Annotated in this window: 48 protein-coding genes and 6 pseudogenes (2 of these 54 only partly in view); 41 read left to right on the forward strand and 13 right to left on the reverse strand. The window is 60.7% G+C overall.

Translation table 11 applies throughout. The annotated features are described in order from the left end of the window. Together hcaB and V6U71_RS03655 are read right to left on the reverse strand one after the other, a co-directional pair. A protein-coding gene (gene hcaB / locus V6U71_RS03650; protein WP_411341014.1) for a 3-(cis-5,6-dihydroxycyclohexa-1,3-dien-1-yl)propanoate dehydrogenase crosses the window boundary here: on the reverse strand, window positions 1–317 show its beginning. It extends 466 nt beyond the left edge of the window; the window shows 317 of its 783 coding nt (coding positions 1–317); the start codon lies at window positions 315–317; its stop codon lies beyond the left edge, outside the window. 53 nt (window positions 318–370) lie between these two features. Then, window positions 371–1,084, reverse strand: a complete 714-nt coding sequence (locus V6U71_RS03655; protein WP_411341015.1) for a GntR family transcriptional regulator — start codon at window positions 1,082–1,084, stop codon at window positions 371–373. Window positions 1,085–1,300: 216 nt separating this feature from the next. Here V6U71_RS03655 and V6U71_RS03660 point away from each other — a divergent pair, with 216 nt between their 5' ends. The 15 genes from V6U71_RS03660 (at window position 1,301) to V6U71_RS03730 (ending at window position 17,465) form a co-directional block, all read left to right on the forward strand. Continuing rightward, window positions 1,301–2,575: an aromatic ring-hydroxylating oxygenase subunit alpha gene (locus V6U71_RS03660; protein ID WP_411341016.1), complete on the forward strand. Its 1,275-nt coding sequence runs from the start codon at window positions 1,301–1,303 to the stop codon at window positions 2,573–2,575. Further along, window positions 2,572–3,117 carry an aromatic-ring-hydroxylating dioxygenase subunit beta gene (locus V6U71_RS03665; protein WP_411341017.1) on the forward strand — a complete coding sequence of 182 codons (546 nt, stop codon included), beginning with the start codon at window positions 2,572–2,574 and terminating at the stop codon, window positions 3,115–3,117. Before V6U71_RS03660 ends, V6U71_RS03665 begins: the two co-directional genes overlap by 4 nt. Before the next feature lie 50 nt (window positions 3,118–3,167). Further along, complete coding sequence (locus V6U71_RS03670; protein ID WP_411341018.1) at window positions 3,168–5,447, forward strand: TonB-dependent receptor; 2,280 nt, start codon at window positions 3,168–3,170, stop codon at window positions 5,445–5,447. A gap of 36 nt (window positions 5,448–5,483) precedes the next feature. Beyond that, the gene (locus V6U71_RS03675) at window positions 5,484–5,900 is read left to right on the forward strand and encodes a RidA family protein (RefSeq protein ID WP_411341019.1); all 417 of its coding nucleotides are present in this window, start codon (window positions 5,484–5,486) and stop codon (window positions 5,898–5,900) included. Window positions 5,901–5,911: 11 nt separating this feature from the next. Further along, on the forward strand, window positions 5,912–6,895 hold the full coding sequence (locus V6U71_RS03680) for a hypothetical protein (protein WP_411341020.1): 984 nt from the start codon (window positions 5,912–5,914) through the stop codon (window positions 6,893–6,895). A 39-nt stretch (window positions 6,896–6,934) separates the two neighbouring features. Beyond that, the gene (locus V6U71_RS03685; RefSeq protein ID WP_411341021.1) at window positions 6,935–7,777 is read left to right on the forward strand and encodes a fumarylacetoacetate hydrolase family protein; all 843 of its coding nucleotides are present in this window, start codon (window positions 6,935–6,937) and stop codon (window positions 7,775–7,777) included. Window positions 7,778–7,885: 108 nt separating this feature from the next. Then, window positions 7,886–9,316, forward strand: coding sequence for an aldehyde dehydrogenase family protein (locus tag V6U71_RS03690; RefSeq protein WP_411341022.1), 1,431 nt, complete (start codon window positions 7,886–7,888; stop codon window positions 9,314–9,316). Between the two features lie 5 nt (window positions 9,317–9,321). Then, window positions 9,322–10,179, forward strand: a complete 858-nt coding sequence (locus V6U71_RS03695) for a ferredoxin--NADP reductase (protein WP_411341023.1) — start codon at window positions 9,322–9,324, stop codon at window positions 10,177–10,179. Window positions 10,180–10,304: 125 nt separating this feature from the next. After that, window positions 10,305–11,783 carry a hypothetical protein gene (locus V6U71_RS03700; RefSeq protein WP_411341024.1) on the forward strand — a complete coding sequence of 493 codons (1,479 nt, stop codon included), beginning with the start codon at window positions 10,305–10,307 and terminating at the stop codon, window positions 11,781–11,783. After that, entirely contained in the window at window positions 11,783–12,673 is an 891-nt protein-coding gene (locus V6U71_RS03705) for a UPF0280 family protein (protein WP_411341025.1), read from the forward strand. Before V6U71_RS03700 ends, V6U71_RS03705 begins: the two co-directional genes overlap by 1 nt. Before the next feature lie 10 nt (window positions 12,674–12,683). Then, window positions 12,684–13,271 (forward strand): amino acid synthesis family protein, encoded by a 588-nt coding sequence (locus V6U71_RS03710; protein WP_411341026.1) that lies wholly within the window; start codon window positions 12,684–12,686, stop codon window positions 13,269–13,271. Between the two features lie 5 nt (window positions 13,272–13,276). Further along, the gene (locus V6U71_RS03715) at window positions 13,277–13,861 is read left to right on the forward strand and encodes an amino acid synthesis family protein (protein ID WP_411341027.1); all 585 of its coding nucleotides are present in this window, start codon (window positions 13,277–13,279) and stop codon (window positions 13,859–13,861) included. Between the two features lie 20 nt (window positions 13,862–13,881). Then, on the forward strand, window positions 13,882–15,072 hold the full coding sequence (locus tag V6U71_RS03720; RefSeq protein ID WP_411341028.1) for an amidohydrolase family protein: 1,191 nt from the start codon (window positions 13,882–13,884) through the stop codon (window positions 15,070–15,072). A gap of 16 nt (window positions 15,073–15,088) precedes the next feature. Further along, the gene (locus V6U71_RS03725; RefSeq protein ID WP_411341029.1) at window positions 15,089–16,264 is read left to right on the forward strand and encodes an acyl-CoA dehydrogenase; all 1,176 of its coding nucleotides are present in this window, start codon (window positions 15,089–15,091) and stop codon (window positions 16,262–16,264) included. A 4-nt stretch (window positions 16,265–16,268) separates the two neighbouring features. After that, window positions 16,269–17,465 carry a CaiB/BaiF CoA transferase family protein gene (locus V6U71_RS03730; protein ID WP_411341030.1) on the forward strand — a complete coding sequence of 399 codons (1,197 nt, stop codon included), beginning with the start codon at window positions 16,269–16,271 and terminating at the stop codon, window positions 17,463–17,465. Here V6U71_RS03730 and V6U71_RS03735 read toward each other — a convergent pair. After that, window positions 17,458–17,922, reverse strand: coding sequence for a MarR family winged helix-turn-helix transcriptional regulator (locus V6U71_RS03735; protein WP_411341031.1), 465 nt, complete (start codon window positions 17,920–17,922; stop codon window positions 17,458–17,460). The genes V6U71_RS03730 and V6U71_RS03735 overlap by 8 nt on opposite strands. Before the next feature lie 234 nt (window positions 17,923–18,156). On the opposite strand from V6U71_RS03735, the gene V6U71_RS03740 reads away from it, so the two are divergent. The 6 genes and pseudogenes from V6U71_RS03740 to V6U71_RS03765 all read left to right on the forward strand — a co-directional run bounded on the left by V6U71_RS03740 (window position 18,157) and on the right by V6U71_RS03765 (window position 21,889). Next, a complete protein-coding gene (locus V6U71_RS03740; protein WP_411341032.1) occupies window positions 18,157–18,819 on the forward strand; it encodes a glycoside hydrolase family 68 protein in 663 nt (220 codons plus the stop codon). Between the two features lie 11 nt (window positions 18,820–18,830). Then, window positions 18,831–19,256 (forward strand): ROK family protein, encoded by a 426-nt coding sequence (locus V6U71_RS03745; RefSeq protein WP_411341033.1) that lies wholly within the window; start codon window positions 18,831–18,833, stop codon window positions 19,254–19,256. A 342-nt stretch (window positions 19,257–19,598) separates the two neighbouring features. Further along, window positions 19,599–19,703: pseudogene (locus V6U71_RS03750) on the forward strand (2-deoxy-D-gluconate 3-dehydrogenase); the annotation flags it as partial. 58 nt (window positions 19,704–19,761) lie between these two features. Beyond that, a pseudogene (locus V6U71_RS03755) lies at window positions 19,762–20,082 on the forward strand (ATP-binding protein); the annotation flags it as partial. Between the two features lie 211 nt (window positions 20,083–20,293). Next, window positions 20,294–20,614: pseudogene (locus V6U71_RS03760) on the forward strand (ATP-binding protein); the annotation flags it as partial. Between the two features lie 249 nt (window positions 20,615–20,863). Next, the gene (locus V6U71_RS03765) at window positions 20,864–21,889 is read left to right on the forward strand and encodes an IS110 family transposase (protein ID WP_058537102.1); all 1,026 of its coding nucleotides are present in this window, start codon (window positions 20,864–20,866) and stop codon (window positions 21,887–21,889) included. Window positions 21,890–22,158: 269 nt separating this feature from the next. Here V6U71_RS03765 and V6U71_RS03770 read toward each other — a convergent pair. Further along, window positions 22,159–22,375 (reverse strand): annotated as a pseudogene (locus tag V6U71_RS03770) (ATP-binding protein); the annotation flags it as partial. Between the two features lie 487 nt (window positions 22,376–22,862). Here V6U71_RS03770 and V6U71_RS03775 point away from each other — a divergent pair. Continuing rightward, the gene (locus V6U71_RS03775; RefSeq protein ID WP_411341034.1) at window positions 22,863–25,058 is read left to right on the forward strand and encodes a TonB-dependent receptor; all 2,196 of its coding nucleotides are present in this window, start codon (window positions 22,863–22,865) and stop codon (window positions 25,056–25,058) included. A gap of 67 nt (window positions 25,059–25,125) precedes the next feature. Continuing rightward, window positions 25,126–26,223, forward strand: a complete 1,098-nt coding sequence (locus V6U71_RS03780) for a phosphotransferase family protein (RefSeq protein ID WP_105998676.1) — start codon at window positions 25,126–25,128, stop codon at window positions 26,221–26,223. Window positions 26,224–26,419: 196 nt separating this feature from the next. On the opposite strand, the gene V6U71_RS03785 is transcribed toward V6U71_RS03780, so the two are convergent. From V6U71_RS03785 to V6U71_RS03795, 3 genes are read right to left on the reverse strand one after another with little or no spacing between them, the layout of a single operon-like run. Continuing rightward, complete coding sequence (locus V6U71_RS03785) at window positions 26,420–27,421, reverse strand: DUF7064 domain-containing protein (protein ID WP_411341035.1); 1,002 nt, start codon at window positions 27,419–27,421, stop codon at window positions 26,420–26,422. A 39-nt stretch (window positions 27,422–27,460) separates the two neighbouring features. After that, complete coding sequence (locus tag V6U71_RS03790; RefSeq protein WP_411341036.1) at window positions 27,461–28,591, reverse strand: phosphotransferase family protein; 1,131 nt, start codon at window positions 28,589–28,591, stop codon at window positions 27,461–27,463. Further along, window positions 28,588–29,595, reverse strand: coding sequence for a DUF7064 domain-containing protein (locus V6U71_RS03795; RefSeq protein WP_242446151.1), 1,008 nt, complete (start codon window positions 29,593–29,595; stop codon window positions 28,588–28,590). The genes V6U71_RS03790 and V6U71_RS03795 overlap by 4 nt, the downstream gene beginning before the upstream one ends. A 383-nt stretch (window positions 29,596–29,978) precedes the next feature. Here V6U71_RS03795 and V6U71_RS03800 point away from each other — a divergent pair, with 383 nt between their 5' ends. Beyond that, complete coding sequence (locus tag V6U71_RS03800) at window positions 29,979–31,115, forward strand: phosphotransferase family protein (protein WP_054586672.1); 1,137 nt, start codon at window positions 29,979–29,981, stop codon at window positions 31,113–31,115. Window positions 31,116–31,237: 122 nt separating this feature from the next. Here V6U71_RS03800 and V6U71_RS03805 read toward each other — a convergent pair whose 3' ends face one another. Next, window positions 31,238–32,245 (reverse strand): DUF7064 domain-containing protein, encoded by a 1,008-nt coding sequence (locus V6U71_RS03805; RefSeq protein WP_058801215.1) that lies wholly within the window; start codon window positions 32,243–32,245, stop codon window positions 31,238–31,240. A gap of 452 nt (window positions 32,246–32,697) precedes the next feature. Here V6U71_RS03805 and V6U71_RS03810 point away from each other — a divergent pair, with 452 nt between their 5' ends. From V6U71_RS03810 to V6U71_RS03830, 5 genes are all read left to right on the forward strand, one after another. After that, a complete protein-coding gene (locus V6U71_RS03810; protein WP_158213701.1) occupies window positions 32,698–33,339 on the forward strand; it encodes a TetR family transcriptional regulator in 642 nt (213 codons plus the stop codon). 284 nt (window positions 33,340–33,623) lie between these two features. Next, a complete protein-coding gene (locus V6U71_RS03815) occupies window positions 33,624–36,233 on the forward strand; it encodes a TonB-dependent receptor (protein ID WP_082639778.1) in 2,610 nt (869 codons plus the stop codon). Window positions 36,234–36,241: 8 nt separating this feature from the next. Then, entirely contained in the window at window positions 36,242–37,321 is a 1,080-nt protein-coding gene (locus V6U71_RS03820) for a phosphotransferase family protein (protein ID WP_058537095.1), read from the forward strand. 135 nt (window positions 37,322–37,456) lie between these two features. Further along, on the forward strand, window positions 37,457–37,924 hold the full coding sequence (locus V6U71_RS03825; protein ID WP_054586677.1) for an Lrp/AsnC family transcriptional regulator: 468 nt from the start codon (window positions 37,457–37,459) through the stop codon (window positions 37,922–37,924). After that, a complete protein-coding gene (locus V6U71_RS03830; RefSeq protein WP_197411573.1) occupies window positions 37,924–38,385 on the forward strand; it encodes an Lrp/AsnC family transcriptional regulator in 462 nt (153 codons plus the stop codon). Before V6U71_RS03825 ends, V6U71_RS03830 begins: the two co-directional genes overlap by 1 nt. Before the next feature lie 97 nt (window positions 38,386–38,482). Here the strand turns inward: V6U71_RS03830 and V6U71_RS03835 are convergent, their stop codons facing one another. Beyond that, window positions 38,483–40,246 (reverse strand): N-acyl-D-amino-acid deacylase family protein, encoded by a 1,764-nt coding sequence (locus V6U71_RS03835; protein WP_058537093.1) that lies wholly within the window; start codon window positions 40,244–40,246, stop codon window positions 38,483–38,485. A 209-nt stretch (window positions 40,247–40,455) separates the two neighbouring features. Then, window positions 40,456–41,304, reverse strand: coding sequence for an SDR family NAD(P)-dependent oxidoreductase (locus V6U71_RS03840; RefSeq protein WP_411341037.1), 849 nt, complete (start codon window positions 41,302–41,304; stop codon window positions 40,456–40,458). A gap of 112 nt (window positions 41,305–41,416) precedes the next feature. Between V6U71_RS03840 and V6U71_RS03845 the strand changes: the two genes are divergently transcribed. The 10 genes and pseudogenes from V6U71_RS03845 to V6U71_RS03890 all read left to right on the forward strand — a co-directional run bounded on the left by V6U71_RS03845 (window position 41,417) and on the right by V6U71_RS03890 (window position 52,408). Continuing rightward, entirely contained in the window at window positions 41,417–42,442 is a 1,026-nt protein-coding gene (locus V6U71_RS03845) for a phosphotransferase family protein (RefSeq protein ID WP_231732605.1), read from the forward strand. A gap of 12 nt (window positions 42,443–42,454) precedes the next feature. Continuing rightward, window positions 42,455–43,192 (forward strand): SDR family NAD(P)-dependent oxidoreductase, encoded by a 738-nt coding sequence (locus V6U71_RS03850; protein WP_054590045.1) that lies wholly within the window; start codon window positions 42,455–42,457, stop codon window positions 43,190–43,192. Window positions 43,193–43,217: 25 nt separating this feature from the next. Then, a pseudogene (locus tag V6U71_RS03855) lies at window positions 43,218–44,441 on the forward strand (acyl-CoA dehydrogenase family protein). A 9-nt stretch (window positions 44,442–44,450) separates the two neighbouring features. Further along, complete coding sequence (locus tag V6U71_RS03860; RefSeq protein ID WP_411341038.1) at window positions 44,451–45,488, forward strand: alcohol dehydrogenase family protein; 1,038 nt, start codon at window positions 44,451–44,453, stop codon at window positions 45,486–45,488. Between the two features lie 225 nt (window positions 45,489–45,713). Further along, window positions 45,714–46,466, forward strand: coding sequence for an enoyl-CoA hydratase/isomerase family protein (locus V6U71_RS03865; protein WP_411341039.1), 753 nt, complete (start codon window positions 45,714–45,716; stop codon window positions 46,464–46,466). 350 nt (window positions 46,467–46,816) lie between these two features. Further along, complete coding sequence (locus V6U71_RS03870; protein ID WP_411341040.1) at window positions 46,817–47,800, forward strand: cytochrome P450; 984 nt, start codon at window positions 46,817–46,819, stop codon at window positions 47,798–47,800. 66 nt (window positions 47,801–47,866) lie between these two features. Further along, window positions 47,867–48,561: pseudogene (locus tag V6U71_RS03875) on the forward strand (NAD(P)H-dependent flavin oxidoreductase). Continuing rightward, window positions 48,558–49,769, forward strand: coding sequence for an acyl-CoA dehydrogenase family protein (locus V6U71_RS03880; RefSeq protein ID WP_105998668.1), 1,212 nt, complete (start codon window positions 48,558–48,560; stop codon window positions 49,767–49,769). Before V6U71_RS03875 ends, V6U71_RS03880 begins: the two are co-directional and overlap by 4 nt. Window positions 49,770–49,779: 10 nt before the next feature. Then, entirely contained in the window at window positions 49,780–50,886 is a 1,107-nt protein-coding gene (locus V6U71_RS03885) for an acyl-CoA dehydrogenase family protein (RefSeq protein ID WP_058537085.1), read from the forward strand. Window positions 50,887–50,995: 109 nt separating this feature from the next. After that, a complete protein-coding gene (locus tag V6U71_RS03890) occupies window positions 50,996–52,408 on the forward strand; it encodes a coniferyl aldehyde dehydrogenase (RefSeq protein WP_411342302.1) in 1,413 nt (470 codons plus the stop codon). 6 nt (window positions 52,409–52,414) lie between these two features. Here the strand turns inward: V6U71_RS03890 and V6U71_RS03895 are convergent, their stop codons facing one another. Further along, window positions 52,415–52,918, reverse strand: a complete 504-nt coding sequence (locus V6U71_RS03895; RefSeq protein ID WP_054586689.1) for a DUF3237 domain-containing protein — start codon at window positions 52,916–52,918, stop codon at window positions 52,415–52,417. A gap of 204 nt (window positions 52,919–53,122) precedes the next feature. On the opposite strand from V6U71_RS03895, the gene V6U71_RS03900 reads away from it, so the two are divergent. Continuing rightward, a complete protein-coding gene (locus V6U71_RS03900) occupies window positions 53,123–55,450 on the forward strand; it encodes an enoyl-CoA hydratase-related protein (protein WP_054586690.1) in 2,328 nt (775 codons plus the stop codon). 34 nt (window positions 55,451–55,484) lie between these two features. After that, window positions 55,485–56,261, forward strand: a complete 777-nt coding sequence (locus V6U71_RS03905; RefSeq protein WP_054586691.1) for an SDR family NAD(P)-dependent oxidoreductase — start codon at window positions 55,485–55,487, stop codon at window positions 56,259–56,261. A 57-nt stretch (window positions 56,262–56,318) separates the two neighbouring features. Here the strand turns inward: V6U71_RS03905 and V6U71_RS03910 are convergent, their stop codons facing one another. Both V6U71_RS03910 and V6U71_RS03915 read right to left on the reverse strand, forming a co-directional pair. Continuing rightward, window positions 56,319–57,092, reverse strand: a complete 774-nt coding sequence (locus V6U71_RS03910; RefSeq protein ID WP_054586692.1) for an SDR family NAD(P)-dependent oxidoreductase — start codon at window positions 57,090–57,092, stop codon at window positions 56,319–56,321. Then, a protein-coding gene (locus tag V6U71_RS03915) for an acyl-CoA synthetase (protein ID WP_411341041.1) crosses the window boundary here: on the reverse strand, window positions 57,089–57,671 show its end. The gene runs 968 nt beyond the window's last position; the window shows 583 of its 1,551 coding nt (coding positions 969–1,551); the start codon falls outside the window, past its right edge — the gene reads right to left on this strand; its stop codon occupies window positions 57,089–57,091. Before V6U71_RS03915 ends, V6U71_RS03910 begins: the two co-directional genes overlap by 4 nt.

The raw sequence follows: 57,671 nt of genomic DNA on the forward strand, positions 1-57,671 counted from the left end.
TTGATTGCGAAAAGCTCGTCGAAAGCCTGTTCAATTTTTTCGGCTGGAAGATCGATTACCGAAAGGCCGCCGTCCCAGATGCCAGCATTAGCGATGAAGATATCGAGCTTGCCGAATGTCGCGGTCGCCATCTCCACCGCCCGCTCATTGTCGGCGAGGCGCGAAACATCACCATGCACAGCGGCGACGGAATCGCCGAGCTCAGCGGCGACGGACGCCAGTCGCGTCGCATCGCGATCAAACACGACGACACGCGCGCCTTCGTTCACGAACCGACGGACAATAGCCAAGCCCAATCCCGACGCGCCGCCCGTCACGATAGCGACGTCTCCACTCAACCAACCCATTTCAATCTCCCTAATATCTTCGACTACGCTGATTTGCGCATACTCCAGCCGCCTTCCCTCAGCCCATCGAGCAGCCGGATGCGGGCGTGGTCGACATGGTCGTGTACCAATGTCGCAAAATCGTCGGCCTTACGGCGCAAAAAAGCCTGGATGAGGGCGTCATGTTCGTCCTGCGCTTCGTCGAGGTCGCCGGTCAGATACACCTCCATGCGAATATAGGGCTCAAGCCGATTTCGGATCGTCTCAAGAACGCGCGCGTGCTGCGGCAAGCCGGCCGGGGCCAGCAACGCGTCGTGAAATTCGACATTGAGATCGAACCAGCGCAACCGATCGCGCGTGTCACCCGATGTCGTGCATTTTACTAGCGCGCCAAGTTCCATGTTCATTTTCTGAACGATAGCGACATCGTCGGCGCTTCGGCGCTCCGCCGCTACCCGCGCGAGCTTGACTTCGATCATGGCCCGCAGGTCAAAAAGCTCTTGTATCTCGTCCAAATCTAGGGAGGTCACCGAATAGCCACGATTGGCATGAAGAACGACCAATCCTTCGGCAACGAGCCGTGGAAGAGCTTCGCGCAACGGGCCTCGGCTGACGCCTAGCCGCGCGGCCATCTCTTCTTGCCGTAGCATTTGCCCCGGCGCCAACACGCCATTAAGAATCGCAACCCTGATTTGATTGTAGACAGCTCCCGGCAGCGCGCCGCGCGACTCCGAAAAAACGGCCTGTTTTTCCTTCATTGTCGAATTGCTCCTCAAGAATATTAGACAATATTTACAGCAATAGGCGCGAAATTCAACCCGCCTTATTCGGAGTGGGCCTGATGCTTGCGGGATGAGTTTTTAACATATTGAAATTCAATAATTCTTTCATATTTAGCAAAAAATTCGCGCGTTGCTTGACTCAAGGGCCGAGCATGATATTGTCGACAATCCTGAAACGATGCGGTGGACCCAATGCAGCTCGATCAATCGCAGTATGTCTCGTCCGATGGCGCACAAGTTCGACGTTCCATCTATTCCGATGAAGCTGTCTATCGCCGTGAGCTCGAAGAAATTTTCTCGAAGCGCTGGCTTCTTGTCGGCCATGAAAGCCAGTTGTCGACAAAATCATCCTATTTTACATCGTTCATGGGCGAGGACCCCGTCGTGGTCACCCGCGGCTCTGACGGAAAGATCAATGTCTTCCTCAATGCCTGCAGCCATCGCGGGGCGAGGATTTGCCTTGACGACTCGGGCGAGGCCAGCCGGCTAGTCTGTCCATATCACGCATGGACCTTCGCGATGGACGGGCAGCTGGTCGGCGTGCCGCTCAATAATCGGCTTTATGGCGGCCTGAACAAAGAAGCCTTCGGCTTGAAATGTGTCGCGCAGGTTGAGGAAATGTTCGGGTTGATTTTTGCCACGTTCGCCAGCGACGCTCCGCCGCTTCGCGACGAGCTTGGTGGACTGATCCCCTTTCTGGAGGCGATCTTTGCCCGGACGCCGAGTGGGGTAACATTGGTTGGCAAGCCGCAAAAATGGCGTGTGCCGACGAATTGGAAGGTATATTCCGACAATTTTGCTGGCGACGAATATCATGTCGGCTCCACCCATGGGTCAGCGGTTGAGACGATCGGGTTGGATTGGGACACTTATCTTCGCGGCATCATGCACTGCGCGCTCCCCGGAGGGCATGGCTTTGCCGGACATTTCCATTTTCCCGACGGCGTGGAGAGGCCGTACACGCCAGTTGAGCAGCCGGACATGTTAAGTCCGGCCACTCAAGCCTATTATCAATCGGTTGTCGACAAGCTCGATGAGCGCGTCAGTCCTATCCACGGGCGGTGTCAGTGGGTCGCGGGCAACGTCTTTCCAAACTGGTCGCTGCTCCCGGTGTTCAACACTTTTCGTATCGCGCATCCCAAGGGCCCCGGAGAGATCGAGCTCTGGTCTTATGTTTATGTCGACAAAGAGGCGCCTGACGACGTTCGTAGGGAACTGAGCAAGTTCTACAATTTCAACTTTGGTCCGGCCGGCATCATCGAACAGGATGATTCCGCAGTGTGGGAGAGTATCTACGTCTCCTCCAAAGGCCAGCAGGGCCGCGACGCGATCTCCCATTTCCATATGGGGCTGGGGAATGAGGCCTGGCATGAGGGCCTGGGTTGCTTCGTGACCGACCAGCTGAGCGAAGCCGCGCAGCGCAACTTCTACAAGCAGTGGGCAAGCGCGATCGGAACTCGGTCATGAGCCGGGTCGCCGTCGATCCTGAGTGCTATCTGGCCGTCGAGCAGTTTCTTTATCGCGAGGCACGACTGCTCGATGAGCGTGACTTCGAGGGTTGGCTGGGAATCCTCGCCCCTGACATCCACTATTGGGCTCCGAACCGCGTGAACCGCATTGTCAGCGCAAAGCCCGGCGATCGCGACGTGGCGCATGAATTGAGCCCGGTTGGCGATCCCGCAATCTACGATGAAACGTTCGAGGACCTGAGGCTTCGCATCGCGCGCACGACTACTGCCAAGCAGCTTTGGTGCGAAAACCCGCCTTCCCGGGTGCGGCACATGATCTCTAACATTGAGGCGTATGTCGCCGATGAGGCGGACGAAGAACTCGATGTTTATTCAAACTTCGTTGTCTATCAAGCTCGCTTCGATGAAGCAGGAACTACGTTCTTTGGTGCTCGAATCGACCGGTTACGTAAGGTCAATGGCAATCTGATGATTGCAAAGCGGAAAATTATTCTTGATTTAACTGTAATTCCGACTGGGGCCGTCACAGTATTCTTTTAGAATTTTGTAAATCGGATTTTTCTGATCGAAAATTTGGGGGAGGTATGAGCATGCTGGGCAGACTTTTAATTGTCTTGTGTGGAACCACATCGGCAGTGGCGCTGGGATCACCGGCTCGTGCCCAGACGGAGGCCGCACCTGCTGATACGCAAGCGGCGCCCTCGGGCTCCGACATTGTCGTCACCGCCCAGCGCCGCTCGGAAACTGTGCGTGAGGCGCCCGCTGCAATCACAGCTTTAGGCCCGCTGACTTTGCAGAATAACGCGATCCGCGACTTCCAAGGGATCGCACAGATTGTGCCAAATCTCCAATCCTATTCGCCCTATGGCGAAGGCGCGACGCCGGTGTTCACGATGCGCGGTATTGCCGCGAACGATTATGCGATGAACAATGGTCGTCCGATTGCGATCTATCTCGATGACAGTGTGCGCGGCCTGAGCATTTTCGAGGCGGTGCCATTGTATGACATGGAGCGTGTAGAAGTGCTTCGCGGGCCGCAGGGCGCACTTTACGGGCGCAATGCCACTGCCGGAGCGATTTTGGCGATCACACGCAAGCCCGGTTTCGAAACCGAGGGTTATGTCACGGCCAGCTATGGCAACCTTGACCGCAGGCACATTGACGGTGCCATCAATCTCCCCTTGTCGGACAAGGTCGCGGTTCGGCTTGCGACCACCTACACGAAGGACGATGGATATGTGACGAACCGGTTCCCCGGCGGTCGCAACCAAAGCCAGACCGATGTTTTTTCGGCGCGGGGCAGCATCCGGTATGATTCCGGTGATGGTCTCGATGTGGTTGCGCGAGGTTATTACGCACGCTCTGGGGGGGAGGCCGCGGGGGTTCTGCCCAAGAATATCAATCCAGCCTTCATTCCGGCCAATGTGCGCGATGGTTTGGGTTTTTATGAGACCAGTGCCAATTTCCAGCGCGAGAAGGATTTTGAAGGTTATGGCTTCAGCCTGAACCTCGAAGCGCCTCTTGGATCATTTGCGGATTTTGCGCTCACTGCCTCTTATGATCATGCAACTTTTCTGGCGCCGCTTGACGATGACGGGCTGCCGGTCTCCATCATCGATGGCGATTTCAACGTCCGCGGTGCCCGTCAATTTTATGCAGAAGCCCGGCTGTCCTCCAGCGGGGATAACGGACTGGACTGGTTGATTGGCGCCAATTACGTCAACGATCGCGCTGCTGTCGAAAACGCTCTTCGCTTTTTCAATGATCCTGCTTTTTACACACCGGGCACGGGTTACACGGTGACGCCGACCTTTGGCGGGCCGCTCAATGGCGCGCCGTTTAACCAGTTTAACGCCTTTGTTCAAAAACGTGACGGGTTCGCGGTGTTCGGTCGGCTCACCTACGAAGTGTCACCCGGATTTTCGCTTACCGGCGGCATTCGTTACAGCCGCGACACGGTCAAAGCGCAAGATTACGGTGGTTGCATCACTCTTGCGCCGGTGCCGGTAGGTGCGCCCAATTTTGATAATTTCTGCACCTTCACCAACGCCCCGGTATTCCCTGTAATTCTGGGCTTTGCCGATGCCAATCTCTCCCGGAGTTCGGACAATATTAGCATTGAAGCCGTGGCTTCCTATGAAGTGACTGGTCAATTGAACGTCTATGCGTCCTACAAGCAAGGTTACCGAGCCGGCGCCGTGGCTAGCCAAGCTTTTGCCGCGGCCAATCTGGCTTATATTGTCGATCCGGAAAAGGCTCGGAGCTTCGAAGTTGGCCTGAAAGGCGAATGGTTCGATCGCCGGGTGCAAGTCAATGTTGCGGCGTTCCATCAGGAATCCAAGGATCTGCAGACATACAAGTATATTGCTGGCGCCCAGATTGTCGGCAATGTTGATGGCCGCGTTTACGGCGTGGAGGTGGAGACGACGCTTCGCCCATTCGACGCACTGGTTCTCAATGCCAGCCTGACAGCGCAGAAACCAGAGTATCGCGGATCACTTCTCGGGTTTCCGACCATTGGTGAGCAGTTGATCGGCGCATCAAAGTATACTGCTGGATTCAACGGGACGTTGACACTGTTTGACAACAAATCAGGTAAACTTAGCCTTTTCGGCAATGCTCAATACAAGTCGCGCCAGTTCTTTGATCCCGTCAACACGATCGAGTTTTCCCAGCCGGGATATTGGCTTGTTGATGCCAGGTTGAGCTACGCGCCGTCTGAGAAACTAACCATATCGCTGTTCGGCAAAAATCTGACCAAGACAGAATATACGCCCTATGGCTTCGCCGCCCGCAACGATTTCGGATATGACATTTTCCAGCGGGGAGAGCCCCGCACCTATGGGGTTGAGGCAAGCTTTCACTTCTAAATATCCAGAATCACGAACAGAAAGACAGGAGCAACCGTGTCGCACAATGTTACTTATCTTAATCCAGAAGGGCTTGCGCCAGCTCAAGGCCTCTATTCGCAGGCGGGACGGGTGGATGGAGGGCGAACGCACTTTATCGCCGGCCAGCTCTCGGTCGGCGGCGATGGTGAAATAGCTGGCGTGGGCGATTTCGCGGCCCAGTTTGAGCAAGTCTTCGATAATCTCGGCGCTGTCCTCGACAAGCTCGGCATGGGTTTTGACGATATCGTGAAGTTCAACACCTATCTGTTGGACGCCGATATGATCGATCTCTTTATGGCCGAGCGAGCCAAGCGGTTCCCAGCGCTGTTCCGCACCGACGTCTATCCGCCCAACACGTTGTTGGTTGTCAATCGCCTGGTTGATGCCCGCTTCATGATCGAGGTCGAGGCCGTCGCGGTGTCGGGAAGCTGAGGATCATAGCTATGCCCCGAGTGACCGCCGGAATCGCCATGTCCCATGCTCCAGGCATGATAGGCTGGCCGGAAACAATAGGCGAGGCCGAGCGTCACCGCATGGAGGCGGCGTGCGCGCAGATCGCAACATATCTGGATGAACGGCGACCCGATGTCCTGATCGCCTTTCTTGATGATCATTTCGAGCAGATGTACCGCTCGCTGACTCCCACCTTTGCAATCGGGGTCGCGGATATGCATTCGGGCCCCCCCGAGTATTGGCAACCTGTGTTGCGCATGGATGGTGCCAAAGACATTCCGGGCTCCCCCAAGTTCGCAGAACATCTCCTCCGCGAAACCGTCCATGCCGGGTTTGACGTCGCACGGGTGGGTCCGGTCGAATACGGCAACAACCTGATCGTTGTTTTGGAACTGATCCGCAATGCCTATGACATCCCGGTCATACCGGTGTTCCTCAACGTCTACACCCCGCCCCTGCCGACGATGCGCCGGGCTTATGCCTTCGGCGAAGCGATCCGTGCGGCGGTGGATGCTTATGGCGAGGACATCGATGTCGGCTTTTTGGCAACGGGCGGGCTATCGCACTCGCCGCCGATCTGGCTCGAACATGTGCATGGCGGTCGTGAGGAGGAATTCCATCCGTATCTCCAGAACATCAAACGCTTCCAGCATGAGGGGCGCGCTGTTCTTGACGATATTCCAGACTTGATGACGCAAATGGCGGAACTCGAGCAGGACATGATGCGCACGTCCAATGAGCCGTTGACCAATCCTGAATGGGACCTCGCGTTTCTCGATGTCATCACGTCTGGCGACGCCCACCGCGTTCAGGCGATGAGCTATGACGAGATCGAGGCTGGCGGCGGCTTCGGCGCACATGAGGTGCTGAACTGGGCCGCGCTGATGGGGGCGATGAATGGCGCCCCCGCAACTCTCGTCGATTATCAATCCGTGCCGGAATGGATCACGGGCATTGGATATATGACCTATTAAATTCGCCCTCGCGGAGAATTGAAATTCAAGGAGTATGTAATGAAGTTGCTTTCCATCCGCCACGACGACAAGGAGCATGTCGCCGAACTTGAAGGCGAGACATTGCACCTGCTCGACGCGCCGTCCATGTTGGCCCTCATTGACGCTGGCGGGGCAGTACGCACCGGCGCCACGCTTCCGCTTGAAGGGGTTGCTATACTGGCGCCGATCCCGCGACCGCGACGCAACATCCTGTGCGTCGGCAAAAACTATCACGCGCACGCCCACGAATTCACGCGGAGTGGCTTTGATTCCAGCGCATCAAGTGCGGCCGACGCGATTCCCGAGCACCCGATCCTGTTCACAAAATTTCCTGAGACCGTAATCGCTTCGGGCGATCTCATCCCTTATCCCGACGGCGTGTCGGAAGCGGTCGATTATGAAGCCGAGATTGCGGTCGTGATCGGGAAGACCTGCCGGCGCGTAAGTAAGGCTGACGCGCTGGCTCATGTCTTCGGCTACACCTTGATCAACGATGTCACTGCTCGCGACCTGCAGAAGCTTCACAAGCAGTGGTTTATTGGCAAGTCGCTCGATGGTTTCTGTCCGATGGGCCCTGCTCTAGTGACCGCGGACTCGGTTGCCGTCGATGCGATCGATATCGAATGCCGTGTCAATGGCGAGCAGCGTCAGGCGGCTATCAGTCGCGATCTGATCTTTGATATCCCTACATTAATCGAAACGCTGTCAGCGGGGATCACCCTGTACCCCGGTGATGTGATCGCGACCGGTACACCGGTGGGCGTCGGAATCGGTTTCGATCCGCCAAAATATCTGAAGAAGGGGGACGTGGTGGAAGTCTCTTCGAGCGCGATCGGTCTCCTGACCAACAGCGTAGCCTGAGCTACTATGAAAGAGCCCATGCTCTGAGCAAGCCTCGCTCGCCAATATCATTGGTACTCAAATGATATCGGCTTCAAGCCGGTAAGGGCGCGATCTTAACGGAGAGCTATGGTGTATAAAAACCTGATCGGCGGTGATTGGGTCGGTTCTGACCGTTTTCGGCGAAACGTCAATCCTTCCGATCTCGACGAGGTTATTGGCGAATATGCGCAGGCGACGGCGGCCGACACGGACGCGGCGATAGCGAGCGCGCACGCCGCATCAGACGGCTGGGCCGTCGCGTCCCCGCAAGCGAAGTTTGACGCGCTCGACTTCGTCGGCACGGAGCTGCTTGCGCGGGCGGATGAACTGGGCAATCTACTCGCGCGCGAAGAAGGCAAAATCCTGATCGAGGCGGTCGCCGAAGTGCGACGCGCGGGCCAGATATTCAAATTCTTCGCCGGCGAATCGGTTCGTACCGGCGGAGAGCAGTTGGCGTCCATCCGCGAGGGTGTCGACGTTGAGGTGACCCGCGAGGCACTGGGTGTCGTGGGCCTGATCACGCCCTGGAATTTTCCGATTGCGATACCCGCCTGGAAGACGGCGGCGGCACTCGCACATGGCAATTGCGTCGTTCTGAAACCCGCCGACAGCGTACCGGCAAGCGCTTGGGCGCTAGCCGAGATCATCAGCCGATCGCCTATGCCGCGCGGCGCCTTCAATCTGGCGATGGGCCGCGGACGCGTGGTCGGCCAACGGTTGGTGGAGGATGCGCGCGTTGCAGGCATCAGCTTTACCGGATCGACTCCCACTGGAAGGTTGCTGCGAACGACTGCCACCGAGCGCGGCGCCAAGCTCCAGCTCGAAATGGGCGGCAAGAACCCGCTGGTCGTCCTGGACGATGCCAATCTCGACGTTGCGATAGAGTGCGCGGTCAACGGTGCCTTTTTTTCCACGGGACAGCGGTGTACAGCTTCATCGCGCCTGATCGTACAGAAAGGCATCTATTCCCGCTTTGTCGCGGCGTTGGCCAAACGTGTCTCCAACTTGCGGGTAGGCCATGCGCTCGATCCTGAAGTCCAAATCGGTCCAGTGACCGATGAAGATCAACTGCGCCAAAATCTCGAATATATTAAGATCGGCCAAGACGAGGGGGCCCGCCTGGCCTGCGGCGGCGATCTGGTCGACCGCCCGACACGAGGCTTTTTCCTTCAGCCCGCCCTGTTCGTGGACGCCGACAATGCGATGCGTATCGCGCGCGAGGAGATATTCGGCCCGGTCGCCTGTGTTATCCCCGCGGATGATTTCGAGCACGCCCTCGCCCTCGCCAATGACACGCCGTTCGGGCTCAGCGCCGGGATCTGCACCACCTCGCTCAGCTATGCCCGCTCGTTCAAGCGCCGGGCCTTGGCGGGTATGGTGATGGTCAACCTGCCGACCGCTGGCGTTGACTATCATGTCCCCTTCGGTGGCCGGAAGCAGTCGAGCTTTGGTCCTCGCGAGCAGGGCAGCCATGCCCGCGACTTTTTCACCATTGTCAAAACCAGCTACATAGGTTGACCCATATGACATCACATCAGACACTCGGGGCGCGCGCGGGCAGCATCGGGACCGCAACGGTCGATGAACTCGTCGCAATGGCCGAGTCCAAGAACCTCCATCTCCAGCGGGTGACCTGGGTCCACCACTGGACCGAGGGTCTTTTCAGCTTCCGCATCGAGCGCCCGCCCAGCTTTCGTTTTCGCTCGGGCGAGTTTGTCATGATCGGTCTGACGGACGGTGATCGGCCGCTGATGCGCGCCTATTCAATCGCCAGCCCAAGCTGGGAAGATCATTTGGAGTTTTTCTCGGTCAAGGTGCCGAATGGTCCGTTGACTTCACGTCTCCAGCACCTTGAACCGGGCAACCTCATATTCCTTGGGAGGAAGCCCACCGGCACCTTGGTGCTCGACGCGCTTTTGCCGGGTCGGCGTTTATTCATGGTGGGGACCGGTACCGGCCTCGCCCCGTTTCTTTCGGTTTTGCGCGACCCGGATACGCACGAGAAATTCGAACAGATCATTATCACTCATACGGTTCGCGAAGAGCAGGAACTAGCCTACCGGAATTTCCTGGAAGAAGAAATCCGAAATGACGAGATCTTCGGTGAGATGTTGCGGGACCGCTTCGTCTATTATCCCACCGTCACCCGAGGCGAGTTCAAGACGCCCGGCCGCATAACTGATCGTATTCGAGAGGGCGCTTTCGCGGAGGATCTTGGGCTGATTGGCAACCGTTTTCAGCCCGACGCATCCCGCGTGATGGTGTGCGGCTCGATGGCATTCAACAAGGACATGGCGGCGATGCTTGATGAGCACGGGATGGTCGAGGGCAGCAATGCGGCGCCTGGCTCCTATGTTCTGGAACGCGCGTTTGTGGGATAATATTGTTTGTACACAAATGATATTGACTGACCATGCAAGCAGGCATAGGTTCAACGCGACTGGAGACGCGTTCTGTGGATGAGGGTTCAAAATCGGATCAAGGGGATGGCCTTTTCCCCAAAGCCGTGACGGTGTTGGCCAAATCGCGTCCGCCTGAGCGGATGCGCGAAGGCAAGGTCGAGTGCAATGCCTGTCCGGTATTGTGCAAGATCGCAGACGGAGCGACTGGCGCATGTGACCGTTGGGGCAATGTTGCCGGCGATTTGATCCGCGTCGACCCCGTGCTGCTGATGGAGCGGGCAAAGGCCTCTGGCACCGCGATCGTTCCCTTCGCGGAGGGTGACGGGCTGAGTGGTGCGCGATCCTATTTCGTGACCGGGGTTGGTGCGGGGACGACCTATCCGGACTACAAGCCCGCACCGTTCATTGTCGCGTCGAAGCAGGATGATGTCGACATGGTCACCGTCGTGACCGAAGGCATTTTCAGTTATTGCAGCTTCAAGGTGAAGGTCGATACCGACCGCTATCTAGGGGACGAGGCGGCACCGATCCGTTATGCAGGCGAGCATGTGGGTCACGTCGCGACAGCCGAATATGGCTCGCAGATGCTCAATCTCGGCGGCGTGCACCATCTGACCGGCGGTTCAAAGCCCGAAGGCCGGGCGACCGTCAAGATGATGATGGAGCTGGGCAACAAGCAGCCCATCGACCTGGAGATAGAAGGTGGCGCGAAAATCACGGTCGAGGCGGGCAAGCCGCCGATTGTAAATGGCGTACCAGAGCAACGGATGCGCGTGGGATGCGGATCGGCGACGATCGGCATCTTCGCCAAACAATGGTGGGGGCTGGTCGACGAGGTGGTCGTCCTTGACGATCATATCACCGGCGTCTTGACAGAGCATCAGGCAGGAAAATGCCTCGATATGCCGCCTTCGGGCATCAAGATGGGGGGGCGCCGCTCCACTCCGGGGCGTTACTTCCAGATCGCGAATCCCGGTTCCGGCTGGGGCGGCACCGACCTGACGGATCCGCTCAAATGCCTCGTTGGCTTCGACCCGAAGGTCGCGAGGCCGGGTCTGAGGCTACTCATTACCTCTACCACTGGCGAGGATGCCGCCTATTTCGAGCTTGACGAGGCACTGCAACCGGTGGCGAAGCCAATGCCGCTCGCGCTTGCGCATGTGATTGAGCGCATCGCGGAGAATTGCGAACCTTCGTTGGCGACGGTGCTGTTCGTCGGGGGGGCGGGCGGCTCTCTGCGCGCGGGCGCGACGGAAAATCCTGTGGCACTCACGCGCTCGATCAAAAATCGCCTAGTCAACGTTACCTGCGGCGGGGTGCCGACCTATGTCTGGCCGGGCGGCGGCATCACCGTGATGGTTGATGTGGCCCAGATGCCGAATAACAGCTTCGGCTATGTGCCGACACCGGCGATCGTAGCGCCGATCGAGTTTACCATGCGGCTCGATGATTATCGTGCGCTCGGCGGACATATGGATGCGATTGTGTCGGTTGAGGACTTGCTGCGCGAGCCACATCATCAACTCGCGGCATGGGCGGGAGACCAGCCGTGGCCGCTGCTTCCCACCAAGGCGCCGCAATGATGGCCGCGGCGCGTTCGCGCTTGCCGGACGGCCGCTGGCATTTTCAGCATGGGCCGATTGATCTCGTCATTGGTGCGGATGGTGACGGTGATGCTGTTTCGGGCGGAATTGAAGGCGCTTGGGCGCGTTTTTCGGGGTTGCTGCACGAGTTGGCCGCCGAACTGCCTCTTCTGCGCGCCGACGTGTCCGCCGGTCAGGAGCCGCAAGGGCCTGTAGCGCGCCGGATGTGGCGTGCGGCATTGATGCATCGACCCTATTTTATCACGCCCATGGTCGCCGTGGCCGGCGCGGTTGCCGAGGAAATGATCGGTTACTTCCGCTGCGAGCCGGGTGTCAGTCGCGCCTATGTCAACAATGGCGGAGACATTGCCCTCCATCTTACCGGCAGGACGCGGTTTCGCATCGGGGTGTTCGGCGATATCGCACGGCTATGTCTCGAGGGCGCCTCGGCGCTCAGCCGGCACGAAGCAGTAATCGAGGTTGGCGCTGACGACGGGATTGGCGGTATTGCCACGAGCGGATGGCGTGGCCGCAGCCATAGCCTTGGCATCGCTGACAGCGTGACCGTGCTGGCAGGCGATGCCGCCACGGCCGATGCCGCGGCGACGATGATCGCCAACGCGGTCGACATAGCCGACCCACGCATCGTGCGTACGCCAGCCAGCCAGATCGACTCCGACAGCGATCTCGGTGCGCGGCTCGTCACGCGTGATGTGCCGCCGCTCGACGCGCGCGCGATCGAGGCGGCGATGGAAAGCGGGCTGGCGGAAGCGCGCAAGCTCATGGCGCGGGGCTTGATCGAGCAGGCCTATCTCCAGCTTCAGGGGCATTGCCGAATAGTCAGCGCAAGCGACGGCCTCAATGTGTCTCATCCTCCAATCGCAGCATGACGAAGGCATTATGATCGAGATCAAACGCATTTTCACTCAGGTCGAGGAAATTCGGCACGAATTTGGCCCGGCACCCGCTATCCCGCTCTTGCGCGGCGCGGCGGCGGCCGTGGTCGCCAATCCTTATGCCGGGCGTTACGAGCCTGATATCCTGCCGATGATGGCCGCACTCGAACCGGTCGGCGAGACTGTGGCGAAGGTGCTCATGGCCGCCATGGGCATCGGTGCGACACAAATTTCAGGCTACGGCAAAGGCGCTATCGTCGGTGCGGCGGGGGAGTTGGAGCATGGGGCGTTGTGGCATGTGCCCGGCGGCTATGCGATGCGTCGAGTTCTCGATCCGATTGGCGGTGGCAAGGCGATCGTACCGTCAGCCAAGAAGGTCGGCGGCCCCGGTGCAAGGCTCGACGTGCCGATCACCCACCACAACGCTTCTTACGTACGTGGCAATTTCGACGCGATCGAATTGAGTGTGCCTGGCGCACCGCGCGACGACGAAATGGTTCTGATTCTCGCAATGACGACAGGACCGCGCATTCACGATCGCGTCGGCGGTCTGCAGGCCGGCGACGTCAAGACCCTGGATGGATTGAGGTAAAGCATATGACCGCTAATATCAGAAAAATCGTCGTGCAGGTCGACGAGGTGCGCCGTGAACAAGGCCAGGACGTCTCGCCGCCCACGCGCCGCGTGGTCGCGATGGCGGTGATCGAAAATCCGTATGCTGGCCGCTATTCAGCCGGGTTGGACGAATTGATAGCGATTGGCGAGGAACTGGGCGGCCTGCTCGGCGCGCGCGCGGTCGCCGCGCTGGGCATCGCGCCAATGGAGGCGGAAAGCTACGGCAAGGCGGCGATAGTCGGAGAGCGCGGCGAGCTTGAACATGCCGCCGCGATACTGCACCCCAAGCTCGGCGCGCCGCTTCGCGTGGCGGTCGAGAACGGCGCGGCCTTGGTGCCGTCGGCCAAGAAGATCGGCGGGCTCGGCACTGCTATCGACATTCCGCTGGGTCACAAGAATGCCGCCTATGTCCGCAGTCACTTCGATGCGATCGAGGCGCGTATCGCAGATGCGCCGCGCGCAAATGAGATCGTGGTTGCTGTCGCCGTCACCGATAGTGGTCGTCCGCTTCCCCGTATCGGTGGCCTGGCAAAGGACGAGATCGTCGGTCAAGACGGCCTGCGCTGAATCAGGGAAAGGAATGTGACATGGCTGGTCCCGTCGTCGAACAAGTCCCTTTGGGCAAACTGGTCGTCAAGAATATCGGGCTATTGCTGACGGGCGACATTGATCGCCCGGTGAGCGATGCTGACACGCTGGTGGCCGTCGATGGACGGATCGCCGGGGTGGGCAGGTCGGCCGATATCGACACCGGCAATGCTGACCAGGTGATAGACGCCAAGGGAACAGCGGTCGCGCCCGGCCTGATTGACAGTCACGTCCACCCGGTCTTCGGCGACTGGACTCCCCGGCAGAGCCAGCTCAACTGGATCGATTCGAGTTTGCATGGCGGGGTGACATCCATGATCTCGGCGGGCGAAGTCCATCTCCCCGGCCGTCCCAAAGATATAGTTGGATTGAAGGCGCTCGCGATCACTGCACAGCGTGCCTATTCCAATTTCCGGCCCGGCGGGGTGAAGGTCCATGCTGGCGCGCCGGTGATTGAGCAGGGCATGGAGGAGCATGATTTCCGTGAATTGGCCGAAGCCGGTGTCACCCTGCTGGGTGAGATCGGATTGGGTTCGGTAAAGGCCGGCGCCGAGGCCGCGCAAATGGTGGCTTGGGCGCGCAAATATGGCATTCAGTCGACCATCCACACTGGCGGCCCATCAATTCCGGGATCGGGACTGATCGACAAGGATGTGGTGCTGGAGGCTGACGCCGACGTGATCGGGCATATTAACGGTGGGCATACGTCGTTATCTGAAGCCCATGTGTGCGAGTTATGCGAGCGATCGTCACGCGCGATCGAGATCGTTCACAACGGTAACGAAAAGACAGGTATCGCTGCCGCCAAAGCCGCGGTCGAACTGAAATGTCCGCATCGCGTCATTTTGGGTACGGACGGTCCGGCGGGTTCGGGAGTCCAGCCGCTCGGCATCGTGCGGCTGATCGCACTGCTTTCCAGCCTCGGCGGGCTGCGACCGGAAGATGTGTTCTGTTTTGCCACGGGCAATACCGCCCGCATCCGCGGGCTGGAGAGCGGGCTGATAGAGGTCGGTCGTCCGGCCGATCTCGTGTTCCTGGACAAGGCGCAACACAGCGCCGGGCGGGATATGCTGGATAGCGTCGCGCTGGGCGACATTCCTGGGGTCGGCATGGTCATGATCGACGGCATCGTACGATGCGGTCGCAGCCGCAACACCCCGCCTGCAGACAGAATTCCCATCATTCTCTAATCTGAAGGTAGCAACGATGACCGCAATGACCCCTCTCCTGTGGGATGATCCTTTTCGTCTGGTCGAGCAGTTTACCAGCGAGGAGCGATTGGTTTTCGAAACTGCCCAGGCTTATGCTCGCGACAAACTGTTGCCGCGCGTATTGTCGGCGACGCGTGAGGAGCGATTTGATCGCGAGATCATGAGCGAACTGGGCGAACTCGGCCTTCTCGGCGCGACCATCGAGGGCTATGGGTGCGCAGGTGTCAGCCACGTGGCATATGGGCTTGTGGCGCGCGCGGTCGAGCGCGTTGACTCCGGTTACCGTTCGGCCATGAGCGTCCAGTCCTCACTCGTGATGCACCCGATCCACGCCTATGGAACCGAGGCGCAACGCGAGAAATGGCTGCCGGGACTCGCCGCGGGCACCTTAATTGGCTGTTTTGGCCTTACGGAGCCCGATGCGGGGTCAGACCCCGGAAGGATGAAATCGCGCGCTAAAAAGGTCGATGGCGGCTATGTCCTGAACGGTTCGAAAATGTGGATCACTAACGCGCCGATTGCCGACGTTGCTGTGGTTTGGGCTAAGACCGAGGATGACGTGATCCGAGGATTCGTGCTTGAGCGCGGGGCGAAGGGTCTGAGTTTCCCCAAGATCGAAGGCAAGATGTCGCTGCGCGCGTCGGTCACGGGCGAGATTGTGATGGATGACGTTTTTGTTCCCGAGGGAAATTATCTGCCGGGCGCGAAGGGACTGGCCGGTCCGTTCGGTTGCCTCAACAAGGCGCGTTACGGGATAGCCTGGGGCGCGATGGGCGCTGCGGAGGATTGCTGGTTCCGCGCCCGGCAATATACGCTGGATCGCCAGCAATTCGGCAGACCGCTTGCGGCGACGCAACTTGTTCAGATAAAGTTGGCCAATATGCAGAGCGAGATCGCGCTCGGGCTCAATGCGGCGCTGGCGGTTGGCCGGGCGATTGACGCGGGCAATTGGTCGCCAGAGATGATCAGCCTGATCAAGCGTAACAATTGTGGCAAGGCGCTCGACATCGCCCGCGTGGCGCGCGACATGCACGGTGGTAACGGTATCGCGGATGAGTTTCACGTCATTCGCCATTTGGTCAATCTCGAGACGGTGAACACCTATGAAGGAACGCATGATATCCATGGCCTGATCCTCGGCCGCACGATTACCGGCATCGCGGCTTTCTGAAGTCATGACCCGGCCGCTTGAGAACATCCGGGTACTCGACCTGAGTCGCGTTTTGGCCGGCCCTTGGGCTACCCAGATGTTGGGTGATCTTGGTGCCGAGATTGTCAAGGTTGAGCGGCCGAGCAGCGGTGATGACACCCGCAGCTGGGGGCCGCCGTGGTATGGCGATCCAAAAGAACAGCGGTCAGCTTATTTCATGGCGGCAAACCGAAACAAGTCTTCGGTGGCGATCGACATGTCTGTGCCTGAAGGCGCGGATCTGATCCGCGAACTTGCCAAGCGTTCGGATGTCGTGGTCGAAAATTTCAAGACCGGGGGGCTCGCGCAATACGGGCTTGATTATGCCAGCCTCGCGGCGATTAATCCTCGGCTCGTTTATTGTTCGATCACTGGCTTCGGGCAAGATGGTCCCCGCGCCGCGCAGCCCGGTTACGACCTAATGATCCAGGCGCTGTCAGGGTTGATGAGCATCACCGGGGAACCAGATCGCGAGCCCCAGAAAGTGGGGGTTGCGCTCGTAGACGTTATGACCGGTTTGCACGCGGTGATTGCCATCCTCGCTGCGCTTCATCAGCGCGCTTCGACCGGAGTGGGTCAATATATCGATCTGGCCCTGTTCGATGTCGCCGTCTCCGCACTTGCGAACCAGGCATCAAACTATCTCGTCTCCGGAACGGTGCCAGGACGACTGGGCAATGCACATCCAAATATCGTGCCCTATCAGGTGTTCGATACCGCCGATGGGCAAATCGTTCTTGCCATCGGGAACGATCGCCAGTTCGCGGATTTCGCGACAATCATTGGGCGGCCAGAATGGGCCACCGACGATCGGTTCCGTACCAACGCAGCGCGTGTAGCCAACCGGTCGGTCATGGTTGAAGAGATAGCAAGCGTGTTGCGAGAATATTCTACTGTCCACTGCGTGACAATCTTCGGGAAAGCTGGGCTACCGCACGCACCCATTAACGATATCGCGTCCGCACTTGACGATCCGCAAGCAATCCATCGCGGATTGCGGATGCCGGCAAGCATTGGGTTCAGCGTCGCCGGTCCTCTGCGCTTCTCGGGGTCGACTGCCGAGCAACCGCGAACTCCAGCCAAGCTGGGCCAGCATAGCAAAAGCGTGCTGCGCGATGTGCTCGATATTGACCGCGATACAATCGAATCGTTGATGCAGCGCCGGGTAATTGCCGTCAGTTGAGCTTTGATAGCAGATCATGCAATTGGGCACGCTCGCTCATTGTTAGCGGTGCGAGGGTGGCCCGGGTCACTTCATGACCTACGCACTCGAGATCCTCGGCTAGCTTCAGTCCGGTGGAAGTAATGGTAAGGAGCATCCGGCGTTTGTCGCGGGGATCAGGCAATCGTCGTATAAACCCTCGATCATGCAATCGCGCAACGACCCCCATAATCGTTGAAGGGTCGACAAATACGAGGCGACCGAGCTGATTCTGCGACACACGACCCTCGTCGCGGATTTTGATCAGGGCGGTGAATTGTAGCGGGCTCAAGCCCGAATGGGTGAAGTGCTGGGCGAAGATCGCGCTAGCTCGCTGATGGGCACGGCGGATCAATAAGCCGATCTGATCATCGACGTGATAATCGCCATTCTGAGGCTGCTCAGGTTCCTCGTCCTCGGATGTCGTTTGTCTACTCATGATTAGCTGCTAGTCGACAACGGCGTGCTTCGCCAGTCTCTTGTCCACCCTATCCGTGTTTGGCTAACCACGGCGCTGAGAATTCCATGCTGGCGCTCTCGATTTATTGCGGACCGATGACGGCTAACTTGAGACGGCTGTTTCACGGATCTTGCGACCGTCACCCTGTATTTTACCGCTACGGGGCGCCGCGGCGAACAGATTTTGACCTTCGAGCAGCGTCTATTTTCAGCGTTGGCAACGCTCGACCTGTCGGGCGAGGCACCCAGGCTTTGCGATTGGCGCGAGCTGGAAGAAATCGTCGCGATCGACCTCGATCATTATATGTCCACCTGCGGCGGCCCGAGCGAGGTCGGGAAGATCAAGGCGTTCCGCGATCCTGCGTTCTTCCGCGATGCGGCGGGGGACGATGATTATTTGCTGTTCGCGGGATCGCAGGCGCGCTCGCGGTCCGAATACAACGGCGTCATCGGAATTGTTCGCCGGCAACGCGGCGAGCAGGGCTGGACCCTTCTCCCGCCAATCGTCAGCGCCGACACCCTCAACAATGAACTCGAGCGACCGCACATCATCTTCCACGCCGGCCTCTATTATCTCTTCTGGTCGACGCAGCGTCATGTCTTCGCGCCGTGGGGGCCTTCCGGTCCGACCGGGCTCTACGCCATGGTATCGCCCGCGCTCTTCGAGGGGTGGCGCCCGGTCAATGGCAGCGGGCTGGTGTTCGCCAATCCCGACGCCGCGCCGGCGCAGGCCTATCGCTGGTTCGTCTTGCCCGACTTGTCCGTCACGAGCTTTGTCGATGACTGGGGCGGCGGCGATGTCCGGAACTTCGGCGGCGCGTTCGCGCCGTTCGTCCATCTGCGGCTGGCAGGCGACACGGCAGGGGTTGCGCGATAGCTATGGTCCGTATGGAGACAATTGCCGGCATCGAACTGGGAGGGACGAAAGCGCTGGCCGTCCTTGCCCGCGGGAGCGAGATTCTGGCTAGCGCGCGATTTGCGACCACGACGCCCGACGAAACGCTCGCCGCGCTCGTCAAAACGCTCCAGGGGTGGAAGGGGCGCGAGGAATTTGCCGCGCTCGGAATTGCCTCTTTCGGTCCGCTGCGGCTTGATCCGGGTGCGCCGGATTTTGGCACAATGCTCGCCACACCCAAGGCAGGCTGGAGCGGAGCCGATATAGCGGGAGCGCTGAGCACAGTCGCGGATTGCCCGTGGCGGATCGACACCGACGTCAATGCCGCGGCCCTTGCCGAATGGCGCTGGGGAGCGGGACACGGGCTCGACAGCCTCTGCTACCTGATTTCATGCCCCTATTCAATTAAAATATTGTAAAATATAGATTTTATGGGGAATAATCCCAGTGGTAATCCAACCAGCAATCACCCAGCAATCACCGGATTCTAGGGCGTAAAAACCTCGTGCCCACGGCACAAAGGCTCGCGTCGATCAGAACTCTGTTCTGACAATTCTACTTAGATGTCGTCGATATGCTTCCGAGGAAGATGCTTGGATATGCGAGCGCGGATCCCTTTTGCGCCCCGGCTGACATTCTTCGCGCATTGACAGGCTCGCTATCTCATTCCCCTCATCAAAAAACTTGCTCGGTAAATAATGTTATCTATTTAGCAAATTTATGTGATCAGCGATGCGACATGCAAGTCGGGAAAGGATATCATGACCTTCGATCTTTCCGGGAAGAAGGCCCTCGTCACTGGTGCTTCGTCGGGCTTTGGCGCACATTTTGCCGCCGTGCTGGCGAGCGCAGGCGCCCATGTTGTCCTTGCGGCGCGACGTGTCGATGCGCTTGCGGAAGTGCAATCTTCCCTTCGCCGGAGGGGTGGTGACACGCCTCGAAGAGGAGACCCGGATCGGCAAGGGCGGGACCCTGGCGGCGCAGCTGTCGCGGCTCGACCTGATCGTGCTCGACGAGCTCGGTTATCTGCCGTTCGCCCGCTCCGGAGGGCAGTTGCTGTTCCACCTCATCAGCAAGCTTTATGAGCGCACCAGCGTCATCATCACTACCAACCTCGCCTTCGGCGAGTGGCCCACCGTCTTCGGTGATCCCAAGATGACTACGGCGCTGCTCGACCGCGTCACCCACCACTGCGATATCATCGAGACGGGCAACGACAGCTGGTGCTTCAAAAACCGCAGCTGACCGCCACCTTCGGCGCCTTCAAAAATCTATCTTGCGCTGCGCGCGCCTCCGGTCGGGCTACGCCCGCCCTCCGCCGCACGCAGCGCAAGGCGACCCTCAACTAACCAGCATCATATCCGAAAAAGGGGTCCCTCTTCGACGCCGATCGGGGGTCCCTTTTGAACACGTGTCGATGCGCTTGCGGAAGTGCAATCTTCCCTTCGCCGGAGGGGTGGTGACACGCCTCGAAGAGGAGACCCGGATCGGCAAGGGCGGGACCCTGGCGGCGCAGCTGTCGCGGCTCGACCTGATCGTGCTCGACGAGCTCGGTTATCTGCCGTTCGCCCGCTCCGGAGGGCAGTTGCTGTTCCACCTCATCAGCAAGCTTTATGAGCGCACCAGCGTCATCATCACTACCAACCTCGCCTTCGGCGAGTGGCCCACCGTCTTCGGTGATCCCAAGATGACTACGGCGCTGCTCGACCGCGTCACCCACCACTGCGATATCATCGAGACGGGCAACGACAGCTGGTGCTTCAAAAACCGCAGCTGACCGCCACCTTCGGCGCCTTCAAAAATCTATCTTGCGCTGCGCGCGCCTCCGGTCGGGCTACGCCCGCCCTCCGCCGCACGCAGCGCAAGGCGACCCTCAACTAACCAGCATCATATCCGAAAAAGGGGTCCCTCTTCGACGCCGATCGGGGGTCCCTTTTGAACACGATGACGTAATTGCTGCCGTTGTTCCCATTGGGGCGCGACAGCTGCAGGGTACGAGAAATCATCGTAACGGAGGAGCATCGCCATGAAGCACTATGTCGGACTGGACGTGTCGCAAAAGGAAACGTCGATTTGCATCGTCGATGAGGCAGGACGGCCCATTCACCAGGGCCGGGTGAAATCCGATCCGGGCGTGCTGGCGGCGGTCATCTCCAGGAAAGCTCCCAATGCCGAACGCGTCGGTCTTGAAACTGGCGCCATGTCGAGCTGGCTCTGGCATGAACTCAAGCGCACCGGTTTGCCCGTGGTCTGCATCGATGCGCGTCACGCCCATGCGGCCCTGTCCGTTCGCATGAACAAGAGCGACGAGAATGATGCTCGAGGCCTGGCGGAACTCGTCCGAGTCGGCTGGTATCGAGAGGTTGCCGTCAAGAGCGAGGAAAGCCAGACTGCGCGATCCATCCTCGTGTGTCGATCCCGATTGGTGCGAGTCCGACGCGATCTGGAAAATCAGATGCGCTCTATGCTTAAGGAATGCGGCTTGCTCTTTCCACGCGCAGCCGGCGGGCAGTTCCAACGGCGGGTCAACGACCTCATCGCCGATGGCCATGCTCTCGGCTCCATTCTTCGCCCGCTGCTATCCGTGCACAAGCAAACCTGCGGCGAGCTGGAAAGGATCGATCGAACCATTCGCCAGCTTGCGCGTGAGGATGAAACGACGCGGCGGCTGATGACCGTGCCAGGCATTGGCGTCGTCACGGCCCTGACATATCGTCACACGATCGACGACCCGACGCGCTTCCAGAATGCGGCAAAGGTCGGCGCTTATCTCGGGCTCACGCCCCGCCGAAAGCAATCGGGTGAAATGGACGTAACGGGAAAAGTCTCGCGCTGGGGCGACCGGCTGTTGCGCACCTATTTGTTCGAGGCGGCCAGCGTGCTGCTTCATCGAACCAAGCGGTGGTGCTCGCTTAAGGCGTGGGGGCTGCGGCTTGCAAAGCGAAGTGGCATGAAGAAAGCGCAGGTCGCCGTTGCCCGAAAACTCGCTATCATCCTTCATTGCATCTGGGTGGATGGAACCGAGTTCGAATGGGGGAAACGGCCTGCCTGACCGTCATACCTACCCTGAAATTGCAGGACTGACGCCAGACCTGTGATGATCCACCGGGACGGTGGTTGCGGTGACCTCGTTCAAACGGCTGCGGACTTCCAGGACCGCGTTGCGCACGTTGAGGCACCCGACCCGGACATCATCATGAGGCCATGACCTCGAAAAGGACCATGACCCCGGTTCGGATCAATACACAGGCTTGACAGAAACCCGCAATTAAAGGGCCGTTTGACATCGCTGGCTTTCCTCCCCGGTCCTGACGAGATCGCGCGGTCGAGCAGCGCCGTAGTCATCTTGGGATCACCGAAGATGATGGGCCAGTCTGCTAACGCGGGGTTTGTAGTGATGTGCACACTGAAGCGCTCATAGGCCTTGCTGATCAGAGGGAGCAGCGCCCTCCCTTCGTCTGAAGGGCGGATATCCAAGCTTATCGAGCAGCATCAGGTCGAGCCGTAACAACTGCTTTGCCAAGGTCCCGATCTTGCCGGCCCAGGTCCCTCTTAGCGGCGTGTCGCCATTTCTGATGTGGCGGATGCTGCGTTTCCGGCGCGGACAAGTCTGCCGGCAAATCAGGATCGAGCGCTTTGCGGGGTTGCGATCAAACTTCATTTTCCGATCAATCAGCCCAACTCAAGGGGCGAATTGAAAAGCAAGCTTGGCGAAAACGTTATTATATTGACAATTATGACCACTTGGGGGATTTATGCCTGAATGCTGGCGCAGACCAGTTGAAACTATGCGGGTTTCGGGGCTGGCTTGAGCTAGTCGACGGGAGGATGGAAGATCATATATTTTTGAAGATTTTAGCCGTGTGTGCGGCGCCTACCGCTTAGCCGCTGGGCACGCTGCATGTCTGCGCCTCAAAGATCACAGCCCGCAAAAATAAGGATGCGCGCCGAGACGCGCGAATGGGAAGGGAGAGACTGAAGTGATTAATCGATCAAACCAGCTTGCCACAGTGTCCGCGTTGGCAATGGCGGGCATCATGCTCGGTGTATCGACGTCTGCCAGCGCGGCTGACACTACCGAGGGAAGCGAGGCGCCAGCAAGCCGTGATGCCTCGGCCAACACCGATGGAAGTTCGACGGGGCTAAACGAAATTATTGTGACAGCTCAGAAGCGGTCCCAGAATCTCCAAGATGTTCCTGCAGTAATTAACGCGCTCGACGCGGGCATGATCGAGGATCGCCAGATTGGCGGTCTTGAAGAGCTTCAGGGGGCGGTTGCGGGCCTCAAGTTCGACCCTGTTTCCGGCAACTCCAACATTTCCATTCGCGGCGTCGGCACCACCTTCACGACCGGCGCGGGCGAAAATTCGGTCTCCTTGCATCTCGACGGCGTCTATCTTTCGAGCCCTCAGGGCGCTGGCCTCGGCCAGTTCGACCTTGGCGGGATCGAAGTGCTGCGTGGCCCGCAAGGGACACTTTACGGCAAGAATTCCACGGCGGGTATCGTCAACTTCATATCGGCGGCGCCTACCCGCGAGTTCGAAGCGGGCGTTACGGCGGGCTACGGGAATTATGACGACCTCAAAGGCTCGGCTTATGTCAGCGGCCCGCTTAGCGACGGAGTGCGCGCGCGGCTCTACATCGAAGGTGGCCAACGCGATGGCTATGTCAAGAATCTCCAGACCGGCCAGGATCTCGACGATCTGCGCTACATCGGTGGCCGTTTCGGTATCGACGCCGACGTGTCGCCCGGGTGGGATATGGAAGCGCGCCTGACCTACCGGCGCGAAGCCAGCAACGGCCCGGTGCGTCAGCCCTATGACCTCAACCGCCTGTCCTTGCCGATCCAGGATACGATCGTCACCCCTCGCCGGTTGAACTCACCGCTCATTTTTGACGGCAATCGGTCCATCGCGCTGGCATCGCTGAAAAACACGTTCGATCTCGGCGGCAACGTAAATCTTGTCTCGATCACCGGCGCTTCTCGCCTGCGCGTCAATTACAATTCGCTGGACTCGTTGGCGCAAGGAAATCCGAATGACCCGATCTTTGCAAATCTGACCATTCCGATCGCCCAGGGTGTCCGGGTTTCGACCTTCTCACAGGAATTCAACCTCAAGGGCGACAGTGGGCCGGTGGACTGGCTGGTGGGGGCCTTTTACTATAATGAAATCAACCGAACGACCGGCTCAGTTACCCTCGACGGACGGCTGCTTGGCAGCCCGTCCGCACTCATCCGTTTGTCCAACGGCCGCTCGAAGCGCGAAAGCGCCTCCATATTCGCAGATGCCACGATCAGCGTGAGCGACGCTACCCGGCTGTTTGGTGGCGTCCGGGGTCTTTACGAGCGGTCGCAAAATGATCTGTTGGTGACGTTCCAGCTTCCCGGCGGCACGGTCGTTCAGACCGATTGCAGTCCGGGCGCACCGCTTCAGCGCGTGACCGACTGGTCGGCTACGGGACGCATAGGCCTGCAGCATGATCTGTCGGACGATGTCATGGCCTATGGGCAGTTGTCGCGTGGGTACAAGTCCGGCGGCTTTTCCAACAGTACCTGCGGCAATCAGTATAAACCGGAAACGGTCAACGCCATCGAGACGGGACTCAAGACGCGGTTTCTTGACAGGCGTGCGACGCTTAACCTCTCGGCCTTCTACTATGATTACAAGAATATCTCGGTCGAGCAGTCGACGATATTCGGGACCAATGTCGTAGGCGCTCCGAAAAGCGAGATCTACGGGCTGGACATCGACGGGCGGCTGCAGGTCAATGATATGCTGAGCTTCGATGGCAACGCGAGCTTCGTACACAGCGAATATAAGCGCTTCCTGTCGACGGGTGGCGCGATCTTTGGCGAGCCCGATGGTACCGATTTGGCGGGACGGGCTCTCAACAAGGCTCCGGGTGCGTCCGGTACGATCGGCACGCAACTCGAATTTCCCGTCGGCTCGGGCAAGATCACGCTTCGCGGCGAGGCCTATTTCACAAGCGGATACCGCCTCCGCGAATATAATGATCCCTCGCTGCGGCAGAATGCATATGAACTGTATAATGCATTCGTGACGTACGAACCCAATGATTTGGTCACCGTGCGTGGCTTTGTCCGGAACATCACCAAGACAAATTATATCCAGGGGACTGTGGTGCAGCTCAATGGGGTCACGGGGGTCTATAATCCGCCACGCACCTATGGTGTGGAACTGGCACTGAAAATCCGCTGAGGCACCAGGGCCGGCCTGCGGGCCGGCCCGTCGCCGAAGAATATTGAACACGGAAAGTTGATTTGAAATGAGTGCGGAAACTGAAGAATTGCAGGGGTTCTACGACAAGTCGGTCGCGGCTGCGAAGTCGGGCTACCCGGAAATTGACGCAGATCGGCTGGCAGCCTTCATTGCTGCGCAGCCCGGCATCGAAGGCCCCGTCACGCTCAGCAATTTCATTGTCCCGCAATCATCCGGTGCCAGCAACGGCATTCTGTTGTTCACGGCCGAGTTCGGGCGGAGCGGCGAGCGTCGCCGGGAAGACATGGTCGCGCGTTACGCACCTGGCACGACCATGATCAAACAGAAGAGCTTTTCTGACGAGTTCCTGACTCTCGTCGCGGCATACAAGCGCGGTCTGCCCGTGCCCGAGCCGCTATGGCTTGACGCGGACGGTTCGGCTGTCGGCTATCCGTCCTTCGTCATGGCGCGGATCGAGGGCACGCCTCCCGCGTCCGCAATGTACTCCAAGGGGCCGCTCGCCGACGTCAGTCCGGAAGCGCGCAAGGCGATGATGCTTGAAGCCGCTGGCTTTCATGGTCGCCTGCGCCGCGAGGCGATCGGTCGCGAGGAACTGCCGCATCTGCTCGCGCGCGGCAGCGGTGAAACCGATATCGAACGCGAACTCAACTGGTTCCTCGCGGAAGCAAAACTAAGCTCCGAGCCGGACGATCCGAAGCTCGACCCCATCGTCGAGGCTCACCGCTGGATGGTCGCGCACCAGCCAGCCGTTCGCGAGGGAACGCTTGTACAGGGCGATTCCCAGATCGCGAATGTGATGTTTCGCGACGGGCGGCTTGCGGCTGTGCTCGATTGGGAACTCGCCTATCTCGGCCATAATGAGGCCGACCTTGCGCTCATCGTCTTCCTCACCGAGACGATGAAACAGCTCGACAAGCATGTCGACGGGACACCGACCGAGGCAGAATATCTTGCTCGGTTCGAGGAAGAGGCCGGCGCTCCGGCGGAACATTATGACTTTTTCAAACTGTTTCCTCTCTTCAAGACGCAGTGCATCCTGCTATCGGGGCGGAGCTTCCAGCCAGCCTTCGAACAGGTCTGGACCTATTATCTCGCCCACCTTCATGCCGAACTCGCCAACGCGAAACGCATATACGGCGATTGACGCCGCGGATCGGGGCATGGCGGACAGCACCCGGCCCGAGAAGCAACACAATGGACAGGGGCCGCGCAGCTTGCCAGCTGCGCGGCCCCTCTATCATTAGCATCGGGTCCGGCACTTTCGCGCATTCTCAAACGCGATTGCCGGCTGGGCGTCGCCGTGCCGGCGCCTTTTCCGGGCGCCGGCAACCCACGTCGATTCAAATAATATAATCCTCGGCCTTGCTGAGCCCCTCGTCAATCGCAAGAAAACTGACGTCCGCCTGGTTCGGGATATATGAACCCCGGCCAGGATTCGTACACATTTCGAGATCGACGAACCCTGTTTTCCCGCCATATTCAAAGGTCGAGATATTGTCCTGCGAGAATGTGCCCATCGCCGGCAGAGGTGTGAGGAACCCCTGAACGACCTTGGATTCGATCCTGAGCTGCTCGCCGGACTCAAGCGTCATGATGCCGATGCTCCCGAGCGGGGTCAGGCCATCATAATCAAAGGTCACGGCAACCCGCAGGTTGGTGATCGCCTCCTGCTTGCCGTTGCGATCGACGAAGCCCATTGTCATCGGGGTCGTTTCGTTGAAATCGAGAAAGAAGCCCGCGAAGCTGAGTTCGGAACCACAGGTGCCGGTGTACATGCGATATCGGTGCATCATGGGCGCGCTGTCGCTTCGCTTCCCCCATGACCGGTCGCGATGGGCAAAAGCGTCAATTTCATATTCATTGTCGCCAATTCGGACTTTCCCGCGAATGCGGCCGCCGCATTCGAGGTGACCATCGGAATTGGTAGCTTCTTCGAAATGCTCTGTATTCTTGCCCGACGGCCAGTTGCGCGGTGTATAGAAGCTCTCGTAGAATTCGATATCAGCCGAAGACTCAGGCTCGTCCCAAGTGTAGCGCATCCTGCCGTCGCCGAGAGCCTCGGCCGTGTGGCTGCCAACGACCTGCTTGCGGGACTGGCGCGCGTCCGCACCCAATTGTACCTCGTTGCGCGGGGCGCTGTTGAGGACAAATCGTTCACCGCCCGTCTTGAAGACGAACAGCATCAGCTGGCCGGTGCCCTTGTTCGGCTTCTGGCCGATGCGATGGAAGCCTCCCACGCCCAATTTGACATCATAGAACCAGTAGCAATCGCTCTCCTGCCAGCTAGGTTCGTCGCTGAACTGGTGCGGGCAATCCCAATGATCCGAGAACACGGCTTCCATTACCTCAATCCCTTCTTTTCTGTTTGTAATGACTAAAGATCACGCCCCCGCACCGGCCATGCCATTGACCATCGCCATGAAACCTTCGCCCGGCGATGCGTCCGGCATACCGAGTTTGCGCGCCATCAGCATCGTCGCGGGATTGTTTGTCAGCACGTCCGTCCCCGCTGGCATCCGCCCTTCGCCGACGAGGCGATCCGAGAAGCGAATTCCCACGATGTTCATGCGGAACCAGGCGAGCATCGAATAATAGTCCAGATCGGCAACCGGCCGACCGCGTTCGGCTTCGTAATGGGCGATGATCTCGGCGCGGCTTGGCAGACCCTCGAGCCGCGCTACCCCCGACAGCGTCGAGAAATTTTCCTCGGCCTCGAGCCACCACGCGAGATCTGCTTCGCCGGGACCGAGGGAAGCCATTTCGAAGTCGATCAGGGCTGCTACGCTGAGGTCGGGTCCGAACATCATATTGGCAGGTGTCGGATCGCCCCAAAGGACGCTGACATCGGTGTCCCGCGGCTTGTTTGCCATGAGATAGTCGAGGGCGGCGTCGGCAACTTCGAGCCGGCGACCAGCTTTGGCCCAGATATACCAGTCTCTGGTCCAGGCAAGGAACTGATCGATGCCGGGTTCGCCCCGCTGGCGGTCGTCCAGAAAGGAAAAGCCTTGCCGCCAGTCGATCCGGTGGAGCCGCGCCAGCGTTCCGATCGCTCGCAGCCATATCTCGCGTCGCTGTTCGATCGGCAAATCGGCGAGCCACCCTTCGACGTTATAATTCGGCACCTGGTCAACGACCCGTCCTTCGATCGCCTCCATCACGAGGAAGGGGCTCCCGATCGGCGCCGGGTTGGGTTCGACACCGAGCGCGCGCGGGGCAGGAATATGGGGGTGGAGCGCGAGCGCCTCCATCATCCGGTGCGGCAGCCTGATATCGGCGTCAAGGAAAAGGTCCGTCCCGGCGAGTTGTCGCCTGATGACGAGTGCGCGTTCACGATGTTCGCCATCGGCTTCATAAGCCATGGTAGCGAACATCGTTTCAGCGGAGTTACCCGTGCCGCTGGGAAAACGCAGGGGCGACAAGGTCAGGTCGCCCAGTTCGGCGAATTTCTGCCGCAGCCAGGCCTGAAGGCCTGTCCGCATCGCCTCGCGGTCGATCGTCTGCGCGCCGCTCATGGATGATTCAACCCGGCCCGACTGCGGTAAAGACCGTTGTCGAGTCTGCCGCTCGCCACGAAGGTCGGACGATCGGTTCCATTGCGTGGGTTCAAGATCGTGTCGATGAGGCCACCGCCCGTGCGATTGCCGCAACGTATTGTGCATGGCATCGCCATCTCGAAATGCTTCTGACCAAGTTCAAGCCAGACATTGCCATATCCTTCGGCCTCGAACGTCAGCCGGCCAAATTTTTCCGAAACGGCCACGACGGTTCCGCCCCGATTGGATAGCCCGTCAAATGCCATCAGCACGGACGCATCCTCGATCACGGCGGTGTCCACTTCGCCATCCTTTACGATATAGCCGAAAAGACTTTCGAGCCCGGAGCGCATGCGCCCGCCGCCGAAGCCAAAAGAAAAATCCTCACCAAGCGAGCCCACGAGCCACCAGGCGGCATACATGTCGGCATTGGGGTTATCCATGTGCCGTGGGCCCCAGCTATGGTCGCGATAGGTAAAGCCCGAAATGGCGCGCTCGGGCTCATCGCCGATTCGAACGGACCCCGAAAAAGTGCCGCCGGCCTGGAGATGATTGGCTGCCATCACGCGGCTCGTTTCGTTCCGCATGCCAGTGAGGTCCCAGAAATCATAGGGTGCGTGCACATCGCGGACCTGGATATCGAGATCGACATTCTCGTCGCTGGCACGCCACCGGCTTGAGCGGACGCCGAATGTGGCGGACTGGAAACCATCGGCATGGAACGTGTCGACGGTCCGGTCGGCTTCGCGAAGAGGAAGCCCTTCAGCTGTGCGGGAATAGTTGAGCCCGTTACGCGAGGTCACGCCAAAGCAGGACCGGGTAAGGCCGAGGATCGGTTGATGGCCGATCCGGATGAAGCCGCCGATTTCCTGGGAGGGATCGGCCCAGCCAAGGACAATGCTTTCCTGCCATTGCGGATCTTCCCCAGGATCGTGCGGAAGCTCGACATCATCCGGCAGCGGTGACAGTTTCGAAATTTCCATGGCCTCGTCCCTTCATTGCGCATTGCGCGCGATTCCTCGAAACCCGGGAATCGTTCGTTCATTAATTATGCAGCTAATTATATTTTCTTTCCGCCGTCAACAGGGCTGCTGCTGCGGCGGGTTTAACGGTGCGTTGCGGCGGAGGAGCGGGCAGCGGGCACGCGCCACGAATTTTTTAGGTATTCAATTAATTATCCGTTGACTTTCGCTGCTCAATCGGCCCGATGGTGCTTCGCCCTCGTTGCGGGAGCGTCGTCTGCGGTCACGAAACATGGCACAATCGTTCGAGCACCGCGGATGATCGCCCGAGGATCCCGCCTGGGCGATGGGCGCCAACCTGCGGTCGAGAGCCGGCCGCGCGGCAGAACAGAAACGGGAGAGTCATGTCGGAACTCGATGTCGATCAGATTGGCGCAGCTATCGTCAAGCATCAGCGTGGTGCGCGGTTCGCCGAAACCACTCCCGATCAATGGGGCGACCGGCTCATGCAGTTTATCGGCGCGCAGGCGGGAGTCTCGGACGTCCGAGTCGCCAACGTGCGCGAAGTCGGCACAGCTGCGGGTGGTTCGAACGGAACTCTTCTGTTCGAGGCAAGCTGGACCGAAGACGGCGAGCCGCGCTCGTCGGGTCTCGTCTTGCGTTTCATGCCGACGCGCGGCCTGTTCCACGCCTATGACGTCACCGCGCAGTTCAACCTGCAGCGCGCGCTTGAAGCCACCGATGTGCCGGTTCCGCCACAGATCTGGCTCGATCCGGACGGCAACCTTCTCGGTCGCCCGGGCTATGTGATGGGAATGGTCGAGGGGGCGAGCGCGCCGATGACCTGGATGACTTCGGGCATCATCGCCGACGCTGAGCCGGCAGCGCGGCGCGAGATGCAACTGGGCTATCTCGAAGCGCTCGCGCGCGTGCATGCGCTGGACTGGCGGGCGCTCGGGCTCGAATGGCTGGAAAAGCGCGCGGCGGGTGCGCGTCCGATCGAGCGCGAGGTAAATTGGTATTGGGATTCGCTCGAATATGCCGACTGCAAGCCCTATCTCGAAGCGCTGCGACCGCTCCGGGATTGGCTCGTCGCAAATGAGCCGGCCGACATTGATACGGTCCTGTGTCATGGCGACGCGAACTTCGGCAATTATCTCTATCTCGGGACTGCGGTGTCGGCCGTGGTCGATTGGGAGATGAGCTTTCTCGGGACGCCCGAATGCGATGTCTGTTTCACGCATATGGGCGACCAGATCATCCAGAATGATGTCCCGGCTCTGGAAGGGACGCTGAGTTATCAGCAGCGGATTGCAGAATATGAGCGACTGTCGGGGCGCAAGCTTCGCAACATGCCCTATTTCGAGCTGTTTACGGCCTATCGGCTGGCGGTCATCAACGTGCTGACGTTCCGGCATTTCCCGGAGCCCATATTGCGCCAGTTGTTGCCAGTCATCGAACGCGGGCCGAAGATCGCCGCGGATTTGGCCGCCAGGGTCGGACTGGAGATTTTGCTGCCGCCGTCGGGCACGATCGACTGAAATTTAGGGTCCACTTGTTCGCTCGACCCCGAGCGTCCTCTCCGCACTGCGACGCTCGCGAGATCGCGAGTCCTTGCGGCTGCGGCGACCGCAGCAGTTACATATGCGGTCGCCTGCCTTTTTTAGCGGAGCCAGGAGGGGTCAAATCCCCGCTGGGAAATTCCGTCGTTCGTGTTGGCGAGAAAGAGGTGCGACACCGCCTGATTGCCGCGATGGGCATTATCGATCATGTTGAAATCGCACACGCCCTCCAGGCCTTGCCACCTGGGGATAGACAGAACTTCGATCCCTGCCGGAGAAGAGTTCGGACCGCCATTGTTGAGGTCTGTGGAAGTCACGACGCCATCGACAGCTTCGACGTCGATACGAAGGGTCTGGCCGTTCTCGAGCTGCGCCACAGTCCAGCCGCCGATCGACGAGAGGCCGTCGCCCAGCGTGCAATTGACGGTATGGAAATCCCGGATAGGCTCGCGCTTTCCATCGAGCATCACATAGCCCATCTTGGCGAAGGCGCCATCCTCGGCCTGCATCGTGAGCAGCGAGTAGCTCAGCTTCTCGCCCACCGTGCCGGCATGCCAGCGCGCCGAGCGAAACATCGGTAGCGGGCGCGGTCCGTAGCCATGATCGCGGTAGCCGATGCCATTCTCGATCGTGACCACCCGGTCGCCGATCCGGACGCGGCCTTCCACCCGGCCGGCGCTTTCCGGGTGGCCATGATCGTCGCCTCCCGAAGTCAATGTTCCATGACCCGGTCCTCCGACCACCTCCCATTCCTGCGAAGGATACCAATCATAGATGCGCAGGTCCGCTTCCGCATCGTCGTCGAACGCCTCGAAGCGACAATATTCCATATCGGGAATCGTGAATCGCATCGTTCCGGAACTGGCCATGACATCGGTTCGATCGCCTGCCTCCAGAGGACGGTCGAGCAGGTGGCGACGGAAGCGGGTTCCGTCGGGGAATGCCATCCCCCAATGCGTCTGCGTGGTCTTCTGATTCACATAGGATCCCGTGCGCAGGAAGCCGACGAGGCCAGTGTCCGGATCACGAAACACCAATACCCAGGATTCCTGCCAGAACGGATGATTTCCAGGGTGATGGGGCAAATCAATCGCAGAATACAGGCTCATCGGTCTCTCCACTATTTTTGACCTTCAACATCTCGAGGCCTCAGGATTCGGGATCAAAACCCGATCTTCGCAGGATCGAGCCGGCCGCGGTCCGAGCCTAGAATTACTCGATTAATTAAATGATGACAAGTTTGCATCTCGGCGGTGCGGTCATTCCGCGCGCCAAGGGCTCCAGGTGGGCAATCTTGCGATGTGGCGCAAAGCGAGGACGGAGCGGCTCGGGGAACCGCTGATACAGAGCATGAGATGTTTTTATCGCCTCAAGCCATTTTCGAGCCTGGTCTACCTGCGAGACTGCGCCGCGGTCTCCAAGTGCAATACTGGCATCGCCGCGCGGCCCAGGCGGTCGCTATGCCATTGTTAAAGCCGGTGCGGCTGGTATGCTTGAGTCCTGTCGGCACGACAGGACCCGAATTCAGGAAGCGCTGGGGAGATCGATGAGGGCGCCTGCGATGAAACCAAGAGGCCGACGGGCCAAGACAGCCGAGCCGGAAACCCCGCCGCGCGATCGGCTGGTTGAGGCAACGGCCAATCTCATGGTTGAGCGAGGATCAATTGATGTTTCGCTCGCCGATATTGCACGGCGGGCCGATCTCAATTCTGCTCTGATCAGCTACTATTTCGGCAACAAGGCGGGGCTGATGATGGAGTTGCTTCGCTCGGTTCTGGGCGGCGACATATCAAAGCTCGATGCCTTCTCGCAGCGACAATTGTCGCCTGAAGAGAAGCTGTCGGGCTTCGTTCGCGGGATGATCGACAGCTATTTCACTTACCCGTTCATCAACCCGCTGACCCACCAACTCGTCACCGAAGAGCCCGAAACCTACGGTCCGCTGATCGCGGAGGAGTTCAGCAAGCGGGCGGCAACGATTCTCCGGAACATCCTCGCCGAAGGGCAGGCCTCGGGAGTTTTCGCAAAGGTCGATCCGCTTCATCTTTATTTTCACATCGTCGGTGCCTGCGATCAATTCTTCCATGGCCGTTATCAAATGCAGCATATCTTCGGCATCGGCGCGATCGACGAGCCCATGAAGCAAGGATATTCGAATTATCTCGCCAACGCCGTGGTGAAGAGCCTGCGTCCCGCAACTTAGCCGACTGCCGGTCAGCACTGGCCCGATCGATATCGAAGGCGTCGGCCGTGCCGTACGTCTCCTTTTGCCATTCCCGGAACAGCAAGGCGCAGGAACGCGCCGCGGGAGAAGCTTGCCCCAACCCCTGATGGCGCTCTAAGGTCGAATTATAACTATATGGACGGTCGTATATATATTTTGCGTTGACATTAATCCTAATGATGCCACCACTATGAAGCTCGCGAACCTTCGGGGTCGCGAATGCACGGAGGCAATCTCCGGCGGTCAATGGGAGGAGGCTGACAATGCGCTACGGCAAGAGACCGGATGGGCAGATGCATCGATCGGCGCGCGCTATCGCGGATGGCCTCATCCCCTCATCATCGCGTCTCAGGCTCCATCGACGCGGCAGCAGCGCTGCCGACGGCGAGCCGCGAGACGGCTTCCTGGAGGGAATTGGAATGCGGAGCAAGGCACTGGCACTTTGTGCGTCGATCGGCGTGTTGGCATGGGCTGGGGCAGCGCGGGCCCAAACGGCGCCCGAAGCGCCTGCGGCCGACGAACCGTCGCAGCTGGGCGAAATCATCGTCACGGCCCAGAAGCGAAGCGAGTCGCTCCAGCGCACGCCCGTTGCGGTCAGCGCCTTCACATCCGAGACGCTGGAGCAGCAGCAGATCAACGGCGTTCAGCAGTTGCAGTACAATGTTCCGTCGCTGGTGTTCGCCCAGCTTACCGGCTACTCGCAACTTTCGATGCGCGGCATCGGCTCCGACCTGACGGTTACGGCCGGCGAGCCGACGGTCGCGACGTTCCAGGACGGCGTCTACATGGGTCAGCTCTTTGCCCAGAGCGTCCCCAGCTTCGACCTCGAGCGCATCGAAGTTCTGCGTGGCCCGCAAGGTACCCTGTACGGTCGCAATTCGACCGGCGGGACGATCAATTACATCACCAAGCCGCCGTCCTACGACACGGCTGCCAATCTTGCCTTCACTTATGGAAATTACGATCGCGTCGCGGTGGAAGCCGGGGCAACCGGTGCGATCGTGCCGGACAAGGTGGCAGCACGGGTCTCGGTGAAATATGACCGGAGAGACGGCTACCGCTTCAATGTCTTCGACGGCAAGCGGTACGATGCCAACGACCATCTGAGCGGCCAGGCTGCGCTGCTTATCGAGCCGTCGAGCGACATCAAGCTGACCTTGCGCGGCGACATGTCACGGCAGGTTACGTCCGCGGTACAGCAGTTCATCGATGCGCTCCCGACGCCGTCGAGCATCTCACCCGAAACGCCGACCGGAATTTTCTCCCTTCCGGGAACCGCGCTCGCCGGAATTCCCGGCCTCCTGTCGCCCTCGGACCTCGCGCTGCTGGGGAATCGAAGCATCTCCGACCTGTTTGGCCTCTCGGAGCCCGGGCTGCGCGGAGGCGATCCCACCAAATCGACCCGCATTGCCAATGACTTTCCGTCGCGGACCGAAGTCAATCTTCGCGGGGCCAGTGCGACACTCGACTGGGACATCGGGAATGTATCGCTGAAGTCGATCACGGCTTATCGGTTCAGCAAATTGTTCATCCAGACCGACAATGACGGCAGCAGTGCGGCCATTCTCTACGAGGATCCGATCCAGCAAACCTCGAAGCAGTTCACGCAGGAAGTGAATATCTCGGGGAAGGCGTTCGACGACCGGCTGGACTGGCTCGCAGGAGTCTTTTACCTGCACGATCGCGCAAGTCTGAAAGCGGACATCTATCTGCCCTCGCTCGGCGATCTCATCATTGCCTCCGCCAGCCTGGGCACCGCGGCACCGCCACCGGTCTTCGACCTGTCGCAGCCTCTCATCCCCAATCTCCTCCTCCTCGGGTCCGATCCGCTGCTCGGCAATACCCTTTATGGCGGGCAACCGACGCCCGTCGCCTTTCTGGGCTTCGGTGCCGAGCAGAAAAGCTCCTCGCTGGCGGGCTTCGGTCAAGTCACCTACCGGATCGCGGATCGGTTGCGGGTGACCGCGGGCCTTCGCTACACGCGCGATGAAAAGGACGTCTTCCGGCGGCTCCACTCCAACTTCGTACCGACTGCGGCCTTGTGCGAAACCCAGTCGAAGAAGAGCTGGACCGCGTGGACCGGAACGGCCGGGGTGGATTTCGACCTCTCGGATCGCGCGATGCTCTACGGAAAGGTGTCGCGGGGCTACAAGGCCGGGGGGTTCAATCCGGCGGAATGCACGGGGAGTTTCAACCCCGAAATCCTCTGGTCCTACGAAGCCGGGCTCAAGTCGACGCTCGCCGACAATCAGCTGCGCGTCAATTTGGCGGGCTTCTATTATGATTTCAGCGACATCCAGTTCACGACCTATCTCAACAATTCCTCGACGATCAGGAATGCCGCCGATGCGACGCTTTACGGCATCGAGGCCGAGTATATGCTCGCGCCGCGCGGCCTTGCCGGATTCTCGCTCGATGGGTCCGGTTCGTGGATCCACAGCGAATATGGCAGCCAGCTTCTCCAGGACCCGCTCGGCCTTGCGACGCTCGACATCAAAGGGAACCGCCTTATCCGGGCCCCCGAATGGAAGCTCAACTTCGGAGCGCAGCAGCGGATAGAGACCGCGAACGCCGGCGCCTTCACCCTCCGGGGCGAAGCGGCCTACACCAGCCAAATCTTCCATGATGTGTTCAATGGGAAGGCGCCCTTCCAATCGCAAACCCGCGAAGCGCCATATTGGATCTTGAATGCCCGCCTGAGCTGGTCGTCGCCGGGCGATCGGTTCCAGGCGCAATTGTTCGCCGAGAATATCACGAACAAGCTTTATGCCTACAGCCGCGTCGCAGCGGCAACGGGGGCCTATGTGTCCGGACAATTCTCGCCGCCACGGACCTATGGCATCCGCCTGTCGATGAAGCTCGGCGCGAACTGAGGCGCGCGATGGCGGAGACACCGAAACCGGACGTTATCGCGAGCGTGATGCGGGCGACCAAGCCGGACTTTACCGACATAGACCCGGCGGACATTGCCCGCTTCCTGGCACAGCAGCCGGACATCGCGGGGCCGGTGGAAATCGCCAATGTTCGCGGTGGCGGCGCCAATGCGGGCGCGTCGAGCGGTGTTGTCGTGTTCGATGCAATATTGGAGGGCAAGGTCGAGCCGCTCGTGCTGCGCTATGCACCGCTCCGCAACGAGGGCCGCATATTCTTCGACTATGGCATCAGGCAGCAATATGAACTGCAGGCGCGTCTGGCGGATGCCGGCCTCGCGGTTCCGCGCGCGCGCTGGATCGATCCCGACGGCGCCGTGCTCGGGCTGCCGGGCTTCATCATGGAGAAGGTCGAAGGCGATGTCGCGCACGCGTCGCCCTTCAGCGCCGGGCTGATCGGCGACGCGGCGCCCGATGTGCGCGAGCGGCGGATCGCATCGATTTTCCGGGCCCTGGGCAGCGTGCATGGCGCCGACTGGCAGAGCAGCGCGGTCGCGTCCTGCGTTCGCCAGGCTGCGGGCCGGACCCATTTCGAACGCTATATCAACTGGTATTGGGAAACCGTCAAGTGGGTGCAGCCGCCGCATCGCGAGCGGCTCGAGCGGTTGCGGTCCTGGCTGTTTGCGAACCAGCCCGATATTCATCATGATGACCTGGCGCTGATCCATGGCGATCCAAGTCTCGGCAATTACATGCTCGAAGGCGACGAGGTACGCGCGATCATCGACTGGGAACTCGCGGGTATCGTTGCTCCGGCTTACGACATTGCCATGCAATGTATGGCAAATTCCTATTATCGAGCCGTGTCGGCGCCCGAAGTCGCCGCCAGGATTCCCGATGACGCGAGCTGGGTGGCCCATTATGAAAGCGTGACGGGTCGCAGGGTCGAGCATTTCGAGTTTTTCCGCAGGGCGGTGACGCTGCCGCTTCTGGTCGTCCAACTGTCGATGTCGCGCAATTTTCCCGATGGTCTGCGCGATGAATTCCTCGCTGGTATGGAAGCGATTTGGGCGGTTGGGGAGGGCCGTTAAGCCGGAGCCGCCCAAGTCCGTGCTCGGCTCCGGGAATTGCGAGCAAACTTCCGGGCTGGCGTGCTGCGCTGACAACCGATACGGAGACGCGGCCGGCATCCGCCGGAGCGGGCTAACTGGAAACGGGCGATATCCATGAGCAGCGACATCCTCGACGATCTCAATCGGGCGATCATTGCCGCGCTTCAGGAAAATCCGAGCAGAACGAACAAGGACATCGGGGAAACACTCGGCGTTTCCGAACCTACTGTGGCGAACCGGATCCGGGCGCTCGAAGATGCCAATATCCTGCGCGTCATGATGCAGCGCGATATGCGCGCTCTGGGTTATTCGGTGTTCGCTTTGGTCGATCTCAATGTTGAAGGCCGCACGCCCGAAAATGTCGCTGAAGACCTCGCCAAGCTCGATGCATGCACCAGTGTTTCGGTGGCGATGAGCAGCCCGGACATCTTCGCCAATATAAATGCGCCCGATGGCGCTGCGCTCCAGCGGATCGTCGACGAGCAGATTGCGAAGATCGAAGGCATCGCCTCCTACGAGGTCAATACGGCGCTGGAGATCGTGAAACTGGATCCCCGCTTTGGCAAGCTGGGATCCGAATGATGCGCCTCGATGATCTGGACCAGCGTATCATTGGCCTCCTCGCCGAAGATGCGCGCATCAGTAACCGCGAAGCGGCGCGCCTGTTGGGTATCTCGGACACTGCGGTCCGTAAACGCCTGAAGAAGCTGTCCGATTCGGGCGCTGCGAAGATCACGGCGGTGGCTGATTCAGCCGCGTTGGGAATGACCACCGCTGTTCTGGTGCGGGTTCAGACATCTCCCGAAACGGCGCGCGACGTGGTCGAGGCGATGGCCAGTTTCGACGAAGTGAGTTTTGCTGCCTTGATGACAGGACGCTTCAATATCGTTCTGCTCGTGGCGGCGCAAAGTCGTCAGGCCGTGGCAGATATTATTCACATGCATTTACGGCGGCGATCCGGCGTACACCGGGTAGAAACGGTCGAGATCGTCTCGGTCGCCAAGCACAACCTCGAAATCGCCCTGGTCTCCAGAAAACGCTGACCCCACCCGGCCGAGGTGCCGGGACTCGGGCTCACGGGCTCCGCACTAGCGACCCAGTGGAAGGGGACGGCCTGCGCCCCCTTCCGGAGAATCATTATCATTCTGCGGCGATCGCCATTGGATGCATCAGCTGCTCATCCATGTCGGCGCCGCCCGACCCGACCAGTCGGCCCGGTGTCGCACCAGTGCACTCGGTGCCATTGACGAAGGTCGTCTCGCCATTCACCATCACCCGCTCGATGCCCTGGGGCTTGCAGACGCGCCGCCAGTCGCCATCGGGAAGATCATGGGCGATCTCATATTTGAGCCGCGGATAGTCGAGCGCCTCATAGTCATAGATGAAAAGATCGGCCGCTTGCCCCGCTGCCAGCGTGCCCCGATTGTGGAGTCCGAGCACTTCTGCCGGAACCGCGCTGAGCTTGTAGTGCATTTCCTCAAGCGTCATCAACCCGGTCTCGCGAACCATCCAGATGATCGCGTCCGTCGAATATTGACCGCCAGCCCAGAATTTCACATGCGCTCCGCCGTCCGAGGTTCCCGGAATGGTGAACGGATGTTTGAGAACCTGTGCGACTTTCTCGTCGTCAAAGCTCATGCCTTCGGCCACGAGGAAATCGCTGTCGGCATTGGTATCGACCACGATATCCATAAACACGTCGATCGTGGGCCGATTGCCAACGGCGGCCGCGATTTCGCCGACCGACTTGCCTTCATACTGGTTCCATGGGGCGACGCCGCAAGCGTCGTTCAGGACATAATGCTCGAGCGGTCCGCCGGCCGGTGCGAGCAGTTCAGGCCTGTACACGTTGCGCAAGCGCGTGCGATAATCCTCGTCCGCCGCTTTTGCGACTTTTGCCGCGCGATCGCCCGCGAAGGTGAATTCGCGGAACTCGGGAATGATGTTCCAGATATCCCAGTCCATCGGTTTGAATTCGTTCCAGCCGCGCGTGGTCAGGGTCTGGGTGAAGATTTCCAGCCCCTCTTCCCGCGCCTTGTCGATCAGAGCGAGGACTTCCTCATGATAAGTGGGCAGAAAGTCGTTGACGATGACGACATTGTGAAGGACGGGCCGGCCCGACACCCGTGCAACCTCTAGCGCGATCTCACCGAAGCGCGCACCCGGGGTATCGACGAGGGCCTGGATCGAGCCTTCGCCGCGCTCGCGAAGCACTTCCGCGAGCGCCAGAATGTCCTCGCGGCTCATCGTGTCGCTCGGCATCGGGGTGCCGTCACAGTCGATGTGGGTGTTATGCTCGCCCTGGTAGGAAAAGCCGAAGCCGATTGCGCCCGCGTCCATGGCGGCGTGCAGTTCCTGCTTCATGCGCTCCCGCTCTTCCGCAGTTGCCGGACGGCTTTTCGCTGCTTCGAGGCCCATCACATAGATTAGGAGCGGATTGAGGGGAACATAGCTGGCGACGTTGACCCCCTTGGGCACCCGCTTGAGATGCTCGATCCATTCGGGGAAGCTGACCCAGTCCCAGCCGAGCGCTGTCCGCATCGCATTTACGGGAACCTGTTCGGTGGTCTCCATCATCTGCATGTAGCGCTCCCGGTCCTGCGGATGGCAGGGGGCAAAGCCAAAACCGCAATTTCCCACGCCGATTGTCGTGGTGCCATGCCAGCCAGAGTTTGTGGCATAGGGATCCCAGTGCAGTTGAGCGTCATAATGCGTATGGGCGTCGATCACCCCCGGCGCGACGATCTTCCCGGTGCCGTCGATGACATCGCTCGCGTCGCCGCTGATCCCGGCGCCAATGTCCGTTATGATCCCGTCCTTGATTCCGATATCGCCCACGAACCGCGGCGAGCCCGTGCCATCGACGATCGTGCCGCCTTTGATGAGCGTGTCAAACTTAGGCATCCCATTCTCCCATCTCTCTGTGTTGCTCGACATTATGGTCGGCATTTGGTTCTCAAATTCGACAAAAATGATGCGCGTATCTATATTATGCGATCCACACTTGAGTCAAATATAATGGGAAATGATGTCATGGCCGGTCTGGACTGTCTTGATGGCGTTTCGACCCTCCCTTTGCGCGAAAGGGGCAGGCCGATGCGCCGACGGGATGCTCAAACCGCGGTGTAGCCACCATCGACGATGAACTCGGAACCCGTGATGTAGCGTGCGCCGTCGCTTGCCAAGAACGCGACCAACGGCGCGATGTCATCGACATTGCCCATCCGGCCCACGGGAATCTTGCTGTTCCATGCGGCAACAACCTGCTCCACCGACGCTGGTTCGCCGTTCGCGGCGGTAGGTCTCTCGTGATGGGCGCCGAGCCTGGTTGCCGTCGGACCCGGCAACACCGTATTCACTCTTACGGCACGCTCGGCCAGTTCGACCGCGACAGCCTTGCTCAACATACGGATTGCGCCCTTGCTCGCGCTATAAGCGGCATAACGGTCCCCTGCCACCGTCCCATAGATTGATGAGATATTGACGATGGCGGCGGTTGACGTGCCGTCCGCCTGACGACGCATCGACAAAAGCGGCAGTGCCATCTGCATCCCCATGAACGGACCCTCGACATTGATCCGATATTGCCTTCTCAGATCGTCGAGAGGAGCGGTCGCAAAAGGCGTGTCGAGCATGATGCCGGCGTTGTTCACGAGAATGTCGAGCCGGCCGAGCTTTTCGGCGAAGCCGATCGCCGTCTTCCAATCGGCTTCGCTTGTCACGTCATGCCTGCAGGCGTGCGTTCCCTTGGTGCCATCGCACCACTCAAGGCGAGAGGCATCGATATCGGTCGCAAGTACCTCGGCGCCGGCGGCAAGCAATTGCTTTGCCACGGCAAGGCCTATCCCGCTTCCCGCGCCCGTCACGATCGCAACGCGGCCCTCCAATTCGATCGAATTCACCATCACCTCCATGATCGAAAACTGAGAAGCGCCATCGAGCCAATCGACGGCGTCGCGCAAATTGCGCGCGCGCTTCCGTGCTTCGCCGCCATTCGCGCCTCCGGATTGGCATTGACATGCGCGGCCGTCAAATGCGATTATACAAGCAATTAATTAAATATCGGAGGGCGCGGTGGAGGGTGTCGATCTTGTTTCGCTCGATCGCTGGATGGAAGCCCGGAGCCTTGGAAGTGGCTCGATTTCCGGCGTCCGGCTTCTGGCTGGCGGAACCCAGAATATTCTCCTCCGCTTCCATCGCGGGCCGTCCGAATTTGTTCTCCGCCGGCCGCCGCCGGTCCTGCGCGCGGGATCCAATGAGACGATGCGCCGCGAAATGCGCGTCCTCGAGGCACTGCGCGGTAGCGATGTTCCTCACCCTGGCTTCATCGCCGGATCTAGCGACGAGACGATCCTTGGCGCTGCTTTCTATCTCATGCAGCCGGTCGATGGCTTCAACCCGATGTCCGGGCTCCCCGCCTTGCACGCTCGCGAGCCGCTGCTGCGCCGCCGCATGGGCCTCGCCGTGGTCGAGGCGATCGCCGCACTCGGCGCGCTCGATTATCGGGCGGTCGGCCTCGCGGATTTTGGAAAGCCCGAGAATTTCCTGGAACGCCAGGTGGGGCGTTGGCGCCGCCAGCTTGAAAGCTATGCCGATCTAGCCGGGTGGCCGGGGCCTGGCGCCATCCCGGGGGTGGACGCGGTGGCGGCCTGGCTCGATCGCCATCGCCCAAGCTCATTTCAACCGGGGATCATCCACGGAGATGCGCATCTTGCAAATGTGATGATCCGGCCGGACAGCGGGGAACTCGCAGCCCTCGTTGATTGGGAATTGAGCACGATTGGCGACCCCCTGCTCGACCTCGGCTGGCTGATCGCGACATGGCCGACCGATGGCTCATCCTTCGCCACGGACGCCATGGCAAATCAGCTCACCGATCTTGCATCTCCTGCCGACCTCGCGGCGCATTACGCAGCGTCAAGCGGCCGGGATCTCGCGGCTCTCGACTGGTACATCGTGCTCGCCTGCTACAAGTTGGGCATCATTCTGGAAGGGAGCTTTGCGCGGGCCTGTGCCGGAAAGGCGCCGCGCGAAACCGGCGAACGGCTTCACGCGCACACGCTCGCTCTGTTCGAGCGCGCCCTCAGCATCATTCGTTGAAAAGGAAAGATGATGATCGACGATACCGATTTTAGCGGACGCAATATTCTCGTCGTCGGCGGATCGAGCGGGATCGGCAACGGCATAGCCCAAGGGTTTCGCGCCCGCGGCGCCAATGTTCATATCTGGGGGACGCGCGCCTCTGCGTCCGACTACAGCGCCGATGAAGGGTCCGACCTTGAAGGACTGGGCTATCATTGCGTCGATGTCGGGACGCCCGAGGCTATCGAGACGGCGGAGATTCCCTTCGACACGCTGGACTCCCTCATTTTGTCGCAGGGAACCGTATTATATCGGCGCCAGGAGTTCGAGCGCGAAGGGTGGGATCGTGTCATGGCGGTCAATATCGACAGCCTGATGCATTGCGCGCGCAAGTTCCGGCCACTGCTTTCGGCGTCCGGCGGGTCGATTATTATCGTGAGCTCGACGTCCGGCTTGCGCGGCAATATCGGAAACCCGGCTTATGCCGCGTCCAAAGCGGCCGCGATCAGTCTGACCAAAACGCTGGGCCAGGCTTTTGCCGGTGACGGGATTCGGGTGAATGGTCTCGCTCCGGGGCTCGTCGATACCAAATTGACACGGATCACGACCCAGAATTCCGCTCGTCTCGACGGCGCGCTCGCCACGATCGCGCAGCGACGCATGGGGACGCCCGCCGATATGGCGGGTGCCGCCATATTCCTCGCATCCCCGCTCGCTTCCTACGTCACCGGCCACACGCTGGTCGTCGATGGTGGCCTGACGCTCTGATTTGCCATTCTGACAGGAGATACACATGCAGTTCGAACATAGCGAAAAGGTCCGTGACCTCCTGCAGAGGGTCGAAACGTTCATGGATGCGCATATCTACCCCAATGAGGAAGAGTATTACCACTTCATCCACGACCAGAGGAATCTGTGGCAGGAGTAGCCTGGAATGCCCGCCCTCAAGGCCGAGGCGCGTGCTCAGGGCTTGTGGAACCTCTTCCTCCCACACGAATATGGCCGCTTCTCGCCCGGGCTCAGCAATCTTGAATATGCTCCACTGGCCGAGGTGATGGGCCGATCGCCGTGGTCGAGCCAGGTGTTCAATTGCTCCGCGCCCGACACGGGCAATATGGAAGTGCTCGCGAAATTCGGGACCCCCGATCAGCAGCAGCAGTGGCTTCAGCCCCTGCTCGACGGGGAGATTCGCTCGGCCTATGTGATGACCGAGCCGCAGGTCGCCTCATCCGATGCCACCAATCTTGAGCTGTCCATCAAGCCCGACGGCGACGACTATGTCATCAACGGCCGGAAGTGGTGGATTTCGAATGCGATGCACCCCGATTGCGCGATCTTCATCGTGATGGGAAAGACCGACTTCGATGCTCCCCGCCATGCCCAACATTCGCAGATCCTCGTGCCGCGAGATACGGCAGGGATCACGGTCGTGCGCAACCAGACCGTCTTCGGATCGATGAACTCGCCGGGCGGCGAGTGCGAACTGCGCTTCGACAATGTACGCGTACCGAAGGAAAATCTCATTCTTGGTGAGGGGCGGGGGTTCGAGATCGCGCAAGGGCGTCTCGGGCCGGGACGTATTCACCACTGCATGCGTTCGATCGGCCAGGCGCAGCGCGCGCTCGAGATCATGGCGCGCCGCGCGGACAGCCGCGTCGCTTTTGGAAAGAAGCTCGCCGATCAAAGTAGCATCCGCCAGGACGTCGCACGCAGCTTCTGTGAAATCGAGATGTCGCGCCTGCTCACGCTCAAGGCTGCCGACGCCATGGACCGCTATGGCAACAAGGTTGCCAAGGATCTGATCGCGGCCATCAAGGTGATCGCTCCGCAAATGGCGCAAACCGTCGCGGATCGGGCCATCCAGGTTCATGGCGGAATGGGCGTAAGCGACGACACCCCGATCGCCTACTTCTTCACCCTCAATCGCTATCTGCGCATCGCGGACGGTCCCGACGAGGTGCACATGTCGCAGCTCGGGAAGCAGAAGATCGCCGAATATTCGGCGATGGCGAAGTAGGAGGCCGGCATGAAGGCGCTGCTTTATCACGGGGCAGGGGATATCCGCTACGAAAGCATGGCCGATCCGATGCCGGTCGAGGCGGGCGACGCCATCGTTCGGGTCACCGCCTGCTCGATCTGCGGAAGCGACCTCCACATTTATCATGGTCACGGATTTTCCGAGGATCGGGGCTTTTGTGTCGGTCACGAAGCGGTCGGCGAAGTGGTCGAAACCGGACGCGCCGTCTCGCGGCTCCGCGTCGGTGACCGGGTCATGATCCCCGCAGCAGCGGGCTGCGGCGCCTGCCGACCCTGCCTGTCGGGCAATGTGATCGGGTGCGAGAATGGCGCAGCGGCCTGCTACGGGTTGTCCGCCGCGCTTCAAGGTTCGCAGGCCGAGGCCGTTCGCGTCCCCAGCGCGGACGCCAATGCGGTGCTGATCCCGGAAGGGATATCGGAAGAGCAGGCGCTGCTGATGACAGACGCCCTTTCGACCGCCTGGTTCGGTGCGCGCAGCGCCGATATCGCCCCGGGGAGCAGCGTCGCCGTAATTGGTTTGGCGCCGATCGGCCTCATGACGGTCGACTCCGCCTTCGTGCTGGGCGCCCATATCGTATATGCCATCGATCCCGTTCCAGAAAGGCGCGCGCTGGCGGTAGCGGCGGGCGCCGTCGCTCTGCACCCTGACGAAGCCGTCGCCGTGATCCGGGAGGCGACGAAAGGACGTAAACTCGATTCCGTCGTCGAGGTGGTCGGGAGCGACGCGACGGTCGATATGGCATTACGCTTGGTAAGGGCGCGCGGTACCGTCTCGGTAATCGGTGTGCAGCAATCGCGCCGTTTCGCCTTTCCGCTTGAACGCGCGTTCGCGGCAGGGCTCACATTCCGGGTCGGGACCTGCTCGGTCCCCGAAGAATTGCCGACCCTTTTTCCACTTGTCCAGGCGGGGCGTCTCAAGCCGGAAACCTATGTCTCCAATCGGCTGCCGCTGCGAGACGGCGCCGAAGCCTATGCGATGTTCGACCGCCGGGAGGCGGGAACCCTGAAGATCATCCTCGAGCCCTGAAGACGCGACTGGCTGGATCTGAGTCCGGCGCGCCCCTGCTGACCGCACGCGGAAAGGGGGGGGGGGGGGCGACACGGCAAAAAATGCGCGCCTCTGCTTGCGGCGCTTCGCCGGCAAAACCGTTCGCATTGACCGCAGAGCTATGCAGTTGATCGGGCGAACGCATTTGTGTATCTAATAATCGAGCAATTAATTAATTGTCGAATCGCTCGCGGAGAGGACGCCATGGCATCGGGATTGTCGGTAGAGTTGCGGGTCGACGGGCCAACCGCACATATCATCCTCAACCGTGAGGACCGGCTCAACGCGATCAACAACGACATGTTTCGGCGGCTTGAAGATCATGTCGCGCGGCTCGCGGGCGAGGCCGAAACTGTTCGCAGCGTCATCGTGCGTGGCGCGGGAAAATGTTTTTCTGCGGGGCATGATCTGCAGGACATCGCGTCTGGCGATGCAGCGCATGATGTCTCTTTTCAATCTTCGGTGCTCGAGCGTCTCGCGAATCTGCCCCAGGCGGTTATCGCGGCGGTGCACGGTCATCGTTACACCGGCGCGCTCGAGTTGGCGCTGGCCAGTGATTTCATTCTCGCCGCCCGGAGCGCGCGGTTCGCGGACACGCACGCCAAATGGGCGCTCACGCCTGTGTGGGGAATGAGCCAGCGGCTGCCCCGTCTGGTGGGCCAGGCCAAGGCGCGCGAGATGATGTTCACCGCGCGCACGATCGATGGCCGGGAGGCGGCGGAGATCGGACTGGCGGCGTCCTGCTTCGAGGATACTGAGTTTCTGGAGCGGGTCGATGCGATCGCGTCGATGATCGCTGAAAATTCGGCTTTCAGCATTGCCGCCTATAAGCGACTGCTCGCTGAAACGGACAATGACCCGCTGCATCTCGGCCTCGCACACGAAGTCCGCAACAGCGCAGGCGTCGGACCCGACATGGGCGAACGTATCGCGGCCTTTTCAAAACGCAAAGCATGACCGCGCCATCTGGAGCGCTGGTCGATCGGGAGTGAGTGACGATGAGCAATGAAACCCAAGACCTGGCCGCGCCAGCCGAAATGGCGGCCCGGCTTGTGAACCCGGCGTCGTTCGGCGACCCCGCGACCCTGCACGCCGACCTTGCCTGGCTTCGTGGCCACCAGCCCGTTTCGCTTGTCGATACCGCCGGTGTCGATCCCTTCTGGCTCGTGAGCCGACATGGCGACATCATGGACATAGAGCGCCAGCCCGACATTTTCCGCAACGGCGATCTTTCGACGGTTCTCATCGGAAGTCCGATGCTCAAGGCGGTGGAGAATGCGACCGGCTGTCCGCACCTCACCCGTAACATGGTCAACATGGACGGAGCAGAGCATCGTGCCTATCGATCGCTGGTCCAATCCTGGTTCATGCCAGGCAATGTCAAGAAGCTCACGGACGACATTCGCGAGATCGCGCGCGCGCATGTCGACCGGATGATGGGGCTCAGCGGCGAATGCGACTTTGTCGCCGATGTGGCCCTGCATTATCCGCTGCATGTCATCATGAGCATCCTCGGCGTTCCCGAAGAGGACGAACAGCGCATGCTGATGCTGACCCAGCAACTTTTCGGCGCCCGCGATCCGGAACTCAGTCGAAAAGCCGATGCCATGGCCGATCCGGATACCGCCATAAAGGTGTTCGGGGCCGTCGTGGCGGACTTCCACGCCTATTTCTCCAATATTACGGCGAGCCGCCGCGCCGAGCCGCGCGACGACCTTGCGACCATCATCGCGAACGCCATGATCGACGGCAAGCCGATCGACGAGCGCGCTGCCAACGACTTTTACATCCTGGTCGCGACCGCCGGGCACGACACCACCTCCGCCTCGACGGCCGGTGCGATCTGGGCCCTCGCGGAGCGGCCCGCCCTGCTCGCCGAGGTGAAGGCCAATCCCGACCTGATCCCGGCTCTTGTCGATGAAGCGATTCGCTGGGTCACGCCGGTGAAGCATTTCATGCGCGCCGTTGCCCGGGATCATGAGGTGAATGGCCACCATTATAAGGCCGGGGACTGGGTCATGCTGTCCTATATGTCGGCAAACCGTGACGAGGCGGTGTTCGACGATCCGTTCGAGTTCCGGCTCGACCGCCCGGCAAACAAGCAGATCGCATTCGGTTACGGGCCCCATCTATGTGTCGGCCAGCATCTCGCGCGCCTCGAGATGAAGACCCTGTTCGAGGAACTTCTGCCCCGGATCGAATCGCTCGAAATCGCCGGCGAACCGGCCTGGACCCAGGCGACGCTGGTCAGCGGGCCGAAACGCCTTCCGATCCGCTTCACTCAGAGTTGATCGGCGGGTCGACGCGCGGCGGCGTTGGCAGAGAGACGACAGCATATTCGCAGGACGGATACGGGAATGGGAATCAGAACACGCATAACCGACTTGCTCGGGATCGAGCATCCGATCGTCCAGGGCGGCATGATGTGGGTGGGAACCGCGGAGATGGCTGCGGCGGTTTCCAATGCCGGTGGCCTCGGAATCATCACCGCGCTCACCCAGCCGTCTCCCGATGCGCTGCGCGCCGAGATCGAGAAATGCCGGGAGCTTACCGACAAGCCATTCGGCGTCAATTTGACGATCCTGCCGTCGATTAACCCCCCGCCCTATGCCGACTATCGCAAGGCGATCATCGACAGCGGCATCAGGATCGTCGAAACCGCAGGCTACAAGCCGCAAGAGCATGTCGACGATTTCAAGGCGCATGGCATCATCGTGCTCCATAAGTGCACGGCTGTCCGGCACGCCCTCTCCGCCGAACGCATGGGCGTCGATGCCATTTCGATTGATGGCTTCGAATGCGCCGGGCATCCGGGCGAGGATGATATTCCCGGGCTCATCCTGATTCCCGCCGCTGCCGCAAGGGCGCGCGCGGGAAGGAAGGGCTGGACCGCGGCGATCCCGATCATGGGATATGGACGGCTGGCATGGTTCAGGGTCTCATCCATGATATCCCGACGTGTCACGAACTCATCGACCGGATCATGGGCGAGGCCGAGTCGATCATCACGAAGCGGCTGGCGGCGATGATGCCTGGAGCGCTCACGTCATGAACGTCGATTTCGATCCATCGCTCGAAGCGTTTCGCGAGGAAGTCTGCGCGTTTCTCGATACGGCACCCACCGACGCGATCCGCGAGGCGGGGCGGAAGACCACAAGCGTTTTCGCGCCGTTCGAGGCGACAATGGAATGGCACCGCCTTCTATATGCGCGCGGCTGGGCCGCCCCGGCCTGGCCCGTCGAATATGGCGGGACCGGTTGGTCGCTCGAGCAACGCTATATTTTCTCCGAGGAGCATTGGAAGCGCGATCTGCCGCCGCTCCTGCCCAACGGCCTGATCATGGTCGGCCCCCTGCTCATGGAGCTTGGCACGCCCGAACAAAAGCGCCAGCATCTCCCCGGGATCCTTTCGGGCAAGGATTACTGGACCCAGGGCTATTCCGAACCGAGTGCCGGTTCTGATCTTGCCGCCCTGTCATGCTCGGCCCTGGCCGACGGTGACGATTATATCATCAACGGCCAGAAGACATGGACGACCCTCGCCCACAAGGCCAACAAGATGTTCATGCTCGTGCGCACGAACCGGGACGGCAAGAAGCAGCAGGGCATTACCTTTCTCCTCCTCGACCGGACCGACTATCCCGGCATGCACATCCGTCCCATCATCGGCCTCGATGGTGTGGCCGAGCAATGCGAAGTATTTTTCGATAACGTCCGCGTCCCCCAGGCGGGCCGCGTGGGCGCCGAGAATGAAGGCTGGAGCGTCGCCAAGGCGCTGCTCAAGCATGAGCGGGGCGGCGCTGCGCATAGCCCGGCGATCAGGCGCAAACTCGATGCGATCCGGGCCGCGGCGAGGGATGCAACGGCGTCCTTTGGCGGACCCCTCAGCGAGGATCCGGTATTCCAGCGCGACCTTGGGGAACTCGAAGCCGAAGTCGCGTCCTTCGAGCATGTCGAGAAGCTGGTGCTAAGCGGCCACGCCCTCGCCGACGATCCCGCGATGCCGTCGCTCAACAAGGTGATGAGTTCGGAACTCTCGCAGCTGCTGTCGATCATGATGACGCGTGTTGCCGGGATCGACGCGCTGCCGTTGCAATTGGAAGCCCTTGAGGTCGGGTCCGGCGTTCAACCCCTGGGCGATCCCTTCAGCCTCGTGGCGATGCCCTATTATCTGAATACCCGGGCCGCTTCCATCTATGCCGGCAGCAACGAGGTCCAGCGGGACCTCATCTCCCGCAATCTCCAGACCCTTCGCGCCTGAAGCAGAGCCCATGAATTTCGAATTCTCCGATGAGCAGGTCATGCTCCGCGACAGCCTCTCCCGGCTGCTCGATCAGCGTTACGCCTTTGAATTGCGCCGACGCATCATGGCTGGTCAGGCGGAAACCGGAATCTGGAGCGAACTCGTCGATATGGGGATTGTCGCGATGCCGCTTCCCGAAGCCTGCGGGGGACTGGGCGGTTCGGCCTCCGACATTGTGGCGATATCGGAGCTCTTCGGTCGCCATCTGGTCATCGAGCCTTTGCTTCCCTCGGTGATCCTCACGGGCCGGGCGCTCGCTCGCTTCGATCCCGCGGGACCGGTGCCGCAATGGATTGCCGATATTGGCACCGGAGCTTTGCGCGGCGCCTTCGCCCATGAGGAAGGTAGCGGCACCGGCGCCTCTTCGACGCTGTCGACCAAACTCTATGAAGGTGAGGCCGGTCCGCGCATCCGGGGTAGCAAGAAGCTCGTTCTTGGAGGCGGAGAAGCAGGGGTGCTGCTCATCTCGGCGCTCTCGGAGACGAAGGCGGTCTGCCTGGCCGCAGTGCCCGCCGATGCCGAAGGCATCGAAGTGCGGCGATATCGCGCGCTCGATGGCAGGCCCGTTGCGGATATCCTGCTCCATGACGTCGCGGTCGACAGGGCTGCCATCATGGCGGGCGCCGATGCGGCGCTGGAGGCCTTGCTCGCGGATGCCCGACTCGCACTCGCAGCCGAAGCCGTCGGGGCCATGGCCGTCCTGATGGCAACCACCGCAGACTTCGCGGGCACGCGCGAGCAATTCGGTCGGCCGATCGGAAGCTTTCAAGCGATCGCGCACCGGCTCGCCGATATGAAAATTGCCTATGTCAAGGCGCGAGCGTCGCTTCTCTATATCGCGGCGCTGGCCGACAGCGGACGGGCAACGAGCCGGGATATTTCGGTATTGAAGGCGCAGGTTGGCAGGCTGGGGCGCGAGATCGCGCAGGGGGCCGTACAAATCCACGGCGGCATCGGCATGACCGACGAGCTTCCGGTCGGTCATTACCTCAAACATATTCTCACGATCGACGGTCTGTTCGGCAACACGGACTATCATCTGCGTGAAATCGGCAGGGTAGTCGCCGCTGCGTGAACAGGGGGGAAGCGTCAGCTTCCTGTTTCAGAAGCTATGGAAGGTACGAAAAATGACCAAGAGCTTACGCGCTGACACGATGGCTACCGATAGCGCTGCTCTCGAGCAGATGCTGCAGCGCCAGCGCAAGGCCCATATTGCAGACGGTCAGGCGAGCGCGGAGTTGCGTATTGACCGGCTCGATCGCTGTGCTGCCTTGCTTCGCGACTATTCCGCGCGGTTCGAAGAGGCAATCAATGCCGATTTCGGCAACCGGTCGCGCCATGCATCGGCTATCACCGACATCATGAGTCCGCTTGGCGCGCTGCGCGACTGTCGGGCCAATCTGCGTAAATGGATGCGCAGCGAACGACGGCCGGTCGAACCGAGGTTGCTCGGCCTCTTCGGCGCCCGGTCGGAAATCCGGTTCCAGCCCAAAGGCGTGATCGGCATCATTGCGCCGTGGAACTTTCCGGTGGGTCTCGTCTTCTCTCCGCTTGCCGGCGTTCTGGCCGCCGGGAACCGGGCGCTGATCAAGCCGTCGGAATTCACGCCGCGAACGTCGGATCTGCTCCAGCAATCGATCGCCGAATATTTCGCGCCCGACGAGGTCGCGGTCGTGACAGGCGGTGCCGATGTGGGGGCCGCCTTCGCGGCGTTGCCCTTCGATCACCTGATATTCACCGGCGCCGGCTCGGTCGCAAAGCATGTGATGCGCGCTGCGGCGGAGAATCTCGTGCCCCTGACGCTCGAGCTTGGCGGGAAGAGCCCTGTGATCCTCGGTGCGAGCGTGGACATGCCCGTCGCCGCAGCGCGGATCATGGCCGGAAAAACCCTGAACGCCGGTCAAATATGCCTGGCGCCTGATCATATATTCGTGCCTCGTGGGCTACGCGACAGCTTTGTCACCGAGGCACGGCAGGCGACCGAGGCGATGTTCGGCTCCCTCAAGGATAATCCTGACTACACGGCCATGATATCGGACAGGCACTTCGAGCGCGTGCGCGGCTATGTCGCGGACGCGCGTGAGAAGGGTGCCACGATCGTCGAGATCAACGCCGCTGGCGAGACGTTCGAACAGCAGGAGCATCGCCGGATACCTCCGACACTCATTCTCGATGCGACCCGCGACATGGCGGTGATGCAGGACGAGATATTCGGGCCGCTTCTGCCGGTCGTTGCATATGACAGCGCCGAGGAGGTTGTGGCGGAGATCAATGCGCACGACCGGCCGCTTGCGCTTTACTATTTTGGATCGGAAGCGGGCGAACGCGATCGCATCATCGATGCCACGACCTCGGGCGGTGTGTGCGTCAATGACGTGATCATGCATTGCGCGCAGGAAAATCTGCCTTTCGGCGGCATCGGGCCTTCGGGTATGGGTGCCTATCACGGGATCGACGGCTTTCGCGAATTCAGCCATCGCAAGGCGATCCACACTCAGCTCGGCAGGGATCTGGGGCCGATGAAGCTTTTCAGGCCGCCCTATGGCGCCAAGCTTCGCGCCTTCGTCGACAAGCAGATCGGAGCGGGCGCCCGGTAGAAGGAGCTAGCCGTCGAATTTGAACACGCTGTCCGCGCGCGCCAGACCAATCGACTGATCGGGGACGCATTGGTACATGAGATATTCGACGGCTCTCCCGTCCCCCCGACCCTCGGCGACCGCCATCACATGGTTCAGCCAGGAATAGCGCGCGTGGCTGGTTTCGAAGCGGGGCTGCGTCGCAAAATAGGTCTCGCCGAAATCGACCGTCTCGCCGGCCTTGTATTTGGCCGCAGCCTGCGGCGTCGTGTTGGCGACCCCGAAATATTGGACGAAGATGTTCGCCATGTCGTGGGTGACGATGACGAGCCGAACGTCGATGTGAAAGACGCCCTCCTGGTCGATCAACTCGAACTCGCCTCCGACAGGCGCGACCGTGCCCTTGATACGTGGGCCTTCGACGGTGCCGCCGCCCAGCTGCCACACGTTGCGGCGACCCTTTGGTATCGGTCCGATCGGATAGCGGTTGCCCAGATCGACGCGCATGCGCAGCAGGGGTTCAAGGTGCATGCTCTTCTCCATCAAGTTGGAATGCTCGGCTGCTACGGGCTGTCGTTTGGAAGCGGGCAGCGTCGCATCCTAAGACGGGCCGCGATAATAATCAATTGACCAATTAACTTGCCACCTGACGTCTGCTTGCCTATCGATCGGTTTTAGGAAGACGCTGCGCGCGCAAGTGGCGAGCCGGTCGTATAAGGATGGGAGACAGCTGAGATGAAAGGGACAGCAGCAGCGCAGACGCCCGTGATCATCGCCGTCGGCGAGATTGTGGACCGCCCGGATGACCCGGGCAAGGCGCTCGAACCTGTGGCGCTGATGGCAGAAGCGCTGCGCCGCGCGGCGGCGGAAACGCCGGCCGTTCTCGGCGCGCTGGACTCGATCGATCTCGTCGGACAGGTCACCTGGCGCTACCGCGACCCCGTAGCTCTTCTTTGCGAGAAGCTCTCGATCGGCCCCGCCCGTGCCCAAAATGCCAGCATGGGCGGCGAAACGCCTATTCGCCTCCTGCACGAGGCAGCACTCCGTATCGCGCGGGGTGACAGCGCCGTTGCCGCGATCGTCGGCGGTGAGGCCGTCAATGCGATGGGCAAGGCGCGCAAGGCCAAGGCGAAGCTCGACTGGACCCCGCTCGCTCCCAAAGAGGAAACCGTCGCGGTCGACTTCGCCTCGCTTCCGATGCGCAAGGCCTCGAAAAAGCTCGGAATGACTGCGCCCGTTCATATCTACCCGCTCTATGAGAACGCCTTCCAAGCCGCCCGCGGGCAGACCCCGGCCGAGGGCCGCGCCGCTGCCGCCGAACTCTGGGCGGACTATGCCAAGGTAGCCGCGTCCAATGAAACCGCATGGTTGCGTTCCGCGCCGGGAGCGGCAGAGATCGGCACGCCTTCGGAGAGCAACCGGCTGGTGGCCTTTCCCTATCCCAAGCTGATGGTCGCGAACCCTTCGGTCAACCAAGCGGCCGCGATCGTCGTGGCAAGCCTCGAATGGGCCCTCGCCAACGGGATTCCCGAAGAGCGGCTGATCTATATCTGGGATGGCGCGGCAGCGCAGGAGCCCGGGGATTATCTGGAACGCGACCGCTATGACCAGTCGACCGCGCAGCGCGTGGTTCTGGAGCAGGCAGTCGAGATCGCTGGCGGCGATGCCTCCGCGATCGATCTGGCGGAAATGTACAGCTGCTTTCCGATTGTGCCCAAGATGGCGCTCGAGACGCTGAAGCTGCGGCCGGACGTCAAGCCGACGGTGACCGGCGGGCTGACCTTCTTTGGCGGCCCGATGAACAATTATATGAGCCACGGCGTCTGCGCGATGGTCCGGGAGATGCGGGCCGGAAAGGGAACCACAGGCCTTCTCTACGGCCAGGGTGGCGTCGTATCCAAACATCATGCGCTGTTGATCTCGACGCGGCCACCGGAGAAGACTTTGAGGCCGGACTATTCGGTTCAGGCCAGGGCGGACGCGTTGCGCGGCTCCGTGCCCGAATTTACAGAGACCTATGAGGGCGCTGCCACCGTCGAAACGCACACGATCATTTATACGCCGAAGGGCGAGGTCCTCCACGGCGTCGTGATCGCGCGCACCGCAGATGGCCAGCGAACGATCGCGAAGGTACGGCGTGACGATGATCGATCGATCTTGGTCCTCTCCTCGCTCGACGCCAATCCCATCGGCACGTCCGGCCATATTCGCATCGATGCCTTTGGCGCCCGAATTTGGGAGGTAGGCGAGAAGCGCGACCGGCGCGCGGCGCCGCACCGCTTCTGTCTCGTCGAACGCGACGGGCCGATCACTCTGGTCACGATCAATCGCCCCGACGCGATGAACGCGTTGACGCCATATGCGAACGAGGAGCTGGCCGAGGTTTTCGACGACTTCCAGGCTGATCCCGATCAGTGGGTGGCCATCCTGACGGGGGCCGGCGACAAAGCCTTTTCGTCGGGCAATGACCTCAAGTTCACCGCGCAGTCGATGGCTGCGGGGTTGCCGCTCGAGACACCGACCAAGGGATTTGCCGGCCTCACCGCGCGCTGGGACAACAACAAGCCCGTGATCGCCGCGGTAAATGGTATTGCCATGGGTGGCGGCTTCGAGATTGCATTGGCCTGCGACCTCATCATCGCGGCCGAAGGCGCCGTTTTCGCTCTTCCCGAGCCCAAGGTTGGCCTCGCCGCTCTTGCGGGGGGGCTCCACCGTCTGCCGCGGCAGATCGGCCTCAAGCAGGCCATGGGCATGATCCTCACCGCCCGCCGCGTATCGGCCGCTGAAGGTCTGTCGCTTGGCTTCGTCAATGAAGTGGTGCCGCAAGACGAACTGCTCGCAGCGGCGCGGCGTTGGGCCGATGACATCGCCGCGTGCAGCCCGATGTCGATCCGGGCTTCCAAGGAGGCCGTCATGAAAGGCCTGGACGAAAGCGACCTCGCGGCCGCCTATGGGAACCAGACGCGATATCCGGCGATCGGAGCGCTCTTCCGGTCGGACGATGTGCGCGAGGGGCCGCTCGCGTTCGCCCAGAAGCGGCCACCGGTCTGGAAGGGCCGATAGGTTTTCTCGGGGTCTGCCGGGAAGGAGAGGGGGAATGGGTGTGGCGACAGCTTTTGATCTGACCGGGCGCGTGGCGCTCGTGACCGGCGCTTCGTCCGGACTTGGCGCGGGCTTTGCGCGCGTGCTCGCTGAGGCCGGCGCTAAGGTGGTCCTTGCGGCGCGGCGTGTCGACCGGCTCGAGGCAGAGGTCGATGCGATCAGGGGGCAGGGCGGCGAGGCGCTCGCCGTGGCCCTCGATGTCACGGACGAAGCCTCGACAATAGCGGCCTATGATGCAGCCGAGGCAGCTTTCGGAACTGTCGACACGATTGTCGCCAATGCGGGTATCGCGAGCGACAACGCCGCCCTGCACCTCACCGCCTCGCATGTCGACGATCTGCTCGCTGTCAACGTCCGGGGCGCCTTCCTGACCGCCACCGAAGGAGCGCGGCGGCTCGTGGCAGCGGGAAGCCGCGAGCGCGAGCATGGCCGAGTCGTCATCATCGGCTCTATCACGGCCGAGCGGGCGCTGCCCGCGGCGTCCGTTTACGGCGCGACCAAGGCCGCTGCGCGCCATATGGCCAAGGCATTTGCGCGCGAATGGGCGCGGCGCGGCATCAATGTGAATGTCATCCAGCCTGGCTATTTCGAGTCCGAGATGACGGCGGAGATGGTCGGAAGTGAAGCGGGGCAGGCCTATATCGCTTCCTTTCCGCGCGCCCGCTTGCGCCCGGCGAGCGATCTCCACGCGCCGCTGCTGTTTCTCTGCTCGGACGCATCGCTCGGGATAACCGGTACGGTCATCACCGTCGATGATGGACAATCGCTATAAGACATCCTTGCGACTTGCCTCTCCCGCTTTGGCTCCGGAGGGGGCGTTAGCCTCCGGTCAGCGCAGAAACTGGCCGTCGTCGACCTTGAGGATCGTCCCGGTGACCGCTTCCGAGGCGGGCGACACCAAATAGAGCAAGCTTGAATCAAGTTGCTCCGGCAAACCCAGCCGCTTGCGCGGAAAGGTGCCGATAAAGGCGTCGCCGGTCCGTGACCGCATCCCGTCCATCATCTCGGAATCGAACGAGCCCGGGGCAATGCAATTGACGTTGATATGAAAGCGCGCCCATTCGATCGCCAGGGCTTCGCTCATCCGCACGACCGCAGCCTTGCTCGTCGCATAAAGGGCGGCACCCTGCCTGGGCGCCACAAAGGCCGCTATCGAGGCTATATTGACGATCCGCCCATGTTGCCTGGCCTCGATGAGCCGCGTTGCAACCTCGCGCGCGAAGAGGAAGGGCGCACGCACGTTCACGTCGAGCACGCGATCGATGAGATCGAGCGGCATGCGCGTTGCGAGCTGCGCATCGGGAATGCCGGCGTTGTTGATGAGGATCCCGGTTGTTCCGAAAGCCGCCTGCGCCTTATCGACAGCCTCGACGATTTGCCCCGGGTCAGCGACATCGGCTGCGACGGCGGTCGCTCTGCCGCCCGCCGCCTCTATCTCGGCGACCAGCGCTTCGAGGCGTTCGATACGTCGGCCGACGACCGTAACGGCGGCACCCGCCGCTGCGAGCGTTTTGGCAAAGCGGTGGCCGAGCCCCGACGAGGCCCCGGTGACGATCGCAGACTGGCCCGCGAGAAGCGAGGCATCCTTCGGCGCGGCGGTCATCGCGATGTGGCTCCGGCAGATTTGTCCCTGGCCCAATATTCGTCGCGGATGAGGCGTTTGTAGAGCTTGCCGGTGTCGAGCCGGGGGAGCGCTTTCGAGAAGTCGATCTGACGAGGTGCCTTGACGTGACTGAGCTTCTCGCGCGCGAGCGCGGTAAGTTCAGCCGCAAGCGCGTCACCGGCGTCGGACCAGTGGACGGGCTGAACGACCGCGATCACGCGCTCGCCCATCTCTTCGTCCGGTCCGCCGATCACGGCGACGTCCGCGACCTTTGGATGTGTCACCAGCAGATTCTCGATCTCCTGCGGATAGATGTTCACCCCACCCGAGATGACCATGAAGCTCTTGCGGTCGGTGAGATAGAGATAGCCTTCCTCGTCGACCCAGCCGATGTCGCCGAGCGTCGTCCATCCCTCCGCATGCCGCGACTCGTCGGTCTTGGCAGCGTCGTTGTGATACTCGAACCGCGGCCCGCCGCTGAAATAGATCGTGCCTTCCTGCCGAGGCGGAAGCTCCTGTCCTTCTTCGTCGCAAATGTGGAGCTTCGTCGTCAGGGGCCTGCCGACCGAGCCCTTGTGA

Source organism: Sphingopyxis sp. J-6 (assembly GCF_046603995.1).
GTDB lineage: Bacteria > Pseudomonadota > Alphaproteobacteria > Sphingomonadales > Sphingomonadaceae > Sphingopyxis.

Bases quoted from the DNA above. Each gene is read 5' to 3' on its own strand.
- V6U71_RS03720 (WP_411341028.1), top strand. From the start codon at position 13,882: ATGGCTGGTCCCGTCGTCGAACAAGTCCCTTTGGGCAAACTGGTCGTC.
- V6U71_RS03790 (WP_411341036.1), bottom strand. From the start codon at position 28,591: ATGAGCGGCGCGCAGACGATCGACCGCGAGGCGATGCGGACAGGCCTT.
- V6U71_RS03895 (WP_054586689.1), bottom strand. From the start codon at position 52,918: ATGCACCTTGAACCCCTGCTGCGCATGCGCGTCGATCTGGGCAACCGC.
- V6U71_RS03870 (WP_411341040.1), top strand. From the start codon at position 46,817: ATGGTCAACATGGACGGAGCAGAGCATCGTGCCTATCGATCGCTGGTC.
- V6U71_RS03805 (WP_058801215.1), bottom strand. From the start codon at position 32,245: ATGAGCCTGTATTCTGCGATTGATTTGCCCCATCACCCTGGAAATCAT.
- V6U71_RS03730 (WP_411341030.1), top strand. From the start codon at position 16,269: ATGACCCGGCCGCTTGAGAACATCCGGGTACTCGACCTGAGTCGCGTT.
- V6U71_RS03795 (WP_242446151.1), bottom strand. From the start codon at position 29,595: ATGGAAATTTCGAAACTGTCACCGCTGCCGGATGATGTCGAGCTTCCG.
- V6U71_RS03690 (WP_411341022.1), top strand. From the start codon at position 7,886: ATGGTGTATAAAAACCTGATCGGCGGTGATTGGGTCGGTTCTGACCGT.
- V6U71_RS03905 (WP_054586691.1), top strand. From the start codon at position 55,485: ATGGGTGTGGCGACAGCTTTTGATCTGACCGGGCGCGTGGCGCTCGTG.
- V6U71_RS03860 (WP_411341038.1), top strand. From the start codon at position 44,451: ATGAAGGCGCTGCTTTATCACGGGGCAGGGGATATCCGCTACGAAAGC.
- V6U71_RS03910 (WP_054586692.1), bottom strand. From the start codon at position 57,092: ATGACCGCCGCGCCGAAGGATGCCTCGCTTCTCGCGGGCCAGTCTGCG.
- V6U71_RS03695 (WP_411341023.1), top strand. From the start codon at position 9,322: ATGACATCACATCAGACACTCGGGGCGCGCGCGGGCAGCATCGGGACC.
- V6U71_RS03830 (WP_197411573.1), top strand. From the start codon at position 37,924: ATGCGCCTCGATGATCTGGACCAGCGTATCATTGGCCTCCTCGCCGAA.
- V6U71_RS03655 (WP_411341015.1), bottom strand. From the start codon at position 1,084: ATGAAGGAAAAACAGGCCGTTTTTTCGGAGTCGCGCGGCGCGCTGCCG.
- V6U71_RS03890 (WP_411342302.1), top strand. From the start codon at position 50,996: ATGCTGCAGCGCCAGCGCAAGGCCCATATTGCAGACGGTCAGGCGAGC.
- V6U71_RS03670 (WP_411341018.1), top strand. From the start codon at position 3,168: ATGCTGGGCAGACTTTTAATTGTCTTGTGTGGAACCACATCGGCAGTG.
- V6U71_RS03835 (WP_058537093.1), bottom strand. From the start codon at position 40,246: ATGCCTAAGTTTGACACGCTCATCAAAGGCGGCACGATCGTCGATGGC.
- V6U71_RS03810 (WP_158213701.1), top strand. From the start codon at position 32,698: ATGAAACCAAGAGGCCGACGGGCCAAGACAGCCGAGCCGGAAACCCCG.
- V6U71_RS03825 (WP_054586677.1), top strand. From the start codon at position 37,457: ATGAGCAGCGACATCCTCGACGATCTCAATCGGGCGATCATTGCCGCG.
- V6U71_RS03765 (WP_058537102.1), top strand. From the start codon at position 20,864: ATGAAGCACTATGTCGGACTGGACGTGTCGCAAAAGGAAACGTCGATT.
- V6U71_RS03815 (WP_082639778.1), top strand. From the start codon at position 33,624: ATGCGCTACGGCAAGAGACCGGATGGGCAGATGCATCGATCGGCGCGC.
- V6U71_RS03715 (WP_411341027.1), top strand. From the start codon at position 13,277: ATGACCGCTAATATCAGAAAAATCGTCGTGCAGGTCGACGAGGTGCGC.
- V6U71_RS03775 (WP_411341034.1), top strand. From the start codon at position 22,863: ATGGCGGGCATCATGCTCGGTGTATCGACGTCTGCCAGCGCGGCTGAC.
- V6U71_RS03735 (WP_411341031.1), bottom strand. From the start codon at position 17,922: ATGAGTAGACAAACGACATCCGAGGACGAGGAACCTGAGCAGCCTCAG.
- V6U71_RS03850 (WP_054590045.1), top strand. From the start codon at position 42,455: ATGATCGACGATACCGATTTTAGCGGACGCAATATTCTCGTCGTCGGC.
- V6U71_RS03820 (WP_058537095.1), top strand. From the start codon at position 36,242: ATGGCGGAGACACCGAAACCGGACGTTATCGCGAGCGTGATGCGGGCG.
- V6U71_RS03710 (WP_411341026.1), top strand. From the start codon at position 12,684: ATGATCGAGATCAAACGCATTTTCACTCAGGTCGAGGAAATTCGGCAC.
- V6U71_RS03705 (WP_411341025.1), top strand. From the start codon at position 11,783: ATGGCCGCGGCGCGTTCGCGCTTGCCGGACGGCCGCTGGCATTTTCAG.
- V6U71_RS03745 (WP_411341033.1), top strand. From the start codon at position 18,831: ATGGAGACAATTGCCGGCATCGAACTGGGAGGGACGAAAGCGCTGGCC.
- V6U71_RS03900 (WP_054586690.1), top strand. From the start codon at position 53,123: ATGAAAGGGACAGCAGCAGCGCAGACGCCCGTGATCATCGCCGTCGGC.
- V6U71_RS03800 (WP_054586672.1), top strand. From the start codon at position 29,979: ATGTCGGAACTCGATGTCGATCAGATTGGCGCAGCTATCGTCAAGCAT.
- V6U71_RS03880 (WP_105998668.1), top strand. From the start codon at position 48,558: ATGAACGTCGATTTCGATCCATCGCTCGAAGCGTTTCGCGAGGAAGTC.
- V6U71_RS03865 (WP_411341039.1), top strand. From the start codon at position 45,714: ATGGCATCGGGATTGTCGGTAGAGTTGCGGGTCGACGGGCCAACCGCA.
- V6U71_RS03885 (WP_058537085.1), top strand. From the start codon at position 49,780: ATGAATTTCGAATTCTCCGATGAGCAGGTCATGCTCCGCGACAGCCTC.
- V6U71_RS03685 (WP_411341021.1), top strand. From the start codon at position 6,935: ATGAAGTTGCTTTCCATCCGCCACGACGACAAGGAGCATGTCGCCGAA.
- V6U71_RS03725 (WP_411341029.1), top strand. From the start codon at position 15,089: ATGACCGCAATGACCCCTCTCCTGTGGGATGATCCTTTTCGTCTGGTC.
- V6U71_RS03665 (WP_411341017.1), top strand. From the start codon at position 2,572: ATGAGCCGGGTCGCCGTCGATCCTGAGTGCTATCTGGCCGTCGAGCAG.
- V6U71_RS03680 (WP_411341020.1), top strand. From the start codon at position 5,912: ATGCCCCGAGTGACCGCCGGAATCGCCATGTCCCATGCTCCAGGCATG.
- V6U71_RS03780 (WP_105998676.1), top strand. From the start codon at position 25,126: ATGAGTGCGGAAACTGAAGAATTGCAGGGGTTCTACGACAAGTCGGTC.
- V6U71_RS03660 (WP_411341016.1), top strand. From the start codon at position 1,301: ATGCAGCTCGATCAATCGCAGTATGTCTCGTCCGATGGCGCACAAGTT.
- V6U71_RS03785 (WP_411341035.1), bottom strand. From the start codon at position 27,421: ATGGAAGCCGTGTTCTCGGATCATTGGGATTGCCCGCACCAGTTCAGC.